General features: G+C 68.0%; 53 protein-coding genes (1 of these 53 cut by a window edge). 32 read left to right on the forward strand and 21 right to left on the reverse strand.

Translation table 11 applies throughout. The annotated features are described in order from the left end of the window. Positions 1 to 595 precede the first annotated feature (595 nt). From BMZ21_RS12665 to BMZ21_RS12675, 3 genes are all read left to right on the forward strand, one after another. Complete coding sequence (locus tag BMZ21_RS12665) at positions 596 to 1,564, forward strand: ornithine cyclodeaminase family protein (RefSeq protein ID WP_167561628.1); 969 nt, start codon at positions 596 to 598, stop codon at positions 1,562 to 1,564. Between the two features lie 84 nt (positions 1,565 to 1,648). Continuing rightward, positions 1,649 to 3,304 carry an acetolactate synthase large subunit gene (locus BMZ21_RS12670; protein ID WP_091834449.1) on the forward strand — a complete coding sequence of 552 codons (1,656 nt, stop codon included), beginning with the start codon at positions 1,649 to 1,651 and terminating at the stop codon, positions 3,302 to 3,304. A gap of 205 nt (positions 3,305 to 3,509) precedes the next feature. Next, the gene (locus BMZ21_RS12675; protein WP_091835992.1) at positions 3,510 to 4,892 is read left to right on the forward strand and encodes an aldehyde dehydrogenase family protein; all 1,383 of its coding nucleotides are present in this window, start codon (positions 3,510 to 3,512) and stop codon (positions 4,890 to 4,892) included. Positions 4,893 to 5,060: 168 nt separating this feature from the next. On the opposite strand, the gene BMZ21_RS12680 is transcribed toward BMZ21_RS12675, so the two are convergent. From BMZ21_RS12680 to BMZ21_RS12695, 4 genes are all read right to left on the reverse strand, one after another. Then, a complete protein-coding gene (locus BMZ21_RS12680; RefSeq protein ID WP_091834452.1) occupies positions 5,061 to 5,684 on the reverse strand; it encodes an SCO family protein in 624 nt (207 codons plus the stop codon). 32 nt (positions 5,685 to 5,716) lie between these two features. Next, positions 5,717 to 6,778, reverse strand: a complete 1,062-nt coding sequence (locus tag BMZ21_RS12685) for a L,D-transpeptidase family protein (RefSeq protein ID WP_091834457.1) — start codon at positions 6,776 to 6,778, stop codon at positions 5,717 to 5,719. A gap of 8 nt (positions 6,779 to 6,786) precedes the next feature. After that, positions 6,787 to 7,320 carry a signal peptidase II gene (lspA, locus tag BMZ21_RS12690; protein WP_091834460.1) on the reverse strand — a complete coding sequence of 178 codons (534 nt, stop codon included), beginning with the start codon at positions 7,318 to 7,320 and terminating at the stop codon, positions 6,787 to 6,789. A gap of 64 nt (positions 7,321 to 7,384) precedes the next feature. Further along, entirely contained in the window at positions 7,385 to 9,694 is a 2,310-nt protein-coding gene (locus BMZ21_RS12695) for a heavy metal translocating P-type ATPase (RefSeq protein ID WP_091834464.1), read from the reverse strand. Between the two features lie 104 nt (positions 9,695 to 9,798). Here BMZ21_RS12695 and BMZ21_RS12700 point away from each other — a divergent pair, with 104 nt between their 5' ends. From BMZ21_RS12700 to BMZ21_RS12785, 18 genes are all read left to right on the forward strand, one after another. Further along, on the forward strand, positions 9,799 to 10,218 hold the full coding sequence (locus BMZ21_RS12700) for a MerR family transcriptional regulator (protein ID WP_091835995.1): 420 nt from the start codon (positions 9,799 to 9,801) through the stop codon (positions 10,216 to 10,218). An 88-nt stretch (positions 10,219 to 10,306) separates the two neighbouring features. Further along, entirely contained in the window at positions 10,307 to 10,672 is a 366-nt protein-coding gene (locus BMZ21_RS12705; protein WP_091834467.1) for a hypothetical protein, read from the forward strand. 182 nt (positions 10,673 to 10,854) lie between these two features. After that, positions 10,855 to 11,373, forward strand: coding sequence for a YcnI family copper-binding membrane protein (locus BMZ21_RS12710; RefSeq protein WP_091834470.1), 519 nt, complete (start codon positions 10,855 to 10,857; stop codon positions 11,371 to 11,373). Between the two features lie 40 nt (positions 11,374 to 11,413). Then, positions 11,414 to 13,003 carry a copper resistance CopC/CopD family protein gene (locus BMZ21_RS12715; RefSeq protein ID WP_091834473.1) on the forward strand — a complete coding sequence of 530 codons (1,590 nt, stop codon included), beginning with the start codon at positions 11,414 to 11,416 and terminating at the stop codon, positions 13,001 to 13,003. A gap of 35 nt (positions 13,004 to 13,038) precedes the next feature. Next, positions 13,039 to 13,515, forward strand: coding sequence for a copper chaperone PCu(A)C (locus tag BMZ21_RS12720; RefSeq protein WP_091834476.1), 477 nt, complete (start codon positions 13,039 to 13,041; stop codon positions 13,513 to 13,515). Between the two features lie 161 nt (positions 13,516 to 13,676). Further along, positions 13,677 to 14,591: a dihydrodipicolinate synthase family protein gene (locus BMZ21_RS12725; protein WP_091836000.1), complete on the forward strand. Its 915-nt coding sequence runs from the start codon at positions 13,677 to 13,679 to the stop codon at positions 14,589 to 14,591. Beyond that, entirely contained in the window at positions 14,591 to 15,760 is a 1,170-nt protein-coding gene (locus BMZ21_RS12730) for a mandelate racemase/muconate lactonizing enzyme family protein (protein ID WP_091834479.1), read from the forward strand. The genes BMZ21_RS12725 and BMZ21_RS12730 overlap by 1 nt, the downstream gene beginning before the upstream one ends. 30 nt (positions 15,761 to 15,790) lie before the next feature. Next, positions 15,791 to 17,062 (forward strand): ABC transporter substrate-binding protein, encoded by a 1,272-nt coding sequence (locus tag BMZ21_RS12735; RefSeq protein ID WP_091834482.1) that lies wholly within the window; start codon positions 15,791 to 15,793, stop codon positions 17,060 to 17,062. A gap of 188 nt (positions 17,063 to 17,250) precedes the next feature. Further along, positions 17,251 to 18,153: a carbohydrate ABC transporter permease gene (locus BMZ21_RS12740; RefSeq protein WP_091834485.1), complete on the forward strand. Its 903-nt coding sequence runs from the start codon at positions 17,251 to 17,253 to the stop codon at positions 18,151 to 18,153. 174 nt (positions 18,154 to 18,327) lie between these two features. Beyond that, positions 18,328 to 19,158, forward strand: a complete 831-nt coding sequence (locus tag BMZ21_RS12745; RefSeq protein WP_091834489.1) for a carbohydrate ABC transporter permease — start codon at positions 18,328 to 18,330, stop codon at positions 19,156 to 19,158. A 10-nt stretch (positions 19,159 to 19,168) separates the two neighbouring features. Continuing rightward, positions 19,169 to 20,290, forward strand: coding sequence for an ABC transporter ATP-binding protein (locus BMZ21_RS12750; RefSeq protein ID WP_091834492.1), 1,122 nt, complete (start codon positions 19,169 to 19,171; stop codon positions 20,288 to 20,290). Next, positions 20,287 to 21,270: an NAD-dependent epimerase/dehydratase family protein gene (locus tag BMZ21_RS12755; RefSeq protein ID WP_091834495.1), complete on the forward strand. Its 984-nt coding sequence runs from the start codon at positions 20,287 to 20,289 to the stop codon at positions 21,268 to 21,270. The genes BMZ21_RS12750 and BMZ21_RS12755 overlap by 4 nt, the downstream gene beginning before the upstream one ends. Next, a complete protein-coding gene (locus BMZ21_RS12760) occupies positions 21,210 to 22,949 on the forward strand; it encodes an SMP-30/gluconolactonase/LRE family protein (RefSeq protein WP_091834497.1) in 1,740 nt (579 codons plus the stop codon). The genes BMZ21_RS12755 and BMZ21_RS12760 overlap by 61 nt, the downstream gene beginning before the upstream one ends. Then, positions 22,946 to 23,710 (forward strand): SDR family NAD(P)-dependent oxidoreductase, encoded by a 765-nt coding sequence (locus BMZ21_RS12765; RefSeq protein ID WP_091834499.1) that lies wholly within the window; start codon positions 22,946 to 22,948, stop codon positions 23,708 to 23,710. The genes BMZ21_RS12760 and BMZ21_RS12765 overlap by 4 nt, the downstream gene beginning before the upstream one ends. Before the next feature lie 4 nt (positions 23,711 to 23,714). Then, complete coding sequence (locus tag BMZ21_RS12770; RefSeq protein WP_244543832.1) at positions 23,715 to 25,127, forward strand: FAD-binding oxidoreductase; 1,413 nt, start codon at positions 23,715 to 23,717, stop codon at positions 25,125 to 25,127. Between the two features lie 260 nt (positions 25,128 to 25,387). Beyond that, positions 25,388 to 26,437: a tonB-system energizer ExbB gene (gene exbB / locus BMZ21_RS12775; RefSeq protein ID WP_091834505.1), complete on the forward strand. Its 1,050-nt coding sequence runs from the start codon at positions 25,388 to 25,390 to the stop codon at positions 26,435 to 26,437. Between the two features lie 3 nt (positions 26,438 to 26,440). Beyond that, positions 26,441 to 26,893 carry a TonB system transport protein ExbD gene (gene exbD / locus BMZ21_RS12780; RefSeq protein WP_091834508.1) on the forward strand — a complete coding sequence of 151 codons (453 nt, stop codon included), beginning with the start codon at positions 26,441 to 26,443 and terminating at the stop codon, positions 26,891 to 26,893. Then, positions 26,890 to 27,750, forward strand: a complete 861-nt coding sequence (locus BMZ21_RS12785; RefSeq protein ID WP_091834511.1) for an energy transducer TonB — start codon at positions 26,890 to 26,892, stop codon at positions 27,748 to 27,750. Before exbD ends, BMZ21_RS12785 begins: the two co-directional genes overlap by 4 nt. A 9-nt stretch (positions 27,751 to 27,759) precedes the next feature. On the opposite strand, the gene BMZ21_RS12790 is transcribed toward BMZ21_RS12785, so the two are convergent. Further along, positions 27,760 to 29,058, reverse strand: a complete 1,299-nt coding sequence (locus BMZ21_RS12790) for an alpha/beta hydrolase (RefSeq protein WP_091834514.1) — start codon at positions 29,056 to 29,058, stop codon at positions 27,760 to 27,762. Between the two features lie 85 nt (positions 29,059 to 29,143). Beyond that, positions 29,144 to 29,911: an SDR family NAD(P)-dependent oxidoreductase gene (locus BMZ21_RS12795; protein ID WP_091836004.1), complete on the reverse strand. Its 768-nt coding sequence runs from the start codon at positions 29,909 to 29,911 to the stop codon at positions 29,144 to 29,146. 202 nt (positions 29,912 to 30,113) lie between these two features. Between BMZ21_RS12795 and BMZ21_RS12800 the strand changes: the two genes are divergently transcribed. Further along, a complete protein-coding gene (locus tag BMZ21_RS12800) occupies positions 30,114 to 30,395 on the forward strand; it encodes a sulfite exporter TauE/SafE family protein (protein WP_143079700.1) in 282 nt (93 codons plus the stop codon). Here the strand turns inward: BMZ21_RS12800 and BMZ21_RS12805 are convergent. From BMZ21_RS12805 to BMZ21_RS12855, 12 genes are all read right to left on the reverse strand, one after another. Then, entirely contained in the window at positions 30,376 to 31,224 is an 849-nt protein-coding gene (locus BMZ21_RS12805; protein ID WP_167561629.1) for a GNAT family N-acetyltransferase, read from the reverse strand. The genes BMZ21_RS12800 and BMZ21_RS12805 overlap by 20 nt on opposite strands. A gap of 10 nt (positions 31,225 to 31,234) precedes the next feature. After that, the gene (locus BMZ21_RS30365) at positions 31,235 to 31,756 is read right to left on the reverse strand and encodes a hypothetical protein (RefSeq protein WP_167561630.1); all 522 of its coding nucleotides are present in this window, start codon (positions 31,754 to 31,756) and stop codon (positions 31,235 to 31,237) included. A gap of 12 nt (positions 31,757 to 31,768) precedes the next feature. Then, positions 31,769 to 32,698: a nucleoside hydrolase gene (locus tag BMZ21_RS12810; RefSeq protein WP_091834522.1), complete on the reverse strand. Its 930-nt coding sequence runs from the start codon at positions 32,696 to 32,698 to the stop codon at positions 31,769 to 31,771. A 1-nt stretch (position 32,699) separates the two neighbouring features. After that, positions 32,700 to 33,461 (reverse strand): ATP-binding cassette domain-containing protein, encoded by a 762-nt coding sequence (locus BMZ21_RS12815; protein WP_091834526.1) that lies wholly within the window; start codon positions 33,459 to 33,461, stop codon positions 32,700 to 32,702. 184 nt (positions 33,462 to 33,645) lie between these two features. Next, a complete protein-coding gene (locus tag BMZ21_RS12820) occupies positions 33,646 to 34,587 on the reverse strand; it encodes a sugar ABC transporter substrate-binding protein (protein WP_091834529.1) in 942 nt (313 codons plus the stop codon). Between the two features lie 33 nt (positions 34,588 to 34,620). Next, positions 34,621 to 35,562, reverse strand: a complete 942-nt coding sequence (locus BMZ21_RS12825; protein WP_091834532.1) for an ABC transporter permease — start codon at positions 35,560 to 35,562, stop codon at positions 34,621 to 34,623. Between the two features lie 2 nt (positions 35,563 to 35,564). Continuing rightward, positions 35,565 to 36,344: an SDR family NAD(P)-dependent oxidoreductase gene (locus tag BMZ21_RS12830; RefSeq protein WP_167561631.1), complete on the reverse strand. Its 780-nt coding sequence runs from the start codon at positions 36,342 to 36,344 to the stop codon at positions 35,565 to 35,567. 121 nt (positions 36,345 to 36,465) lie between these two features. After that, positions 36,466 to 38,010 carry a xylulokinase gene (locus tag BMZ21_RS12835; protein WP_091834538.1) on the reverse strand — a complete coding sequence of 515 codons (1,545 nt, stop codon included), beginning with the start codon at positions 38,008 to 38,010 and terminating at the stop codon, positions 36,466 to 36,468. A gap of 31 nt (positions 38,011 to 38,041) precedes the next feature. Next, complete coding sequence (locus BMZ21_RS12840; protein WP_091834541.1) at positions 38,042 to 39,343, reverse strand: NAD(P)/FAD-dependent oxidoreductase; 1,302 nt, start codon at positions 39,341 to 39,343, stop codon at positions 38,042 to 38,044. 11 nt (positions 39,344 to 39,354) lie between these two features. Further along, complete coding sequence (locus tag BMZ21_RS12845) at positions 39,355 to 40,086, reverse strand: amino acid ABC transporter ATP-binding protein (protein WP_091834544.1); 732 nt, start codon at positions 40,084 to 40,086, stop codon at positions 39,355 to 39,357. After that, a complete protein-coding gene (locus tag BMZ21_RS12850) occupies positions 40,083 to 40,745 on the reverse strand; it encodes an amino acid ABC transporter permease (RefSeq protein WP_091834547.1) in 663 nt (220 codons plus the stop codon). Before BMZ21_RS12850 ends, BMZ21_RS12845 begins: the two co-directional genes overlap by 4 nt. Positions 40,746 to 40,839: 94 nt before the next feature. Beyond that, complete coding sequence (locus tag BMZ21_RS12855) at positions 40,840 to 41,595, reverse strand: substrate-binding periplasmic protein (protein WP_091834550.1); 756 nt, start codon at positions 41,593 to 41,595, stop codon at positions 40,840 to 40,842. A gap of 136 nt (positions 41,596 to 41,731) precedes the next feature. Here BMZ21_RS12855 and BMZ21_RS12860 point away from each other — a divergent pair, with 136 nt between their 5' ends. From BMZ21_RS12860 to BMZ21_RS12875, 4 genes are all read left to right on the forward strand, one after another. Beyond that, positions 41,732 to 42,319 (forward strand): helix-turn-helix domain-containing protein, encoded by a 588-nt coding sequence (locus BMZ21_RS12860; protein ID WP_091834554.1) that lies wholly within the window; start codon positions 41,732 to 41,734, stop codon positions 42,317 to 42,319. A 318-nt stretch (positions 42,320 to 42,637) separates the two neighbouring features. After that, positions 42,638 to 43,510, forward strand: coding sequence for an alpha/beta fold hydrolase (locus tag BMZ21_RS12865; protein ID WP_244543834.1), 873 nt, complete (start codon positions 42,638 to 42,640; stop codon positions 43,508 to 43,510). 83 nt (positions 43,511 to 43,593) lie between these two features. Continuing rightward, positions 43,594 to 43,983 (forward strand): c-type cytochrome, encoded by a 390-nt coding sequence (locus BMZ21_RS12870; protein WP_091834556.1) that lies wholly within the window; start codon positions 43,594 to 43,596, stop codon positions 43,981 to 43,983. A 232-nt stretch (positions 43,984 to 44,215) separates the two neighbouring features. Continuing rightward, a complete protein-coding gene (locus BMZ21_RS12875) occupies positions 44,216 to 44,680 on the forward strand; it encodes an NUDIX hydrolase (RefSeq protein WP_091834559.1) in 465 nt (154 codons plus the stop codon). Between the two features lie 9 nt (positions 44,681 to 44,689). Here the strand turns inward: BMZ21_RS12875 and BMZ21_RS12880 are convergent, their stop codons facing one another. Beyond that, positions 44,690 to 45,430: a 2OG-Fe(II) oxygenase gene (locus BMZ21_RS12880; RefSeq protein ID WP_208862277.1), complete on the reverse strand. Its 741-nt coding sequence runs from the start codon at positions 45,428 to 45,430 to the stop codon at positions 44,690 to 44,692. 184 nt (positions 45,431 to 45,614) lie between these two features. On the opposite strand from BMZ21_RS12880, the gene BMZ21_RS12885 reads away from it, so the two are divergent. Together BMZ21_RS12885 and cueR are read left to right on the forward strand one after the other, a co-directional pair. After that, on the forward strand, positions 45,615 to 48,155 hold the full coding sequence (locus tag BMZ21_RS12885) for a heavy metal translocating P-type ATPase (RefSeq protein ID WP_208862278.1): 2,541 nt from the start codon (positions 45,615 to 45,617) through the stop codon (positions 48,153 to 48,155). Continuing rightward, positions 48,152 to 48,544 carry a Cu(I)-responsive transcriptional regulator gene (cueR, locus tag BMZ21_RS12890; RefSeq protein WP_091834562.1) on the forward strand — a complete coding sequence of 131 codons (393 nt, stop codon included), beginning with the start codon at positions 48,152 to 48,154 and terminating at the stop codon, positions 48,542 to 48,544. The genes BMZ21_RS12885 and cueR overlap by 4 nt, the downstream gene beginning before the upstream one ends. Before the next feature lie 84 nt (positions 48,545 to 48,628). Here cueR and BMZ21_RS12895 read toward each other — a convergent pair whose 3' ends face one another. Further along, positions 48,629 to 48,910: a hypothetical protein gene (locus BMZ21_RS12895; RefSeq protein ID WP_091834565.1), complete on the reverse strand. Its 282-nt coding sequence runs from the start codon at positions 48,908 to 48,910 to the stop codon at positions 48,629 to 48,631. Positions 48,911 to 49,112: 202 nt separating this feature from the next. On the opposite strand from BMZ21_RS12895, the gene BMZ21_RS12900 reads away from it, so the two are divergent. The 3 genes from BMZ21_RS12900 to BMZ21_RS12910 all read left to right on the forward strand — a co-directional run bounded on the left by BMZ21_RS12900 (position 49,113) and on the right by BMZ21_RS12910 (position 53,258). Then, positions 49,113 to 50,531, forward strand: a complete 1,419-nt coding sequence (locus BMZ21_RS12900) for a cytochrome P450 (protein ID WP_091834569.1) — start codon at positions 49,113 to 49,115, stop codon at positions 50,529 to 50,531. A 368-nt stretch (positions 50,532 to 50,899) separates the two neighbouring features. After that, complete coding sequence (locus tag BMZ21_RS12905) at positions 50,900 to 51,355, forward strand: glycine zipper domain-containing protein (RefSeq protein WP_091834572.1); 456 nt, start codon at positions 50,900 to 50,902, stop codon at positions 51,353 to 51,355. A gap of 136 nt (positions 51,356 to 51,491) precedes the next feature. Then, on the forward strand, positions 51,492 to 53,258 hold the full coding sequence (locus BMZ21_RS12910; protein ID WP_143079702.1) for a hypothetical protein: 1,767 nt from the start codon (positions 51,492 to 51,494) through the stop codon (positions 53,256 to 53,258). A gap of 16 nt (positions 53,259 to 53,274) precedes the next feature. Here BMZ21_RS12910 and BMZ21_RS12915 read toward each other — a convergent pair whose 3' ends face one another. Then, a complete protein-coding gene (locus BMZ21_RS12915) occupies positions 53,275 to 53,847 on the reverse strand; it encodes a hypothetical protein (RefSeq protein ID WP_091834578.1) in 573 nt (190 codons plus the stop codon). A 203-nt stretch (positions 53,848 to 54,050) separates the two neighbouring features. On the opposite strand from BMZ21_RS12915, the gene BMZ21_RS12920 reads away from it, so the two are divergent. After that, positions 54,051 to 55,441, forward strand: partial view of a hypothetical protein gene (locus BMZ21_RS12920; protein ID WP_143079703.1) — the 5' portion only. The gene runs 979 nt beyond the window's last position; the window shows 1,391 of its 2,370 coding nt (coding positions 1-1,391); it begins with the start codon at positions 54,051 to 54,053; its stop codon lies beyond the right edge, outside the window.

The following is a 55,441-nucleotide window of genomic DNA, read 5'->3' on the forward strand; positions in this document are numbered from 1 at the left end:
CTCTCAGATTTGATGAGTTTGTTCCGGCATCGCTGCGTATTGACGGAGTCATTGCTTGATGACCCTAAGATCATCAGCGATGGCTCTTGTAAACGCAGCACACCGAAGTCTCGTTCGACTTAGCCTGAAGCTAAGTCCGCAAGAACTCCGCCGTCCACGTTTCTCTTTCTGTCTTTACTTGTCAAACAGCAAGGCCTCCAGAAACAGCCGCGACCACCGACTAAGTCGGCAGCGAAGCCCAACGTTCCCGTGAAGCGCAGTAGAGCGGCCCCGCCAGCGGCGGCGCCGTCTCGATGGCCGCTTTATAGGGGGACCCCCGTTCCGCTGTCAACACACCAGATGAAAGTTTTTCGACAAAAGTGGATCTCGGTCGATAATCCCTGCGTTTTCAATGGCTTACATTTTAATCGGCAAATGGAGCCCGGCAAATCGGCCCTGTCGCCAGGCAAATCACCCCGCAGACCCCCCGCTCCATGAGGGAGCCACTCCGTACGATCAGCTCGCCTCGGCCTTGCCCGCCGCTTCTCCTGTGCTCATACCCGATCCTGATGGACCGGCCGGCCCATGCCCCTCCCGTCGCGAAGCGGTTCAAGCGATGAGCAATGACCTCCTCTATCTCTCGCACAAGGACGTGCGGGCTTGTTCCGTCACTCCGCGCGAGGCGCGAGAGGCCGTGCTCGCCGCCTTCCGTGACCATGCCGCCGGACGAAACCGCAGCCTGCCGAAGAGCGCGCTCGCGCTCGGCCCCGGCCACGCCTTTCAGGCGATGACCGCAGCCTCGCAGGCGCAAGCGATCGCCACGGTAAAATGGGTCGCCTCGGCGCCATCGCAGGGAGGCAGCTCCGTACCGAGCGTGAGCGCACTGATCTGCGTCAGCGATTATGCGACGGGTGCCCCGCTCGCGATCCTCGACGGCGACGAGATCACGCTGGTGCGGACCGCGGCGATGTCGGCGGCTGCCGCCTCGCTGCTCGCCCCGCCCGACGCACGCACGATCGGTTTCGTCGGCTGCGGCCTGCAGGCCCATGCCCATCTCGCGGCCTTCCACGATCTCTATCCCGGCCTCACGACCACACTGATGCTGAGCCGCAGCCGCAGCTCGGCCGAGCGCCTGGCGGAAGCTGCAGCAGCGCAGAGCCTCACCACGGAGATCGTCGACGATGCCGACAGGCTGCTCGCCCGCAGCGACATCGTCATCTCGATGGTTCCGGCGACGCCGGGCCTGCGCCCCTTCCTCGATGCCAGCCGGATGAAGCCTGCGTCCTTTGCTGCGGCGGTCGACACAGGCCGCAGCTGGCTGCCCGAGGCGCTGCCCGCCTTCGACATCCTCGCAACCGACAGCCTCGCCCAGTCGCAGGCGCCCTATGACGTCGACGGGCAGCCAGTGGCCAGCGTCCGCTTCGGCCATGACCTTGCCGCGCTCTCGCAGATGCCATTGGCCGATGCCGGAACGAAGCGCTCGCTGTTCTGCTTCCGCGGCTTCGCGCTCGCGGATCTCGCGCTCGCGCATCTCGTGCTGGAGAAGGCGCGCGCCGGCGGCATCGGGATGCTCCTGCCGCGCTAGCAACCCTGCCATGCGCCGGCTTTCCCTTCTCGTGCGGGAAGCCTACCTTTCGCGGTATCGAGGTGTTCCGGATAGGCGATGGCAATGACGAAGGGTTCCGATCTCCTGGTGGCCGCGCTCGAGAACGAGGGCGTCGATCGCATCTTCGGCGTTCCCGGCGAGGAAAACCTCGACGTCGTCGAGTCCCTCCGGACCTCGAAGATCGAGCTTGTCCTGACCCGGCACGAGCAGGCGGCCGCCTTCATGGCGGCGACGCATGGCCGGCTGACCGGGCGTCCCGGCGTCTGCATCGCGACATTGGGGCCCGGCGCGCTCAACTTCTCGACCGGAGCGGCCTATGCCCATCTCGGCGCCATGCCGATGATCCTGATCACCGGCCAGAAGGCGATCATGAGCGCCAAGCAGGCGCGGTTCCAGATCGTCGATGTCGTCGCCTCGATGAAGCCGCTGACCAAGATGACCCGGCAGATCGTCAGCGCCGCCAGCATCCCGGCGGTGGTGCGCGACGCCTTCCGCGTCGCGATGGAGGAACGGCCCGGCCCGGTGCATCTCGAACTGCCGGAAGACATCGCCGGCGAGGAGGTCGCCGACGTGCCGCTGATCCCGGTGCATCCGCTGGAGCACCCCGTGGCTCATCCCAAGGCGATCGCCCGCGCGTCCGAGATGATCCTCGCTGCCAAGCGGCCTCTGGTGATGATCGGCGCCGCCGGCAACCGGCCGCGGCTGGTCGAGCCGCTCTCCGATTTCGTGCGGCGGGTGAAGCTGCCCTTCTTCAACACCCAGATGGGCAAGGGCGCCGTCACTGGCGGCTCGAACCTCTATGTCGGCACTGCCGCCCTGTCCGAGGGCGACTATGTCCACCAGGCGGTCGACCGGGCCGACCTGATCATCGCGATCGGCCACGACACGGTCGAGAAGCCGCCCTTCCTGATGAAGAGCGCCGGCGGGCCGAAGGTGATCCATGTCGGCTACCAGTCGGCGACGGTCGAGCAGGTCTACCACCCCGATGCCGAGGTGATCGGCGATATCGGCGCGACCGTCACGGCGTTGGCGGAGCAGCTGGGCGGCCAGGTCGAAGCCGATCCGATCATGCTGGAGCTGCGCCAGAAGATCCTCGCGCATCTCAACGACCGCTCCGAGGAGGATCGCTTCCCGATCACGCCGCAGCGCATCGTCCACGACATCCGCGCCGTGATGCCGGAGGACGGCATGGTCTGCCTCGACAACGGCATGTACAAGATCTGGTTCGCGCGCAATTACCGCACCCATGTCGCCAACACGCTGCTGCTCGACAATGCGCTGGCGACGATGGGCGCCGGCCTGCCCTCGGCGATGATGGCGGCGATGCTGCATCCCAAGCGCCGGGTCATGGCGGTCTGCGGCGACGGCGGCTTCATGATGAACAGCCAGGAGATGGAGACCGCCGTCCGGCTCGGCCTCAACCTCGTCGTCGTCATCCTCAACGACAGCGCCTACGGCATGATCCGCTGGAAGCAGGCGGTCGACGGCTTCGCCGATTACGGGATGAGCTTCGGCAATCCCGATTTCGTCGCCTATGCCAAGGCCTATGGCGCCAAGGGCTCGCGCGTTGGCTCGGCCGCCGAGCTGGTGCCGACGCTGGAGGCGGCCTTCGAGGGCGGCGGCGTCCATCTCGTCGAGGTGCCGATCGACTATTCCGAGAACACCCGTGTGCTCGTCGAGGAGCTGCGCAACAAGACGCCGGATATCGAGCTTGCCTGAGCCAATCTGCTGCGCTCGCAGGAAAGACTCGGGTCATCCCGGACGGAGCGCAGCGGAAATCCGGGATCCATGCCTGAGCCTTTCCGAATGAGGTTCAGGCAGGGGTCCCGGATCTCTATCCGGTCACCTGGGACGACCCGCACTTGTTTCTAGCTTTGGGCGTCCCGTCCAGGCCGCCGGTATGGAAACCACCGAGGAGACGACGATGCTGACAGTGGTCCAGGCCTATGATCGCGCGCCGATCGAGGCGATCGCCACCGACGATGCGGCGGCGCTCGAAGCCAAATTGCAGGCGGCCGAGACGGTCTTCCGCGATCGCGACAACTGGCTGAAACCGCATGAGCGGATCGCGATCCTGCGCAAGCTCGCCGAGCTCCTGTCGGCCAAGCGCGACCATTTCGCCCGCCAGATCGCGCGAGAAGGCGGCAAGCCGCTGACCGATGCGATCATCGAGACGACCCGCGCCATCGACGGCGTCCACAACGCCGCCGACGAACTGCGCAACTTCGCCGGGCGCGAGATCCCGATGGGGCTGACGCCGGCCGCTGCCGGGCGCTGGGCCTTCACCACCAGGGAGCCGATCGGCATCGTCGCGGCGATCTCGGCCTTCAACCACCCGCTCAACCTGATCGTGCACCAGGTCGCACCGGCGATCGCCACCGGTTGCCCGGTGATCATCAAGCCGGCGAGCACGACGCCGCTCTGCTGCCGCGATTTCGTCGCGCTGGTGCACGAGGCCGGCCTCCCGGAGGCCTGGTGCCAGATGTTCCTGCCGGAGAGCAACGAGCTCGCCGAGAAGCTCGTGACCGACCGGCGCGTCGCCTTCCTCAGCTTCATCGGCTCGGCCAAAGTCGGCTGGTCGCTGCATGCCAAGCTGGCGCATGGCGCGCGCTCGGCTCTGGAGCATGGCGGGGCGGCGCCGGCCATCGTCGACCGCAGTGCCGATCTCGAGCGGATCATCGAGCCGCTGGTCAAGGGCGGCTACTACCATGCCGGCCAGGTCTGCGTGTCGACGCAGCGCATCTACGTGCATGAGGAGATCGCCGACGCCTTCACCGAGCGGCTGGTGGCACGCGTCGCCAAATTGCGCACCGGCGATCCCGCGCTGAAGGAGACCGAGGTCGGCCCGCTGATCCTGCCCAGGGAGGCAGATAGGGTCGCAAGCTGGATCGACGAGGCCGTCAAGGGTGGAGCGAAGCTTGCGCTCGGCGGCAAACGGCTGTCGGAGACGACGCTGGAACCGGCGGTGCTGCTCGACCCGGCCGCCGACGCCAAGGTCTCGCAGCTCGAGGTCTTCGGCCCGCTGGTCTGCGTCTACCGCTACAGCAAGCTCGACGAGGCCATTGCTCGGGCCAATTCGCTCAACGTCGCCTTCCAGGCCAGCGTCTTCGCACAAGACATCGACGTTGCGCTGCACGCCGCCGAGCGGCTCGACGCCTCGGCGGTGATGGTCAACGACCCCACCGCCTTCCGCACCGACTGGATGCCCTTCGCCGGCCGCAAGGAATCCGGCTACGGCACCGGTGGCATCCCCTACACCATGCGCGACATGACGCAGGAGAAGATGATCCTGCTGAACCGGCGTTGAGGCGGCTTTTTTCCTGCCGCCTTTCCCTCAGCCCTCGTCCTGAGGAGCAGCCACAGGCTGGGTCTCGAAGGATGCTCCAGATGCTTCCCGAGTCTCCTGAAGCATCCTTCGAGACGGCCGCGATGCGGCGTCCTCAGGATGAGGGCTGACGTGGTTTGAAGTGGAGTTTCAGCGCTTCAGCAGCAGCCTGACCTTCGCCAGCGCCGAGTCCTGTTCCTCGTGATAATCGATCAGGCTGCGGAAGCGCCCCTCCGCGTCCATCAGATAGACCGATGCGGTGTGGTCCATGGTATAGCCCTCCGCCGTCGGGATGCGCCTGGCATAGGCCTTGTAGGCCTTCAGTGCCGCATCGACCTCGGCCTGCGTGCCCGAGAGCCCGACGATGCGCGGATCGAAGGATTGCAGATAGAGCGAAAGCTGCGCCGGCGTGTCGCGCTCGGGATCGACCGAGACGAACAGCACGTTGAGCCTGTCGGCATCGGCGCCGAGCTTGCCGAGCAGAGTTGTGAGCTCGAACAGCGTGGTCGGGCAGACCTCGGGACAATGGGTGAAGCCGAAGAAGACCAGCGTCGGCTTGCCGAGATAATCGGCCTGCGAGACCTTGCGGCCGGTATGGTCGGTCGAGGTGAAGGGACCGCCGACATCGGCCAGCGGGGTCGATACGGACCCGCCCGAGCTCGGCCGGCCGGGTCCGTCGACCCGCCACCAGCCGAGCGTGATCGCGGCGGCGGCGAAGGCGACGATGACGACAGCGCCCCAGGCGCCATAACGAATGATCTTGAGGATCGGCATGCGCCTTTGTCTGGCCGCCAGCCTCGCCGGCGTCAACGCGGCGAAATCGACCCGGTCGCCGTTGCCTGCTGCGGCTCATCATCGCCGCTACCACCATAAGGATCGGCCAGCGCCGCCTGCGGCGCGCTGATCTCGACCTTGCCGGCGACAATGGTCTGCATCCGCTCCGGCCCGATGGTGCGCAGGAGCTTGCGGAAGCTCTGATGCATGCCGCCATCCATCAGCGCATGGCTCATCGCCGGCAGGCTGCCGGTGAGCTCGGCGAGGCGCGCCTCGTCGCGGGCGCTGCGCGCGGAGACCAGCGAGGCGACCTCCGGATCGGTCTCATAGGCCGGGCACGGCGCACCGGGGACGAAGGCCGAGGCATCGCCCGCCGGATTGAAGACATAGCGGCCGCCGCAGGTCGCGAGCTTCGGTGGCTGCCGCGTCGCCTCGAAATGATCCGAGCCTTCCTTGAGATTGCGCCAGAAGGCGATGTTCGGATTGCCGCGATGGCGGGCCAGGTTCTCCGGCGTCATCCGGAAGGGGAAGGCCTGGACCTGGAAGCTGCGCTGCCCGCCGGCAAAAGCCTCGCGCGCGAGACCATAGAGTTCCGTCACGCCGTCATCGGTCATGGCGTAGCAGCCGGCCGAGGTGCAGGCGCCGTGGATCATCAGGGCCGAGCCGGTATAGCCCTGCGCCTTCTCCAGCGCGTTCGGGTAGCCGAGATTATAGGAGAGGTAATACGCCGATTTCGGATTCATCAGCTCGGGCGTTACCATATAGAAGCCCTCCGGCGCCTGCCGGTCGCCCTCGCGCTTCTTCGGCCCGAGCTGGCCGGACCAGCGGCACATCGGATAGGTCTTGAGCAGGGCATATTGGCCGGAGCGATCGCGCTTCCAGACCTCGAGCTCGCTCTCCTTCTTGTAGAGGCGCACGACGATCGGGTCGGCCTGGCTCATGCCCTTCGCCGACATCTGCGAGACAAGCGCCGCCGGCAGCGGCTGGTTGCCGCGGCCGTCGCCGTCCACCCCGACGCAGGACGAGAGGGCGATGGCGGCGGCACCGAGCAGCGCGAAGCGCCGGAGACGCTGGACTATAGAGCGATCGGACATGGCTAAAATTATCGGCGTCTGGCGCTAACGACTCGTGAACAAGACCGATTCTTGCGCGCGGCGCGGGGTCGCTCCCTGCTCGGCAACGCCGCCAGCAGCATCAGCACCACGCCCAAGGTCAATGCGATGTCGGCACCGTTGAAGGTCGGCCAGTGCCAGTCGCCCCAATGCAGATCGAGGAAATCGGTGACCGCACCCTGGCGCCAGCGATCGATCGCATTGCCGAAGGCCCCGCCCGCCATCAGCGAGAGGCCGATGCGTTCGAGCCGATGCCCGGCGAGCGCCGCCCAGGCCAGCAGGCCGAAGCCGGCCGCGAACTTGAACAGTCCGAGCAGGCCGGGCCAGGCTTCGAGCATCTCGCGGAACAGGCCGAAGCTGACGCCGGTATTGAAGCCGAGGCGCAGGTTGAGGAAGGGCGTCAGCGCGACCGGCTCCGGTGGATTGAGCACGATCTCCAGCATCAGCCATTTGCTGGCCTGATCGAGCCCGGCGGCGGCAAGAGCGATTGCAGCAACATAGGCAAGTCTGTGCGGCCAGGTCATGCGGCACCTTCGGCCGCGACGAGGCGGAAGAGCGCGCTCTCCATGCCGGACATGGATCGCTCTTTCAGCCGGCCTTGCCGGCGTCGAAGCGCAGCAGGCGCAGCGCGTTCGCGGTGACGAGCACGGTCGCGCCGGTATCGGCGAGGATCGCAACCCAGAGACCCGTATAGCCAAGCACGCTGGTGACCAGGAACACCGCCTTCAGGCCGAGCGCGATCGCGATGTTCGCACGAATGTTGCCCATCGCCGCCCGGGCCAGCCGGATCATCGCGGCGATGTCGCGCACCCGGCTCTTCAGCACGGCGCCGTCTGCGGTCTCGAGCGCGACATCGGTGCCCGAGCCCATCGCGACGCCGATATTGGCGGCAGCCAGCGCCGGGGCATCGTTGATGCCGTCGCCGACCATCATCACCGGCGCTTCAAGCGCAAGTTCCTTGATGGCCGTGACCTTGTCGTCCGGCATCAATTCGGCCTTGTGCTCCAGACCGAGCGAGCCGGCGATGGCGGCACCGGTGCGGGCATTGTCGCCGGTCAGCATCACCGAGCGGACGCCGAGCGCCCTGAGTTCGGCGATCGCGGCGGCAGCATCCTCGCGCGGCTCGTCGCGCAGGGCGATGAGGCCGGCGAGCGCGCCGTCGGCGATGACGGCGGCGACGGTCTTGCCCGCGGTTTCGAGCCGTTCGACCGTCTCGAGCGCCGCTGTGTCGAAGCTGGCGCGCTCCCTGGCATGGCGCGGCGCGCCAACGAAGACGGCAACCCCGTCGAGTTCGCCGGTGACGCCCTTACCGGCCAATGCCGCAGCGTTGGCTGCAGGCCGCACCGGAACACCATCCGCCCTGGCGCGGGCGAGGATGGCGAGTGCCAGCGGATGGCTGGAGCCGGTCTCGACGGCTGCGGCGAGCTCGACGACCTTGCGCTCGTCACGGCCGAGGCTGACGATTTCGGTGACGCGCGGCTCACCCGCGGTCAGCGTTCCCGTCTTGTCGAAGGCAACGACGCCGGTACGCGCGGCGGCCTCGATCACCACGCCGCCCTTGAGCAGCAGGCCCTGGCGCGCGCCGGTCGAGAGCGCCGCCGCGATCGAGGCCGGCACCGAGATGACCAGCGCGCAGGGACAGCCGATCAGCAACAGCGCCAGCGCCCGGTAGATCCAGACCGACCACTCGCCGCCAAACGCCAGCGGCGGGACCAGCGCGACCAGGATGGCGAGGCCGACGATCGCGGGCATGTAGATGCGCGAGAAGCGGTCGATGAAGCGCTCGGTCGGCGCGCGCGCCTCCTGGGCTTCCTCGACCAGGCGGATGATCCTGGCGATGGTGTTGTCCTCAGTCGCCTTCTCGACGCGCACGCGCAGCGCCGCCTCGCGATTGACCGAGCCGGCATAGACGGGATCGCCGACACCCTTGGTCTTCGGTACGGATTCGCCGGTGATCGGGCTCTCGTCGATGCCGGAGACGCCGTCGCTGATCGCGCCGTCGGCGGGGATGCGGTCGCCCGGACGCACCAGCACGATCTGACCGACGGTCAGCGCGGCAGCATCGACCTGGCGGGTCTCGCCGTTCTCCTCGACGATGGCCGTCTTGGGCACGAGATCGCCGAGCGCCCTGATCGAGGCGCGGGCGCGATCGGCGGCGACGCCCTCCAGCACCTCGCCGACGGCGAAGAGGAAGACGACCAGCGCCGCCTCCTCGGCCGCACCGATGACGAGTGCGCCGGTCGCGGCGATCGTCATCAGCATCTCGATGGTGAAGGGCTGGCCCACCCTTGCCGCGGCGAAAGCGCGCCGCGCCACCGGCACGACGCCGATCACGCAGGCGATGACAAAGGCCCAGTAGGCGGCCGTCTCGGAGACCGTGAACTTGGCGAGCCAGGCGGCGCCGAGCAGCGCGCCGGTCAGCAGGACGAGCCTGCCCTTGCCGGTCTGGTACCAGGAGACCCCGTCTGGCGGCGGCTCATGGACATGGCCGGGCAGGCCGTGGCCATGGTCGGCGCCCTTGCCGGCCTTGCCGTGGCTATGGTCGCGATCGTGGTCATGGGCATGCTCGTGCCCGCCGCAGGCCTGCGCCTTGTCGGTCGGCCCGTGATCATGACCGCAGCCGCAGTTCGAAGCGGGCTCAGGCGCAGCGGTGCGCGGCGCGCTCGCCGGCATCGCCGTATAGCCCAGACTGACGACGCGCTTCTCGATCGCATCGCGCCGCGTCCGACTCTCGTCGAGGGAGAGCGTCAGCGTCTCCGACATCACCGAGAGACGCACGTCGGAGACGCCGGGCAGCCGCTCGACAGCGCCACGAATCTTCGCCGCGCAGCTGGCGCAATCCATGCCGCCGATCGTCCAGGACAGCGTTTCCGTTTCGGCTTTTGCGGCGGTCGCCATGCTCTCGTCTCCGCTTGACAGCGTTGCGGGACCACCTACCTACAACCTCTAGCCACTACAGCTTCAAGAGGAAAATCATGCCGCCTGCGAAAACCCTGGAGCGCGTGGTGCCGATCGGGACTTTGGCCGAGCGGACCGGAGTCAAGGTCGAGACCATCCGCTATTACGAGCAGGTCGGCCTGCTGCCGGAGCCGGAGCGGTCCGAGGGCAACCAGCGGCGCTATGGCCGCGCCCATGTCGAGCGGCTCGCCTTCATCAAGCATGCGCGCGACCTCGGCTTCGCGGTCGAGAGCATCCGTACCCTGCTGCGGCTTTCGGACACACCCGGCATGGCCTGCGACGAGGCGCATGCGATTGCGGCCGAACATCTCGACGAAGTGCGCGACAAGATCGCGCGTTTGCGCTCGCTGGAGGCGGAACTCGCCCGGATCGCAACGGTTTGCTCGGGCGGGGTTGCCGCCAGCGACTGCGCCGTGATCGAGGCGCTGGCCGACCACAGCCATTGCGAGCACCATAGCCACTGAGACACTGACGCAAATTGACCCTGCCGGCAGCCATGCTATCGAAGCCGCAGGAGGGTCGGTTTTGTCCGCAGGGCGCCACAATGCAGGGATGAGACGCTGGGTCGCGCTGGCCGCGGCCTATCTCGTCGTGCTGCAGGCGATCTTCGCGGGCCTAGCCTCCGGCGCCAATGCCGCGAACTTCAGCCTTGACCGTTCCCTGGCGATGACGCTCTGCGCCGGCGGCGATCAGCCGATGAGCCAAAGCGATGGCGCCGCGACGCATGAGCTGATGAGCTGCTGCATGCTCGGCTGCGCCTTCACTGGTGCCGGCGCGCCAGCGGCCCCGACCGATTTCCTGCCGATCATCCATCGCGGCGTCGATCTCGTCGCCTTCCAGCGCCGGCTCGACCTCCCGTCCGGCTTCATCGCCGGCCGCTCCCCGGCCAATCCGCGCGCACCGCCCGCCGCTCTCTGAGCTGGATGTTCCGGCGCACCGCTGCGCCGCGACCAGCATCATCTGACAGCCGCCAGCGGCCTTCCTCCCATCCCATTCGCTCGCGACGGCACCCTGCCGGCTCGCGCGCACCTTCCAGATCCAGGCCGCCAAGTGCGGCTGCGCCGGCCATGCCGGCGTCCCTTCCGCAGGGATTCCTCACGATGAAATCGCTTTCGCTCGCCGCCCTCGTCGCGGCTTTCACCGCCGGCCCGGCTCTCGCTCATGTCACGCTGGAGACCCAGCAGGCCCCGGTCGGCTCGACCTACAAGGCCGTGCTGCGGGTGCCGCATGGCTGCAAGGGCGCGGCCACGACCAGGGTCCGCGTCCGCATTCCCGAGGGCGTCATCGCGGTCAAGCCGATGCCCAAGCCCGGCTGGACGCTGGAGACGACCAAGGGCAAGTACGAGAAGTCCTATGACTACTACGGCACGCCGACGGTCGAGGGCGTCACCGAAGTCAGCTGGAGCGGTGGCAAGCTGCTCGACGAGCACTATGACGAGTTCGTCCTGCGTGCCTATCTCACCGCCGATCTCAAGCCGGAGACCACGCTCTACGTGCCGGTGGTGCAGGAATGCGAGGGCGGCGCAGTCGAGCGCTGGATCGAGATCCCGGCCGCCGGCAAGTCCGCTGACGACTACAAGTTCCCGGCTCCCGGCCTGAAGCTGATCCCCAAGAAGTGAGCGAGCGCGGCCGGGTCTCCCGCCCGGCCGCCTCTCCGCCATGACCCGGCAGCTTCGCCTTTTCCTCATCCTGCTCGGCCTCGCCCTCGCCTCGCTGGCGACGACGGGGCAGGCCCTGGCGCACGCCGCCTTGACCAAGACCGTTCCGGCCGACGGTGCGGTCATCGCCAGTGCGCCCAGCGCGTTCAGCCTCAGCTTCAGCGAGCCGGTCTCGCCCTTGGTGCTGAGGCTGATCGGCCCCGACGGGACGAGCCGACCCCTGACGCACTTCACGCTCACGGACCGGACGCTCGCGATCGCGGCCCCCTCCGCCCTTGCCAATGGCACGCATGTGCTGAGCTGGCGCGTTGTCTCCGAGGACGGCCATCCGGTCGGCGGCTCGGTGCTGTTCTCTGTCGGTGCGCCGAGTGGGGCGCCCGATCTTGCCGCAAGCCAGACCGAGCCAACCGTGCGCGTGGTCCTCTGGCTCGGCAAGCTCGGGCTCCTTCTCGGACTCGCGCTCGGCATTGGCGGCGTCGCCTTCATGGCGTGGGTCGCTCCCTTGCCAGTGGCCGCCCGCCGACCAATCGCAGGCTTCCTCCTCCTCGGGCTGCTGTCGCTGCCGGTCGCCTTTGCGGCACAGGGGCTCGATTCTCTGGCCTTGCCGCTTTCCGGTGTGCTGCAGCTGGCCGTCTGGAAAGCGGCAGCTGCGAGCAGTTTCGGCCGCACTGCGCTGATCGCGATACTCGCCTTGCTCGTGGCACTGCTCGCGCTCTTCGTCCCCAGCCGAAGCGGACGCTTGCTCGCAGCCCTCGCCTGGCTCGGCCTCGGCGCGGCTCTCGCCGCGAGCGGCCATGCCAGCGCCGCCGAGCCGCAATTGCTGACCCGCCCGGCAGTGTTCCTGCATGCGATCGGCATGGCCGGCTGGGCAGGCGCGCTGCTGCCCCTCGCCTTCGCGCTGCGCCAAGCCGATGGAGCGCAGGCGCTGCAACGGTTCTCGCAGCGCATTCCCGCGCTGCTGCTCGTCATCCTGCTCAGCGGCGGCGCGCTCGCCATCGTCCAGGTCGAGCGCCCGCAGGCTTTGCTGACAACACCGTATGGCCTCGTGCTCACCGGCAAGCTCGTGCTGGTCGCGGCGTTGATCGGGCTCGGCGCCTTCAACCGCTACCGGCTGACGGAAACGGTCGTCTCTGGACTCGCCGGTGCCCGCGCGCTGCTGACCCAGATCATCGCGGCTGAGATCGTGATCATCGTCGCCATCCTCGCTGTCGTCGCGCTCTGGCGCTTCACGCCGCCGCCCCGCGCCCTCGCCGCCGCGGCAGCGCAGCCGGCCAGCGTCCATATCCACACCGACAAGGCGATGGCCGACATCAGCGTGACGCCGGGCCGCACCGGCCCTGTGACCATCACCGTCTCGCTGCTCGACGGCGCGTTCGGCCCGCTCGCGGCGAAGGAATTGCGGCTTGCCTTGTCACGGCCGGAAGCCGGCATCGAGCCGATCGAGCGGCAGGCAATCAAGCAGGCGGACGGTAGCTGGCAGATCGGCGATCTGACGCTTCCCGTGGCCGGCCGCTGGACCGTCGAGCTCGAGATCCTGGTCTCGGATTTCGAGATGACCCGTCTCAAGGAGACGCTCGACATCCGCCCCTGAACCCGATCCAACTTTCACAACAGAAGGAGTTCCCGATGATCTCTCGCCTCGCTTGCGCAGCCATTGCCATCCTGGCGCTCGGCAGCGCCGCCGTCGCCCAGGACTACAGCGCCGGCCCGCTCAAGATCGAGCAGCCCTGGACGCGCGCGACCCCGGCCGGCGCCAAGGTCGCCGGCGGATATGTCGCCGTGACCAATACCGGCAGCGCGTCCGACCGCCTGCTCGGCGGCAGCAGCGAGATCGCCGGCAAGGTCGAGATCCACGAAATGGCGGTCAACAACGGCGTGATGACCATGCGTGGCCTGCCTGAGGGCGTCGAGCTCAAGCCCGGCGCCAAGCTCGAGCTCAAGCCCGGCGGCTACCACATCATGTTCATGGATCTGAAGCGCCAGCTCAAGGAAGGGGAAAAGGTCAAAGGCACGCTGACCTTCGAGAAGGCCGGAGCGGTCCCCGTCGAGTTCTCCGTGCAATCGGTCGGTGCGCGTGCCCCGGCCGCAGCTCACACGCACTGATCGCCGCCGACAAGTTGCGCAATCATCAAGGCCGCCGGGTGCAAACCCCGGCGGCCATTTTCATGCGCGCTTGACGATTTCCAGCGCGAGAAGTACGGTCCATATTAGAAAACAAATGATCCATAATATGGATCGACTGGAGGAACGCAGTGTTGCAGGGCATGCTCCCGGTCTTGCCGACGCCGTTCACCGAGGCTGGCGCCATCGATCCCGAGGCGATGGCGGCGATCGTTGCCTTCGCGCTCGCGAGCGGCGTCGACGGCGTGGTGTTTCCGGGCTTCGCCAGCGAGGTCGACGAGCTCGCTGCGGCGGAGCGGGCGGCGCTGCTGAAGGTCGTGGTCGCCAAGGTCGGCAAGCGCGTGCCGATCGTCGCCGGCGCGAGCGCGCCGACTGCGGTTGAGGCGATCTCGCATTGCCGCGAGGCGCTCGCCAACGGCATCGGCCATGTGATGATCCAGGCGCCGAAGAGCGTCGGCACGACGACGGAAGCGGTCTCGGCTTTTTATGGCGAGATCGCCGCGGCCGTGCCCGGCATCGAGATCGTATTGCAGAACGCCCCGGCGCCGCGCGGCTCCGACCTCAAGCCCGAGGCGATCCTGCAGATCGTCCGTGACAACCCGGCGATCACATATGTCAAGGAAGAGACGCTGCCGTCCGGCCTCGCCATCTCGGCGATCGCCGCCGGCAAGCCGGCGCATCTGAAGGGCGTGATCGGCGGCGGTGGGGCGCGCTACCTGATCGACGAGTATAATCGCGGCGCCTGCGGCGCGATGCCGGCGGTCGAGCTCGCCGACATCCATGTCGCCATGGACCGGGCCTATCGCGCCGGCGAGATCGAGCACGCGCGCGAGCTCTACATGCGCACGCTGCCGCTGCTGGTGATCCAGTTCAATTTCCGCATGGCCTTCACCAAGCATGTGCTGACGCGGCGTGGCGTTCTGACAAATCAGGTCGTGCGAGCGAAGGTGCCGCCGATGGATGCGCTCGATGTCGCCGAAATCGACGCCTGGCTGGAGGCGTGCACCGACCTCATGAGGGTTGAGCCGCGTGAGCCCGCCCTGACCGGAGGCGCGTGATGGCCGAGCGTGTCGCCCGCGTCGAAGTCTTCTCGATCACCATTCCGCGCGAGACGCCCTATCTCGGCGCCTTGCGCGAGGGCGAGCGCATCAACGACCACGGCTATATCGTCCGCAAGGGCAACCGCACGGTCTATCCGACCGTCGACCGCACCGTAGTGGTCAGGATCGAGACGGCAAGCGGCGCCATCGGCTGGGGCGAGACCTATGGCATCGTCGCGCCGGGCGCGGCGATGGCGATCATCGACGACCTGCTCGGCCCCTTCGTCGTCGGACGCGACCCGCGCGACGTCAGCGTCATCCATGACGATCTCTACGATCTGATGCGGGTGCGCGGCTATACCGGCGGCTTCTATCTCGACGCGCTCGCCGCGATCGACATCGCGCTCTGGGATCTCTGCGGCAAGCTTTCCAGCCTGCCGCTGGTCAAGCTGCTCGGCGGCCAGAAGCATGAGCGTTTGCCGGCTTACATATCCGGCCTGCCGAAGCCTGCGCGGGCGGAGCGGGCCGAGTTCGCCGCCGAGTGGCAAGCCAAGGGCTTTGACAGTTTCAAGTTTGCCGCTCCGGTCGCCGATGACGGCAATGTCGCGGAGATCGCGACGCTGCGCGAGCGGCTCGGGCCGAAAGCGCGCATCGCCTGCGACATGCACTGGGTCCATACCGGCGAGGAGGCCGTCGCGGCGATCCGGACGATGGAGCCGCACGATCTCTGGTTCGCCGAGGCGCCGGTCAAGCCGGAGGATCTCGACGGGCTCGCGCATGTCGCCTCGAAGGTCTCGACGCCGGTCGCGGCCGGGGAGGAATGGCGCACGGTCTACGATCTCGTGCCGCGTGTCGCCCGGCGGGCCTGCGCGATCGTGCAGCCGGAGATGGGCCATAAGGGCGTGACCGAGTTCATGCGCATCGGCCTCTACGCGCAGGCGCACCACCTCAGGGTCATCCCGCATGCCACGATCGGCATCGGCTTGTTCCTGGCGGCGAGCCTGCATGCGTCCTCGGCGCTGGCGGCGGTCGAGTGCCATGAATTCCAGCACTCGATCTTCGAGCCGAACCGGCGATTGCTCTTGGGCGACATGGACTGCAGCGACGGCTTCTATCGTTTGCCGAGCGGTCCAGGCCTCGGGGTCGAGCCATCGAAGGAAGCGCTCAAGCTGCTGAAGCGGCTCTAGCGACTAGAAAAACCAAGGGAGGAGGAGACCATGACGAGGACAAGGCTAGCATTCTCCGCGGCTGCGCTCGCGCTCGCCGCCGGCTTTCTCCCCGGCGCCGCCTGGGCGCAGGGCAAGGTGCTGAAGTTCGTCTCCTGGCAGAAGGACGAGCGCGGCGTCGGCGACTGGTGGGGCTCGGTGATCAAGGAGTTCGAGGCGACCCATCCCGGCGTCAAGATCGAATGGACCAAGGTCGAGCGCGGCGCCTATGCCGACACGATGACGACGCTGTTCGCCGGCGGCAAGCCGCCCGACATCGTCCACCTCGCCTCCTTCGAGTTCCAGAAGTTCGCCGATAATGGCTGGCTCGAGCCGCTCGATCCTTACATCAAGGATGCCAAACTGGACCTCAAGGGCTGGGCGGGGCAGGACACCTGCACCTGGAACAAGCAGACCGTCTGCACGATGATGCTCTATTTCGGCTACATCTTCGCCTACAACGAGGAACTGCTGAAAAAGGAAGGTCTTTCCGTCCCCAAGACCTATGCGGAATTCCTCGCCGCCGCGCAGAAGCTGACCAAGGACCTCAACGGCGACGGCATCGTCGACCAGTTCGGCACCGGCCACGAGACCAAGGGCGGCGGCGGCCAGTACATGAGCGAGATGATGAACTACACGCTCGATGCCGGCGGGCGCTGGACCAACGATGCCGGCAAGGTGACGATCAACACGCCCGAGATGATCGAGGGCCTGTCGCGCTGGAAGACCATCGTCAAGACCAGCCTGACGCCTCGTGACCTGCCGGCCGGCGAGGTCCGCCAGATGTTCGCCGACGGCAAGATCGCGATGAAGACGGACGGGCCCTGGCTCTATCCGATCATCCAGAAGGGCAAGGCCAAGGAACAGATCAAGCTCGGCATGGTGCCGTTCAAGCCCCCGGTCGGCGGCTCCTCCAACGTGCTCGGCATCGCCGCCGATGCGCCCAAGGAGAACAAGAAGCTGGTCTGGGACTTCATCGCCATCGCGACCTCGGACAAGTTCCAGTCGAGCTATGCGACGCTGGGCGCCTCGCCGCCGCCCTCCCCGCACGCCGACACCTCGGCTGCGATCAAGGACACGCCGCATTTCGACCTCTTGGTGCAGGCGACGAAAGCGGCAGCCGACGCCAAGGTCGACCGCATCCCAAAGGGGCTGGAGTTGCAGTTCAACGAGTTCGCCAAGATGGTCATGGAAGAATCGCAGCGCATGATCATCCAGGACCTCGACCCGAAGACGGTCGCGGCGACGATGCAGGCCAAGGCCGAGGCGCTGCAGAAGCAGTGAGGCACAGCGCGAGAACCCCTCTCCCGGATGGGAGAGGGGCAGGGGTGAGGGACCGCCGCTGATTACCTGAACGCGACGGCACCGTTGCGCCTTCAACGGATAGGGCAGGCCCTCATCCCTGCCCTTCTCCCACTCGGGAGAAGGGTTCCCCGCGCCTCTACTGCAAAGAAAAAAGGAGACGACTGGTCATGCCCGGTTTTGGCCTCGACCTCGCCCGCCCGAGCCGGCGGCACTGGCTCGGCTATCTCTTGCTGGCGCCGGCAGTGCTGCTAATTGCGCTGATCATCGTCTATCCGCTGTTCGTCTCGGTCGATCTCTCCTTCCAGAACGTCAACATCGCCCGGCTCGACCAGCCGCGGCGGCCGTTCACCACCGCCAATTACGAACGGCTCTTCGCCTCCGAGGATTTCTGGAACGCCTGCTGGGTGACGTTCAAGCTCGTCACCATCGTCTCCTTCTTCTGCTTCCTGCTCGGGCTCGGCACGGCGCTCTTGGTCAACAACCGCTTCAAGGGCCAGGCGCTGGCGCGGCTGCTGGTCGCCCTGCCCTGGGCGATCCCGGAAGTGATCGCGGTGGTGATCTTCGCCTGGCTGTTCGATTCATCCTTCGGCCTGATGAACTGGCTCTTCATCAAGCTCGGCTTGGTCGATCAGACGATCAACTGGTTCTCCTCGCCCGACGCCGCCTTCGCCGTGGTCTGCACGGTGATGGTCTGGAAGGGCTATCCCTTCGTCTCGATTATGATGCTGGCCGGGCTGCAGTCGATCCCCGAGGATTTCTACAACGCCGCCAAGGTCGACGGCGCCCGCGCCTGGCAGCGGCTGCTGTACATCACCATCCCCTCGCTGATGCCGGTGATCGGCGTCACGCTCGTACTGGTGATGCTCTGGGTCTTCCGCGACTTCTCGATCATCTACGTGCTGACCGGCGGCGGCCCGCTCAAGGCGACGCAAAGCCTCTCGATCATGACCTACGAACAGGCTTTCGGCTTCTTCAAGATGGGCTACGCCTCCGCCATCGGCGTCATCACCCTGATCGTCTGCGTGATCGCGAGTCGGCTGATGATCGCCCGCGCTCCGGACAGTATCTGAGGAGGCGGCGATGATTTTCCGGATCGCGTTCACCCCCCGCATGGTCATCCCGGAGGAAGCGAAGCGGAGATCCGGGATCCATTCCGGAACCTTCTTCGGAAATGCTCCGGAATGGATCCCGGGTCTCCTTTCAGTCGCCCGGGATGACCGCGCGAATGAATGCGAGGTGCTGTCGTGAAACGCCGCTCACTCCGCGCGTTTGCCCTCTATGCGCTCGTGATCACAACCTGCGCCATCCTGGTCTTCCCGATCTACTGGCTCGTCGTCACCGCGCTCTCCGAACCGAGCCAGCTGCGACAATTGCCGCCGAGCTTCTGGCCGAGCGAACCGCGCTGGGGGGTGTTCGGCCAGATCATGGTCGAGCGGCCGATCCTGCTCTGGCTCGGCAATTCGGCGCTCGCGGCGATCGGCGCGGTCGCGATATCGATGGTCGTCTCGGTTCTCGCCGGCTACAGCCTGTCGCGTTTCCGGGTCCGCGGCGGCCAGTCGCTCGGGCTCTTCATCCTGACTGCGAAGATGCTGCCGGCGACGCTGCTGGTGATCCCGCTCTTCGGCATCTTCCGCAATCTCGAGCTGATCGGCAGCCTGTGGTCGATCATCCTCGCCCACGCCACGCTGATCATCCCGTTCACCACCTGGATGCTGAAGGGCTATTTCGACACGATCCCGCGCGAGCTCGAACAGGCGGCGATGGTCGACGGCTGCTCGCCACTCGGCGCGATGGTCCGGGTGATCCTGCCGGTGTCCGCGCCGGGGCTCGCCGCGACCGCGCTCTACGGCTTCGTGCTGTCCTGGTCGGACTATGCCTATGCCCGCACCTTCCTGACCAACGCCCAGGGCAACTGGACCGCCAATCTCGGCATCACCACGATGAAGGGCGAGTACATCTCGAACTGGAGCGACATCTCCGCCGCTTCCATCCTCGTCGCCCTGCCGATCCTCGCGATCTACCTCTTCCTCGAACGCTATCTCGTCGGCGGCCTTACCGCCGGGGCCGAGAAATAAGAGAACCTGCATGGCCGGAATCCGCATCGACAGCGTCACCAAATCCTATGGCGGGCTCACCGTCCTCAAGGCATTCTCGCTCGACATCGCCGATGGCGAATTCGTCGTCCTCGTCGGCCCGTCGGGCTGCGGCAAGTCGACCATGCTCAAGATCCTCGCCGGGCTTGAAGAGGCCACCTCAGGCACGATCGCGATCGGCGAACGCGACGTCACCGACCTCGCCCCGGGCGACCGCGACATCGCCATGGTCTTCCAGAACTACGCGCTCTACCCCCACCTCACCGTGCGCAAGAACATGGGCTTCGGCCTGAAGATGCGCGGCACCGATGCCGGCGAGATCGACCGGCGCGTCAACGAGGCCGCAAAAATCCTCGGCATCGATCATCTGCTCGAGCGGCGGCCACGCGCCCTCTCCGGCGGCCAGCGCCAGCGCGTCGCGCTCGGCCGGGCGATCGTGCGCGAGCCGCTGGCCTTCCTGATGGACGAGCCACTCTCCAATCTCGACGCCAAATTGCGTGTGCACACCCGCGCCGAGATCAGCGCCCTGCACAAGAGGCTGCGCGTCACCACGATCTACGTCACCCACGACCAGACCGAGGCGATGACGATGGCCGACCGCATCGTCATCATGAAGGACGGCGTGATCCAGCAGATCGCCGCGCCCGAGGTGATGTTCCGCGAGCCGGCCAATCTCTTCGTCGCCGGCTTCATCGGCTCGCCCGGCATGAATTTCTTGAAGGCAAAGGCGCTGGCGACAGGCGGCAGCGTCACCGCAAAGCTGTTCGGCCACGACGTGACGCTGCCTGTCGCGAACGCTGCCGCGCTCGCCGGCAAGGAGATCGTCGTCGGCCTGCGGCCTGAGCACATCGCCGCGGGGCCTGGGCAGGTCTCGTTCCCGGTGAGCCCGCGGCTGATCGAGAGCCTCGGCAGCGAGCAATATGTCTATGTCGACCTCCCCGAGGAGCATCGCCGCGAGGCAGGTTCCGGCAGCGAGGACGAGGCACGGCGAACCTCGCTGATCGCGCGCCTGATCAATCCGGAGCCGCGGCCACCCGAGGCGACGCTGACGCTTTCCTTCGATCCGGCGCGACTGCATGTCTTCGATGCCGCCAGCGGCGAGGCGATCCGATGAGCACGATCCTGGTCACCGGCAGCGCCGGGCGCGTCGGCTCGCGTGTCGCCCGCGAACTGCTCGCAGCGGGCCACCGCGTCACCGGCTTCGACCTGCGCGCCAGCGGCATCGATCACCCCGCTTTACGCGAGGTGCTCGGCGGCTTCGACGATCGTGCTGCGGCGAGGGAGGCCGTGCAGGGCACTGACGCGATCCTGCATCTCGGCGCCTTCATGTCCTGGCTGCCGGCCGATCGGGACAAGCTGTTCCAAGCCAATGTCGAGGGCACGCGTGTGCTGCTGGAGGAGGCCGCGGCTGTAAGGCCGAAGCGGCTCGTCTTCGCCTCCTCCGGCGAGGTCTATCCCGAGAACGTGCCGGATTATCAGCCGATTGACGAGGACCATCCGCTGAATCCGCGATCGCCCTACGGGTTGAGCAAGCTGCTCGGCGAGGAGATCGTGCGCTTCTTCGAGCGGACCAGCGGCACCCCGGCCACGATCCTGCGGTTTTCGCACACCCAGGATGCGGGCGAACTGCTCGACCCCGGCAGCTTCTTCTCCGGCCCCCGCTTCTTCCTAAAGCCGAAGATCCGGCAGCAGGAGGGTTTCGGCAATGCCGCCGCCGTCGCGGCGCTACGGGCGATCGATGACGGGAGCGAGGCCTTGGTGCTGTCGCGCAACGAGGCCGGCCGGCCCTTCCGCATGCACATCACCGACACACGCGACATGGTCGCCGGCATCCTGCTCGCGCTGTCGGACGAACGCGCCGCCGGGCGCACCTTTAATCTCGGCGCGACCGAGCCGGTCGACTTCGCCGTCGCGCTGCCGATGATGGCGCAGTTGACGGGACTGCCGTTGAAGACCATCGACCTGCCGGGCGCCGGCGTCTTCTACGAGACGTCGAACGCCAGGATCCGGACCGAACTGGGATTTGAGCCGCAATGGACCTTCGAGCGCATGATCGGCGAGGCGGCGCAGGCGCGGGTGAAGCGCGCGTCCTGACGCCGGACGAGCGCGACGTCCCGACCGGCGCAGCCGCCCTCGCCAAGGGCCTCTACCTCCTCGACGTGATCGGCGAGGCGCCGGCGCCGCCGCGCTTTCGCGACCTGCAGGCCGCGACCGGCCTGCCCAAGGGCACGCTGGCGCGCATGCTCAACACGCTCCTGACCTTCCGCCTGATCCGTCATGAGGAAAGCGACAATACCTACCGGCTCGGCCACCGCCTGTTCGAGCTCGCCCATCGCGTCTGGGAATCCTTCGATCTGCGCGGCGCCGGCGCGCCGGCGCTCGACCGGCTCGCCGAAGAGACGCGCGAGACCGCCGCGCTCTGCGCCATCGACAATGGCGAGGTGCTCTATATCGACCAGCGCAGTCGCGGCGGCCCCTATGGCTTCCGCATCGAGATCGGCCGACGCGCCCCGCTGCATTGCACCGCCGGCGGCAAAGCCCTGCTCGCCTTCGTCCAGCCGCATGAGCAGCGTGCCCTCGTGGATCGTCTGAAGCTCGAGCGCTTTACCGAAACGACGATCACCGAGGAGGAGGCGCTCGCCGCCGACCTCGCGCTGAGCCGGGCGCGCGGCTACGCCGTCTCGCAGGAGGAGCACGTCGCCGGCGTCGCCTCGGTCGCCGCGCCGATCTTCGACCATACCGGCCGGGCCGTCGCCGCGATCGGCGTATTCGGCCCGTCTTCGCGGCTGACGCGGGAGCGATTGCACACCACCGGCCGCGACCTGATGGCGGCCGCACGACAGATCTCCGGCAATGTCGGCGCGACGCAGATGAACATTTCCCCGGCGCCGCGCTCGGCACGCCCGGTCGATCCGAACGTGCAATGCGTGCTGCCCTGGGGCGCCCATCTCGCCGAAGGCCCTTACTGGTCTGCCGGGGAGCAGCGGCTCTACTGGGTCGATATCCTCGCGCCCTCGGTCAACCGCTTCGACCCGGCGACCGGCAACAACGAGGAGGTCACCCTGCCGCGCCTGGTCAGCGCCGTGCTAGGTCGTCGCGGCGGCGGGCTGGTGGTGCTGACACAGGAGGGCCTCGAAGCCTTCGACTTCGCCAGCGGCCGGCTGACGCCGCTCGCCGATCCCGAAGCCGACATCCCCGACAACCGCTTCAACGACGGCAAATGCGACCGGCAGGGCCGGCTCTGGGCCGGAACGATGCGGCTCGACGCCAGCCGTGCTTCCGGCTCGCTCTACGCGATCGCGCCGGACTTCAGCTGGCAACGACAGGAGAGCGGGCTCACCGTCGCCAACGGGCTCGACTGGAGCCCGGACGGCCGGAGCTTTTACTTCGTCGATTCCGCCCATGGCTGCATCTATGCCTACGACTTCGACGCCAGGGCGGGCACGCTCGCCAATCGCCGCATCTTCACCGAGGTCGCCGGCCGCCCGGACGGGCTCGCCGTCGATGCCGAGGGCTTCGTCTGGTGCGCGATCTGGGATGGCTGGTGCCTGCACCGCTATGCGCCGGATGGCAGGCTCGATCGCGAGGTCTGGCTGCCGGTGCCGCGCCCGACCAGCCTTGCCTTCGGTGGTCCCGATCTAAAGACGCTGTTCATCACCACGGCGCGCATCCGCCTGCCGTCGCGGGTGCTGGCCGAGGCGCCGTTCTCCGGCGGACTCTTCACTCTGCCGGTCGACGTGCCCGGCTTAGCCGCAGCGGAGTTCGGCGGGTGAGGGTCGAAGCCAGCTTTCCCGATCTCGCCGGCAAGGCCGCACTGGTCACCGGCGGGGCCGACGGCATCGGCCGCGCCATCGTCGAGGCGCTGGCGCGGCAGGGCGCGAAGGTCGCCTTTCTCGATATCGACGCCGCGTGTGGCGAGCGATTGGCGGCCGAACTTTCGGCAGCCGGCGGTGCCGTCTCGTTCCATCAGGTCGACCTACGCGACATCCCGGGGACGCAAGCGGCGATCGCGGCGGCCCGCGCCCTGCACGGGCCCTTTGCGATCGGCGTCAACAATGCCGGCCATGACGAGCGGCATGATTTCGAGGCGGTCACCGAGGCATACTGGGACGATCGTTTGTCCGTAAACCTGCGGCCGATGATGTTCGTCGCTCAGGCGCTGGCGCCGGACATGCGCGGCCTCGGCGGCGGGGCGCTGGTCAACCTGTCGTCGACCTCGTGGATGAAGGGCTCGCCGCACATGATCGCCTACACCACGGCGAAATCGGCGGTGATCGGCTTCACCCGCTCGCTGGCGCGGGCGCTCGGGCCCGATGGCATCAGGGTCAACTGCGTCACGCCGGGCTGGGTGATGACCGAGCGCCAGCGCACGCAGTGGTGGACGCCCGAGAAGGCTGCAGCCAATCAGGCCGCGCAGGCGCTGAAGGGAGAGATCCTGCCGGAGGACATCGCGCAGATGGTGCTGTTCCTGTGCTCCGACGTCTCGCGCATGTGCGCCGGCCAGAACTTCATCGTCGATGCCGGCACGGTCTGAGGCGGTGAGTTCCCTCGACGACCTGCGCGCCCTGCTCGATCCGGCCGCCATCGTCACCGATCCGCAGGCGATGGCGCCGCACCTGACTGACTGGCGCGGCAAGCATCGCGGCGCGGCGCTCGCGCTGCTGCGCCCGCGCAGCGTGGAGGAAGTCTCGACCATCCTGCGCTGGGCCAGCGCGACGCGCACGCCGGTCGTGCCGCAGGGCGGGAATACCAGCCTGTCGGGTGGAGCGACGCCGGACGCCTCGGGCAGAGCCGTCCTGCTTTCCCTGGCGCGCCTCAACCGGATCAGGACGATCGAGCTTGAAGGCGACACGCTCGCTGCCGAAGCCGGCTGTATCCTTGCCGACGTCCAGCAGGCCGCCGCTGCGCATGATCGGCTGTTCCCGCTCAGCCTCGGCAGCGAGGGCTCCTGCCAGATCGGCGGCGTGGTCGCGACCAATGCCGGCGGCATCAACGTCATCCGCTACGGCACGGTGCGCGATCTCGTGCTCGGCCTCGAATACGTTCGCGCCGATGGCGCCGTGATCCACGGCCTCAAGCCACTGCGCAAGGACAATGCCGGCTATGCGCTCAAGGAGCTGGTGATCGGCTCGGAAGGCACGCTCGCGGTCGTGACCGCGGCGACCTTCAGGCTGTTTCCAAGGCCCCGGGCGAGCGCAACGGCACTCTGCGGCCTCGCCAGCCCGGCGGACGCATTGCGGCTGCTCGCTTTGCTGAGGCAGAGCGCAGGCGAGCGCATCTCCAGCTTCGAACTGATGTGCGACGCCGAGATGGGCCTCACCCTCGACCTCGTGCCCGGAACGACCCTGCCGCTCGACGAGCGCCATGCCTGGTACGTCTTCATCGAGCTCGGCGGCAGCGATCCGAACAGCCCTCTCGATGAGCTGCTGACGCGCGTTCTGGCCACCGCGCTTGAACAAGGCGTGCTCCGCGACGCAGCGATCGCGCAGAGCGAGGCGCAAGCCAAAGCGATCTGGCATCTGCGCTTCGCCGTCGCGGAAGCCAACCGCCGCGCCGGTCCGATCGTCTCGCACGACACCAGCGTCGCGGTCGCCGACGTCCCGGCCTTCATCGCGGCGATCGAGGCGATGGCTGCCGAGCGCTTTCCGGAGGCGCGCGCGCTCTTCGTCGGCCATGTCGGCGACGGCAACATCCATGTCGTCCTGCGTCTTCCCAGGCAGACGCCGGCGGAGCAGCTTGCGGATATCGGCCATGCCGTGAATGCGGAGGTCTTCGCGATCGTCAGCCGTTTCGGCGGCAGCATCACCGCCGAGCACGGCATCGGGCGTAGCCTGACCGGCATGCTGGTACGGCATGCACAGCCGGAGGCGCTGGAGCTCATGCGAGCGGTCAAGCAGGCCTTCGACCCGCTCGGCATCCTCAATCCCGGCGCGGTCCTCGCGCAGAGGTGACCCCGCTCGCGGCCCAGCGAAGCGCCGGTAATACGCGAGCCGTTCGCGACCAAGAGCATCGGGCGAGTTACTTTAGAAGACATATAAACTATTGTATTTGCTAAACAATTCGCTCTGGTTTAACTGCTTGGGACGATCGCGGGACGAAGTGCTCAGTCGGCCTCGTCGCTCGATCGCCCGGAACCGCTTCGACGGACGCGGCTCCGTTCTGACAGCGCTCCCGTCAAGGAGGGGCGCCACAAGACCACGGACCCAATTCGATGCAGCGTTTGATCGGCACAGTCCTGCTCGCGACGGCCATTGCCGTCACCCCCATGACGGGCTTCGTCGTCCTGGCTCAGACCACCCCCGCCGAGCCCGCGCCGGCGCAGCAGAGCCCATCCGGCGCTCATGGCGGCGGGCTGCCCGCTCCCGCAAACTCGAACCCCGCACCAGCTGCTGCTCCGAGTGGTCAGGCCGCGCCTGTGTCTCCGAACACCGCTGCGCCAACCGCTGCTGCGCCTGGTCAGGGCGCCCCTGCTCCGGCCCCTGTCCCCGTCGCAGGGCAGGCCACGCTGCCGCACGACCTGTCGCCCTGGGGCATGTTCATGGCGGCCGATATCGTCGTGAAGGCGGTCATGCTCGGCCTCGCCTTCGCCTCGCTGGTGACCTGGACGATCTGGCTCGCCAAGGCGCTCGAGCTCGCCGCTGCCAAGACGCGGGCGCAGCGGGCCGTGCGCCGGCTGGAAGAGGCCGTCAGTCTCGACGAAGCCGCGCGCGCGATCGCCGGCCGCAAGGGACCGGCCCGCGGCACGGTCGCGGAGCTGGTCGGTGCCGCCCAGAGCGAGCGCCAGCGCTCCGACGATCTCGGCGAGGACGGCATCAAGGAGCGCGCCGCGATTGCGCTGTCGCGGATCGAGGCCAGGGCTGGCCGCTCGATGGCGCGCGGCACAGGCCTGCTCGCCACCATCGGCTCGACCGCCCCGTTCGTCGGCCTGTTCGGCACGGTCTGGGGCATCATGAACTCGTTCATCGGCATCAGCCAGTCGAAGACGACGAATCTCGCCGTGGTCGCGCCAGGGATCGCCGAGGCGCTGCTGGCGACCGCGATCGGCCTTGTCGCGGCGATCCCGGCCGTGATCATCTACAACGTCTTCGCCCGCGCCATCTCCGGCTACCGCGCCACGCTCTCCGACGCCTCGGGCGAGGTGCTGCGCCATCTCTCGCGCGATCTCGAGCGGGCGCGCCGCCAGGCGGCCCAGCAAGTTCGCGCCAATCTGCATGCCGTGCCGGTCCAACCCGCCGCCATGCCGCGCGTCCCGGCGGAGTAAGCCATGGCGGTTTCGCTCAAGGAACCCCAGGACGGCGATCTCGGCGAGGTCAGCGAGATCAACGTCACGCCGTTCATCGACGTGATCCTGGTGCTGCTGATCATCTTCATGGTCGCAGCGCCGCTCTCGACCGTCGACGTCGCGGTCGACCTGCCGGTCTCGAACGCCCAGCCGCAGCCGCGGCCGGACAAGCCGGTGTTCCTGACTGTGAAGCAGGACCTCTCGCTCGCGCTCGGCAACGACACCGTGCCGCGCGAGTTGCTGCAGGCCACCCTCGACCGCCAGACCAACAATGACCGCGAGCAGCGCGTCTTCCTGCGTGCCGATGGGGCTGTGGCCTATCGCGAGCTGATGGAGGTGATGAACCGGCTGCGCCAGGCCGGCTATCTCAAGATCGCGCTGGTCGGGCTGGAGGATACCGGCCAAGGCGCCGCGCAAGGGGCAGGCAGGCCATGATCTCGCCCGCGCCGGATCGCCGCTGGCTCGCCGTGCTGCGCTGGGGCGTGGCTGCAATTGCCGTCGCCGCCGCCCATGGCGGTGCGGCCTGGGTCGGCGTGAACTGGCGCCCGACGGAAGCCGCCGCCGGCGCGCCCGAGCCGGCGGTGATGATCGAGCTCGCCGCGCTCTCGGTCGCGCCCGAGGCGCCGCCGGAGGACCTGCCGGTCGCAGAACAGCGGGCAGAGCCGGAACCGCCGCCGCCCGAGCCGGTCAAGGAGACGCCGCCCCCGGAGCCCGAGCCGGTTCCCGAACCGATGCCGGTCGAGCAGCCGGAGATCAAACTGCCGGAGCTGCCGCAGGTCCCGAAGCTCGACGCCGTGCTGCTGCCGCCTCCACCGGAACTGAAGCCGGTGGAGAAGAAGCCCGAGCCAAAACCGAAGCTCGTCGAGAAGAAGGAGAAGCCGAAGCCCAAGCCCAAGATCGTCGAGCGCAAACCGGTCGAGCAGCGGGCCAAGGAGGCTGTGGCGCCTAAGCCGTCGGAGCAGCGCGCCTCGGCGCCGACCAGCGCTGCGCAGGGCACCGCCAGTCAGCCGACGGTCTCGACGGCGTCCTGGCGCGGTTCTCTGATCGCCCATCTCAACCGCTACAAGCGCTTCCCAGGCGGCGCGAGCCCGGGCACGGTCCAGGTCGCCTTCGCGATCGACCGCAGCGGCAATGTCCTATCCTCGCGCGTCGTCGGCTCGTCCGGGGATTCGGCGCTCGACGCCGAGGCCGCGGCGATGATCCGTCGCGCCAGCCCGGTTCCTGCCCCACCTGCGGGCGTCGGCGGTGGCGGAGCGATCTCGCTCTCGGTGCCGGTGCGCTTCAGCCGGTAAGGCTTCGGGTCAGCGCGGGGCGCCCGGGTTCTGGAACGGCGAGGTAACCGTGTCGCCGACAGCGGCTCCGGTGTCCTGGATATTGTTGCCGAGATGCTCGAACCTGTCGCCGAGATTGCGGCGAGCCTGCGAATCGACCACCGCGACCGGGGCGGAGACGACGATGCCGGCGGCGGTGCCGACTGCGGCTGCAGCGCTGCCGGTGACCTCGATCAGCCGATCGCCTAGGCCAACACGGGAATCGGTGATCGGCTGGCCGTCGACGAGGCGCGTGCCGATCAGCTTCACCACCTCGGGGCTCTCGGCGAATTTGCCGTGGTTCAGCCTGTCGCCGGTGCGCAACTTGGTCAGGTTCAGGACCGTGATCTTGTCCTTCTCGAACTCGCTCTTGTAGGGCTCGACATCGGGATCGACGGCGCCCAGACGATCCTTGTTGCCCCAGACCCGGCGCGAGACCGCGAGCGCGCGGTCGTCCTGCGAGACGAAGAGGGTGAATTTCGGCCGCCGCCCGGTCATTTCCGCGATCTGCGTGCGGAAGACGTCGGCATCGACATCCGGCGAGGCGAGCATGACATTGGCGATCTTCGGCGGGATGCCGCGATTGCGCACCGCCATCTGGGTCAGCGATTCCAGCGCGACCCAGTTGCCCATCGAATGGGCGAGCAGCGAGACCTCGCCGATGGCCGGATCGCGTGCGAGGTTCTGCAGCAGGTTTTCCAGCGCATTACGCGAATAGGTCGCGCTCTCGCGGTCATAGCCATAGGCGAAGAGCGAGCCGCGCGAAGGCCAGGTAAACAATACCGGCACGACATCAGCGTCGGAATCATGGACGATCTGCGCGAAGCGGTAGACCGCATCCTCGAAGCGGTTGTTGAAGCCGTGGACGAAGACCATCACCCGGCGCTTCGGCACGCGCGAGACCCGCTCATGCAAACGCGCCAGACCCGTCTTGGCGTCGAGCTTGTCGACCTTGAGGGTGACGAAATCGGTCTCGGGATTGCCCGGCAGCCGGCTCGGCCACTGGACTTCTCCGATCTTACGGCGGCTGTCTGGCGGCAGCGAGATCGTCATCTCGACGAAGGACGGCTTGCCGCGCTCGCCGGAGTAGAGCACGCCGGCATCGGGATCAGCCGCGCGCGTCGTCGCGACCAGCATGGTGACCTTGCTGGCGCCCGGCACGGTGGAGGCGACCGGCATTAGCACGCCCTTCACGTCGCCGGCGCAACCGGCGAGGAAAATCGTCATGGCCGCGGCCGCGAGGACGCGGCGGGTAGCCGGCGTGGGCAAGTCTTTGCGGCGGATCGGCATCACGGGCTACCCAGCTGCGGCACGGCGCCCAGACCATGCTGGCGCGCCGCCCGCTACGTCAAGGACGCCGAAGCCACAGTTTCGGTCAGACCATGTACTGGCCGCCATTGACCTCGATGGTCTGGCCGGTGATGTAGCCGCTCATCGCCGGGCTGGCGAGGAAGAGGAAGACGCCGACATTGTCCTGCGGCGTGCCGACGCGCTCCATCGGGACCGTCTTGCGCATCGCCTCGACCTGCTCGGCCGTCGAATAGCGCTCATGAAACGGCGTCATGATCACGCCCGGCGAGACGCCGTTGACGCGGATACCGAAGGGCACGAACTCCTTGGCCATGCCGCGGGTCAGGTTGAGCACGAAGGCCTTCGAGCTGGCATAGAGCGAGGAGCCCGGGCCGCCGCCATTGCGCGCCGCGATCGAGCTCAGATTGATGACGCTCGCCCTGCTGCCGGACTTCTTCAGGTAGGGCAGTGCCGCCTTCGAGGCCATCACCACAGAGCGGACATTGAGGTCGACGACGCTGTCGAAGAACTCGTCCTCGATCTCGGCGATCGACGTGCGCTTCACCAACGCGCCGGCATTGTTGACGAGGACATCGAGCCCACCCAGCTTGTCGGCCGCCTTGTCGACGAGAGCGACCGCCTGCTTGCTGTCGGCGACATCGGCCTGCAGCACATGCGCCTCGCCGCCAGCCGCCCGAATCTCGGCTGCGACGGCGTTCGCTTCGGCCTCGCTCGACTTGTAGTGCACCACGACCCGCATGCCGTTGGCGGCATAGGCTTTGGCAACCGCCGCGCCGATGCCGGTGCTGGAGCCGGTGACCAGGGCGCGCAGCCCCTTGAGATCCTCGAGCATCATTCCTCCCTTTGGATTCAGGTCTAAATCGTTTCAGGGCCGATCTTGCGCGACGCGAAGCCGGTCCACCAGCGCCAGTTCGGCAACCCCGCCATTCCCGAACGATCGTTCAGAGGAACTTGGTCATCGCCTTGAACTCGGCGAGCAGCCCGCGCGCCTCGTCCGGAAGACTGCCGGCCGCTTCCTCCAGGCAATGGCCGATATGCTCCTGGATCAGGATCTTACGAGCGGCGCCGTGCTGGTGCTGTGCTTCTCGATCGGTTTGGCGATCACGCTGGTCGCGGTCGGCGTCGCCGCCTCGCTCAGCCTGCGCGCCGTCGAGAAGCGCTCGACATGGCTGTCGACGGTCGCAGCGCGGGCGCCCTATTTCTCCGGCCTGCTGATCGTGCTGGTCGGCCTCTATACGGCCTGGCACGGCTGGAGCGGGCTGCAGGCGCAGCTGCCGCGCGCCGCGGCGATACTGCTCAGCCCATCGCCTGGTTGACCAGCGCGAAACGATGCGCCGGACCGGGCGCGGCCGGCGCGGCGCCGCGTGCCATCACTACGCCGGAGGCGACGAGCGGTAGGCCGCATTCGCTCAGCCAGGCGCCGAGGCCGCTGCGGGCGGGCACGTCGATGCGGACGAAATCACCGCGGCGCGCCGTCAGCAGCGCCGCGATCAAACTGCAGGCGGCGGCGTCATCGACCGCCGCGACCGGGCCGATCAGCCAGCCGCGGCCATGGCGGCGCAGAAAGCCGAAGCCGGCCGGCGCGCCATTGCGCTCGATCAGGATCGCATGGCCCCGCGTCAGAAGCGCCTCGAGGACGGGTGCACGCGGTAGGCCGGTCGCCTCGCCGTCGAGCTGCGCCAGCAGCGGCAGATCGGCAGCGGCGGCCGGGCGCATGATCTCGTTCGCCGCGAGAACGGGCGCCGCGAGTTCCGGCCAGTCGCCCTGATGCTGGCGGACCTCGTCGATGGCGATGAAGCCGTAGCGGGCATAGAGCGGCTCGCCCTGCGGCGTGGCGACGAGACCGAGCGTGCGCCCCTCCGTCGCCGCGATCAGCCGCTCGACCAAGAGCTTGCCGATGCCCTGGCCTTGTTGGTCCGGGGCGACGATGATCGTGCCGAGCGTCGCATGGCTCGCACCGAAACCCCACCAGAGCCCGACAGCGACGACCTCATCCTCGATCGACAAGGTGAAGCCCTGCCCCAGCGACAGCGCGAACTCCCAATCCTCGCGCCGATGCGGCCACCCGACCGCGTCCGAGAGCCGCCAGCAGGCCTCGGCATCGGCGAGGCTGGCCGGGCGGAGCGTCAGCTGGAGCGGCTGCATCGGCCGGCCCTCAGCGGCAGAACCCGGCGCAGCCGGACTGCCAGAACGGCGCCTGCCCATCGAGCTCCGGCATCGAGGGGCGCGGCTTGGCACCCGGGAGATCGGTGGGCACCGGCACGACCAGCTCCCACCAGCGATGGGCACATTGCGAGCGGAAGGCCATCTGGTCGCTGATCGAGGTGTTCTCGCGCGCCAGCACCGCATCGAGCGCGTCGCAGGCGCGGCGGAGCGCGGCGTCGTTCCCGTCACCGGGCTCGTTGGCATAATCGTGGAAAGCGGCGGTGAAGGCTTCCATCTCGCGGGCGATATGCGGCCAGTCCTGACGGCCGAGATTCCAGGCGTCCATCCATTCGCGCACCACCGTCTCGACCGCCTCGGCCTTCGGCTTGCCGGCCACCTTCCGCGCGGTCGTCAGCATATGGCGCATCAGTTCAGCGCGGGCGTGGAGCTGGCGGGCGGCGAGCGCGGCCGTCTGCATGGCCAGAATCGCGCGCTCAGCTTCGAGCTGCAGCTCCTCGACGAAATGGGCCATTTCCGCCTCCAGTCAGGGCAACGTCGCGAGCCGGTCGAACAGGCGCTGGAACAGCGCGTCCGCCTCGACGCTCGCGACGACATGGGCATTGGCCGGCCGCTTGAGACGGCCGTTCCAGTCGATCGTGGTGCGGCCACGCAAGGGGCCATCGCCAGTCTCGACCTCGACGAAACAGTCGCGCCCCGTAAAGAGTTCCGGCCAGAGCAGGAAGGCGATCACGCAAGGGTCGTGCATCGGATGGCCGGCGGTGCCGAGCCCGCCGGGTCGCGGACGGGTCAGCATGCCGTGGACGACCTTGCCGACCGCGTTGCCGAACGTGAGCAGGCGCGCGACCTGTTCATGTGAGGCGACCGCTTGATGCGTGACGCCGAGCCCGAACATCACGATCGGCCGGCCGCAACCGAAGACGATCGCGGCGGCGTGCGGATCGACATGCACGTTGAACTCGGCCGCCGGGGTGATGTTGCCGAGCGCCAGCGCCCCGCCCATCAGCACGATGCGCTTCACCTTGGGCAGCACGTCCGGCGCCAGCCGGAAGGCCAAAGCGAGATTGGTCAGCGGGCCGAGCGGGCAGAGCGTGACGCTGTCGTCGGGCGCCGCGCGCAAGATCGCGATCAGTGCGTCGACGGCATGGATTGGGCTAGCTTTGCCGCGAGCCGGCGGCAGGTCGGCGCCTGCCAGCCCATCGGGTCCGCAGACGAATTCGGCGGTCGAAAGCGGGAAGAGCAGCGGCCGGTCGGCCCCGGCATGGACCGGCACGTTCTCACGGCCGGCGAGCTCGCGGATGCGCAGCGCGTTCGCCGTGGTCAGCGCCAGCGGGACATTGCCGGCGACGGTGGTGATCGCCCTGACGTCGAGTTCCGGGCTGGCGAAGGCGAGCAGCAGGGCGACCGCGTCGTCCTGGCCGGGATCGGTGTCGATGACGATCGTTTCGCCGGCCATCTCAGGCCGCCCTGGCGTTGCCGGCCATGATCATGCGGCTGAGATCGTCGGCGGAGAGGTCGCCGAGCGGCTGGTCGACATATTTGCGGCCAGCGCCCATGATCACCACCCGGTCGGCGAGCGCGACGACATCGCGCATATTGTGGCTGATGAGCAGCACCGTCCTGCCGTCGGCCTTGAGCTTGCGGATCAGGTCGAGGACGAGGGCGGTTTCCTTCACGCCGAGCGCCGCCGTCGGCTCGTCCATGATGATGATCTCGGCCTTCCAGCGCAAAGCGCGCGAGATCGCGACCGCCTGGCGCTGCCCCCCCGACAGCCGCTCGACCGGCCGGTCCATGTCCTCGACCGTGACCGAGAGCTGCTTGAGGAAGCCGCGCGCCTCCTGCGCCATCCTTTTCTTGTCGAGGACGCGCAGGAAGGGCAGCAGCAGCGGCCGCGTCAGCTCCGAGCCCATGAAGACGTTCTGGGCAATCGAGAGCCGCGGCGCCAGAGCGAGGTCCTGGTAGATCGTCGCGACGCCATGGCTCAGCGCATCATGCGGCGAGGCGAAGACGACGGTCTTGCCGCGCATCTGGAGCGTGCCCGAGGTCGCCTCCTCGGCCCCGGAGATCACCTTGATCAGGCTCGACTTGCCGGCGCCGTTGTCGCCGCAGATGGCGACGACCTCGCCGGCAAAGATGTCGAGATCGACCTCGCGCACCGCCACGACCGGGCCGTAGCTCTTGCCGATGCCGCGAAGCGAGAGAAGAGGGGTGGCGGTCATCGGGAAGCTCTCCTTCCTTCTCCCCTCGGGGGAGAAGGTGGCAGGGCGCAGCGCTGACGGATGAGGGAAGTCAGGCGCGAGCCGACTACCATCGTACCCAGTCGTACCGCCCTCATCCGTCTGCTTCGCAGACACCTTCTCCCCCAAGGGGAGAAGGGATGCGCGCTTGGGCGGAGCGACGGTTTCACTTCAGGAACTGCTGGACGTTGTTCTTGTCCACCAGGACCGCGTCGGTGAAGAGATACGGGCCCGAAGTGATCGTCTCCTTCGGCTTCTTGTCGACGACGATCGCCTGGATCGCGTCGACCGCCTGCTTGCCCATCTCCTCGAACGGGATCGAGACGGTGGCGGTGAAGGTCGAGGCCGGGTCGGCGATGCGGGCATAGGTCTCCTTGCCGCCATCGACCGAGACCAGCGGGATCTGGCCCTTCTTGATCCCTTGAGCCTGCAGCAGGTCGTCGATGATGTAGGCCTGGCCGTCGAACGAGGCCCAGATGCCGTTGATCTTGCCCTGGTTCTGCAGCAGCAGCGCCTGCATGCCGGCGCGGACATCGTCGCGCCAGCTCTGGGTGCGGGCCATCGAGAACTTGCCGAGCTCCTTCACTGCCTGGTTCTCGGAAAGCACAACGTCGAGCAGCTTGCCGCGGATACGCGAGGCGACGTTGAGGTCGAAGCGGGCGGTGACGATGTTGCCCTGGTAGCCGAGCTGGCCGAGCAGATAGAGCGCGGCCTCGGCACCGACCTTGTACTCGTTGGTCTGGATATCGAAAAGCGCATGCGGGCTTGAACCCGACTGCACTGTGATGACGGGGATCTTGGCGTCCTTGGCCGCCTTGAACTGGGCGTCGGCCTCGACCGGCTTGCCCATGGCGATGATGATCGCATCGACCTTCTTGGCGATCAGCGCGTCGAACTGCTCGGCATGCTTGGGCAGCGCCCCTTCCGAGTTCAGCAGCGTGACGTTCCAGCCCTTGGCCTTGGCTGCCGCGGCGGCGGCATTGGCGACGCGGGCATGCGTCTCCGACGAGAACTGGAAGCCGATCACGCCGAGCTCGAAGGCCCCAGCCCCCTGAACCATCGCGACGACGGCGGCCGCCGCCAGCAGAACCTTCCTCAAACCGACCATGACGACCTCTCCCCTCGTTGTCGTTGTGAACTGTCAGACCTTGAACGCCGCCTTCTTCAACGCGCTGGCCGAGAAGGCGACCGAACCGATGATGATGACGCCGAGAACGATGTCCTGAACGTAATAGGCTGCGCCCATCAGCACCAAGCCGTTGCCGAGCACCTTCAGCACCAGAGCGGCGAAGACCGTGCCGGGAATGTTCGGCTTGCCGGGCTCGAACATGGTCATCCCCAGCAGCACGGCGGCGATGGCATAGAGCAGGTAGTCGCCCGCCATGTTCGGCGCGGCGGAGGACAGGTTTGCGGCGAGCAGCACCGCGGTGATTCCGGCGCAGAGCCCGGTCAGCAGCAGGCCGATGCGCTTCATCCTGCTGGTGGCGATGCCGGAAAGCCGGGCCGCCTCGTCAGCCTCGCCGGTCGCGACCATATGGGCGCCGGTGCGGGTCCATTTGATCAGGCCATAGGTCAGGAGCGTGACCGCGGTGAGCCAGAGCACGAGATTGGGGATGCCGAAGCTGTAGCCGCGCGCCAGCCCGGTAAAGCCGGTCGGCCAGCGCCCGACGAAGGCGACGCCCTGCGTGATCATGAAGGCGAAGCCCTTGGCGATCGCCGCGATGCCGAGCGTCATGATCAGCGAGGGCACGCGCAGCACCGTGACGCCATAGCCATTGGCCGCGCCGCAGAGGAGCCCGACCAGCAGCCCCGCTGTGACGGCGAGCGCGGGATGCTGCTGTCCCTGGATGAGCCAGCCGGTGACGACGGCGGACAGGCTCGCGACCTCGGCGATCGAGAGGTCGAGTTCGGAGACGATCAGGGCGAGCGTGAAGCCGAGCGCCAGGATGGCGAGGAAGCTCGTATCCTTCAGCACGTTGATGACGTTCATCGTCGTCGCGAAGTTCGGCGCGAAGGCGACGAAGAAGACGATCAGGACGAGGCCGGCGAGCGCGGTGCCGTAGCGGCCGATGATCTCGCGCATCGTCAGGCGTTTCCCTTGGCGATCGCCGAGATCGGCGAGAGGATCTCGATGCCGCCGGTGACCGGGATCAGCGCGCCGGTGACGAAGGCCGCCGCCGGCGAAAGCAGGAAGGCGATGACGCCCGCGACATCCTCGGGACGGCCGAGCCGCCCGAGCGGGGTACGCTGCGAGGCTCCTTCGACCAGCGCATTGAACTGACTGGCGAAGCCGCCGCGCACCATCGGCGTGTCGATGATCCCCGGCGCGACCGCGTTGACGCGGATGGCATGGCGGCCGAGCTGCTGGGCCATGCCGTAGGTCAGCGTCGCCACGCCACCCTTGGCCGAGCCATAGGCAAGGTTCGCCCCGCCATTGCTATGCGCGATCGACGAGATGTGGACGATCGCCCCGCCCTCGCCCTGCTCGATCATGCGCCGGGCGGCAGCCTTGGAGACGCGGAAGACGGCCGACAGGTTGATGTCGACGAGCTTGTCCCATTCCTCGTCCTCCATCTCGACCAGTGGCACCGGCCGCGAGGCGCCGGCGCCGGTCACGAGATTGTCGAGGCGGCCGAAGCGCTCCACGGCCAGCTCGACCAGCGCACCGGCGAGATCACGGTCCCGGACATCGCCGGTCATCGCGGCGACGTCGGCGCCTTCGGCCTGCAAGCGATCGGCGAGCTCGACCAGCGGGTCGGCCTCCAGCCCCGACAGGACGAGCCTATGCCCGGGAGCCAGCGTCATTGCGAGCGCACCGCCAATGCCGCCGGAGGCGCCGGTGATCAGGGTGACGGGCTTGGGCATCAGCCGGCCTTGTCGACGACCGGGAAGAGACGAAACGCGACGGCGCGGCAGGAACGCGGCATGGACCTCTCTCGGGAGATTTGTTCCATCTGGGTAAGGCGCAAGCGCCCCAGCCGCAACGTCAATCGGCGTGCAGGTCTGCGGCCGCAGACGCATGGCGCGCGAGACCAGCGAGCGGCTCACCATCCTGCGCAGCAACGACGAGATCGCGGGAGATCGGCGCCAGCGCCATCTCGGCCCGGCGGAACAAGGCGAAAAGCGCATCATAGGCCGGCTTGCGAGCGGGATCGGGCTCGAAGCGGCGGGCGACCGTGACGAGCGCCTGCTGGGCTTCAGCAAGCGAGCCGAAACGGCCGAGCCCCGCGAAGGCGATGATCGCTGCGCCGAGCAGACCGGGTTCCTTCGAGGCTGCCACGACGACCGGGCGACCGCAGAGGTCGGCCTTGATCTGGCTCCAGACCGGATTGGCGGCGGCCCCACCGCCGAAACGGATTTCGCTCGCAGCGCTGCCGAGCGCGGCTTCGGCCCGTTCCAGCACGATCCGGTTGAGGCAGGCGACGCCCTCCAGCACCGCGAAGGCCAGGTCGGTCGGTCCATGCCGGCGATTCAAGCCGACGAGCGCGCCACGCAAGGACGGGTCCCAATAGGGCACGCGCTCGCCCTGGAGATAGGGCAGAAAGAGCAGCGGCTGCGGCTGGCGCGACCCTGAGAGCAGCGCGTCGATCTCCTGTCCGACGGCTGCGCCATCGCGGCCGAGCAGCGCCAGCAGCCAGGAGACGGTATCGGCGCCGGTCTGGCTGGGGCCGCCGAGCTGGAACAGCCCGCGCCAGTCGACGGTGAGGAGGCCTTCCGCCCGTGCCGGTTTGCGGCCGACCACCCCGAGCACCTCGGTGGTGCCGGAGATGTTGTAGGCGAAGCCGTCGCGCATGGCGCCGAGGCCGACCACCGCCGCCCAGGTGTCGTTCGAGGCGCAGAACACCGGCTTGCCGGCGAGACGATCGAGCGGCGCGGGCAGGCCGTGCTGGACCGGGCCGACCTGCTCCCAGGGCTCCAGCATCGCCGGCAGGATCGCAGCCGGGATGCCCACAGCCGCCAGGAGATGGCTGCCTTCATGCCAAGCTGCCGCGGCCAGCAATCGCGCCATCGAGACGGGGTCGCTCGCCTGCCGGCCGGTCAGGCGGAAGTTCAGGTAGTCCTTCGGCTCGAGCAGGCAGGCGAGTTTGCCAAAAACCTCCGGCTCCTGCTCGCGCAGCCAGGCGAGGCGCGCCAGCGGATGGAACGCGTTGACCCCGGCGCTCTCCGGATGGGCTGCGTCGAGCGCCTCACGCAAGCGCCCCGCAAGCGCGTCGGAGCGCGTATCCTTCCAGGTCATCGCCGGGCGCAGCGACCGGCCGTCCTTGTCGAGAAAGATCTGCGTACGGGTGACCCCGCAGATTGCGACGGCGCCGATCGCCTCGAAAAGCGCCGGCGCTTCGGCCGCCAATGCGATGCAGGCTTCTACGAGAAGTTTCCACCAGGCTTCGGCGTCGATTTCCGAGGCGCCTGAGAGATCATCGCGGCTCGCCGGCCCGGCAATGGCGTGCTGGGCGCGGATCGCGCCGGTGTCATCGACGAGGGCGGCGCGGAAGGAGGTGCCGCCGAGATCGCAGGCGAGGACGATGCTCATGTCCCCGCCCTGCGTCAGTAACCAGCGCAGGTCAAGCGGCGCGGTCCTTCATGCCGCCATCGGTCAGGCGATACCAGGCGATGATGGCGGAGACGTAGAGTTCGTTCAGCGCGTGCAGTGGCAGCGGCGTGATCGGCACGACCGGGAACGGCAGGCTCGCTTTGTCGCCGGTCGAGAGATAGAGCGCCATCGCCCGGCCCATCGCCGTCTGCAGGCCGACGCCCCGGCCCATGCAGCCGATGTCGACGAGCAGGCCGGGCTCCGGCTCGTGCAGATGCGGCAGGAAATCGCGGGTCAGCGCGACGCGGCCGCACCAGCGATAGTCGAAGCTTAGGCCCTTGGCCTGCGGGTACATCTTGCCGATGACACGCTCCAGATGAGACCAGTCGGCGGCGTCCCGCGGCTCGCGGAAGGGGCCGCGCCCGCCCATCAGCAGGCGATTGGTGTGGTCCTTGCGGAAATAGAGCAGGAGTTGGCGGGTGTCGGAGGTGACCTGCCCCCCCGGCAGGATCGTGCCGGCGATATTGTCGGAGAGCGGCTCGGTCGCGACGATGAAGGAGTTCGGCCGGATCACCGTCTGGCGCAGCTTTGGGATCAGGTCGCCGGTATAGCCGTTGGTCGCGATCACCACGCGCGGCGCAGTGACGCTGGCGCCCTGCGCGGTGCGCACGACCCAGTTGCCGCCATTGCGGCGCAAGTCGGTCACCGGGCTCTGGCCATGGATCGCGGCCCCCGCCTTCTGCGCCGCACGGGCGAGGCCGCGGGCATAGGCGAGCGGCTGGACGCCGCCGCCGCGCGGGTCGAGCCAGCCGCCGAGATAGCGGTCCGTACCGATCAGGCGGCCGACCGCATCGGCGTCGAGGAAGCGGGCGGCGATGCCGCGCATCGCCCATTCGTCGGCCCGGCGCTTCACCGTCTCGACCATGGCCGGCGTATGCGCGCCCTGGATCCAGCCGGCGCGGCGATGCGGCACCTCCATGCCGTGCTTCTCGATCAGCCCGAAGACGAGATCGGCGGTCGAGCCGACGAAGGAGACCAGGGCCGCGCCCGCTTCGGTCCCATATTTCGAGACGATCTCGCTGGGGTCGTATTTGATGCCGGGGATGACCTGGCCGCCGTTGCGGCCAGACGCGCCCCAGCCCGGCTCGCGCGCCTCCAGCACGACGACGGAGACGCCGGCTTCGGCGAGATGCAGCGCGGTCGAGAGGCCGGCATAGCCGGCGCCGACGATGCAGACATCGGCGCGGGCATCGCTCGCGAGCGGCGGCGTCTGCGGCGCTACCGGAGCCGTCGCATGCCAGAGCGAAGGCTGCAGCGGAAAAGGCTCGGCCATCTCGATATCTCCTAGATCGGCTTGAGCACGCGGCGCAAAAAATCCTGCGTGCGCGGATTGCGTGGCGCGCTCAGCACCTCGCGGGCTGCGCCTTCCTCGACGATGACGCCGCCATCGAGGAAGAGGACGCGATCGGCGACTTCGCGGGCAAAACCCATCTCGTGGGTGACGACCAGCATGGTCATGCCCTCCTCGGCGAGGCTCTTCATCACGCCAAGGACCTCGCCGACCAGTTCGGGATCGAGCGCCGAGGTCGGCTCGTCGAACAGGATCGCCTTGGGCTGCATGGCGAGCGCCCGGGCGATGGCGACACGCTGCATCTGGCCGCCCGAAAGCTGGGCTGGATACGCCTCGAACTTGTCGGCGAGACCGACGCGGGCGAGCAGATCGCGGCCGCGCGCCAGCGCCTGCGCCGCCGGCTCCTTCTTCACATGGATCGGACCCTCGACGACGTTCTCGAGCGCGGTCCGGTGCGGGAACAGGTTGAAGCGCTGGAACACCATCGCCATGGCGGTGCGGATGCCGACGATCGAGCGATCGGCGCGGTCGACCTTGGCACCATCGACCGTGATCGCGCCGCCGTCATAGGATTCGAGCCCATTGATGCAGCGCAGGATCGTCGACTTGCCAGAGCCGGAGGGGCCGATCAGGCAGACGACCTCGCCACGCTGGACGCTGCCGGTGATGCCTTTCAGCACCTGATGGGAGCCAAAGCTCTTGGTGACGCCGGAGAGCTCGATCATCGCCTGGCTCCCTTGCCGAAGCGGCGTTCGAGCCAGCCGACGAAAGCGATCAGCGGCAGGCTCATCGACAGATAGAGCAGCGCCACCAGCGTGTAGACCGTCATGTTCTTGAAGGTCGAGGACGCCAGCAGCGACCCTTGCAAGGTCAGCTCCGCGACGGTGATGGTCGAGGCCTGCGAGGAATCCTTCAGCATCATGATCATGATGTTGCCATAGGGCGGCAGCACGACCTTGACCGCCTGGGGCAGGATCACCCGGCGCATCATCAGGAGCCAGCCCATGCCGATCGACTGCGCCGCCTCGACCTGGCCGTGGTCGATCGCCTCGATGCCGGCACGGAAGTTCTCGGCCTGATAGGCGGAATAGGCGATGCCGAGGCCCAGGATCGCCGCCTGCAGCGCGCTCAGCGCGAGGCCGAACTCCGGGAAGACGAAGTAGATGTAGAAGAGCTGCACCAGGATCGGGATGCCGCGCAGCGTGTTGACGACGAGCTTGGCGACCAGCACCAGCGGCGCCACGCCCGAGACGCGCATCAGGGCCCAGACCAGGCCGAGCACGGTCGATAGCGCCAGCGAGCCGAGCGTCACGAGGACAGTGAACTTCAGTCCCTGCAGCAGCAGCGGCAGGAACTGGGCGGCATCGCGCAGGAAGGATTGCATCACAAGGTCAGCTTCGACGGGGTGGTCGCGAAGACGCTGCAGGCTTCGCTCCGCCGCCTGGCGGCGGGGCGAAGCCAGAGCGCCGCGGGAAGGCTTATTCCAGGCCCCACTTCGCCAGGATCTTGTCGAGCGTGCCGTCCGCCTTGACCTTGGCGAGGCCAGCATTGACCTTCTTCAGCAACTCGCCGTCGCTCTTGCGCACACCGATGCCGACCGAGCCGGTTATGATCGGCTTGTAGGACTTGACGAGCCGGACGTTCGGGAACTGCCCCTGCTTCAGCGTGTAGGCCATGATCGGCGCGTCGGCGAAAGCGGCCTGGACGCGGCCGGCATTGACGTCGGCGAGGATGTCCGGCGAGGTCTTGTAGAGCTTCACCTCGGGGAACAGGCCGGTCTTCTGCAGCGCATCGACATAGGCCGTGCCGATCTGGGCGCCGACCGTGTAGCCCTTCATGTCGGCGAGCTCGACATAGTCCTTTTTGTCCGAAGCCGGGACCAACAGACCCTCGCCATACGTATAGATCGGGTCGGAGAAGTCGATCACCTCCTTGCGGGCCGGGGTGATGTACATCGCCGCCGAGATCAGATCGATCTTGTTCGCGGTGAGCGAGGCGACCAGCGTCGAGAACTGCATGCCCTCGACCTCGACCTTCAAGTCCGAAGCAGCGGCGATCGCCTTGACCAGGTCGACCATCACGCCTTCGATCGTGTTGGTCTTGGTGTCGAGAAAGGTGAACGGCATGCCGGTCGGCGTCGAGCCGACCTTGAGGACGGACTGGGCGGCGGCCGGCGAAACGGCCGCAGCGGCAGCGCCTCCAGCCAACAGGGTCAGGAAGGTCCGGCGTTCCATGGCAATGTCCCCTCATTTGTCCGTACGCCCGGGCAGGCGCCGGCTCATATTTTCATGAGTATGAAGATACGAGCATAGGACGATCTTGCCGGCAAGCGATTTTCATGCACATGAAATAAGCCGAGAAGGAATCGCGATGAGCCTGCCTGCCGCCGACCTGCCGCATCTGCATGTCGACCGTGAGATCGGGGCGCGGCTGCGCCAGCTCCGGCGTGCGCGCCGGCTTTCGCTGGAAGAGCTTGCGAGCCGCACCGGACTGTCGATCGGCTTCCTCAGCCAGATCGAGCGCGGCCTGTCCTCGCCGACGCTGCGCGTGCTCGCCGCCGTCGCCGACGCGCTCGGCACCGCAATCTCCGAGCTCTTCCCGACCGATCAGCGGCAGGCCGACCCGACGGCCACCATCGTGCGCCAGCCGGACCGCGGCGAACTGCAGCTCTGGCGCTCCGGCATCCGCAAGCAGTTGCTGACCCCGCAGGCGGAAGGCGCCAAGCTCAACCTCTTCATCGTCGAGATGGAGCCCGGCGCCAGCACCGGCGACGAGCACTACATTCATCACGGCGAGGAAGCCGGCCTCGTGCTGAGCGGCGCCATGCTGCTGAATGTCGAGAACGAGAGCTGGGTCATGCGCGAGGGCGACAGCTTCCGTTTCCTCTCCTCCCGGCCGCATCGCTTCGCCAACCAGCACGACGGCATCACCCGCGTGCTCTGGGTCAACTGCCTGTAGCCGCATCACCATGCACAAAACGCATAACAACGCTCTTTCCCGGTAGCCCGATCTGCGTCTAAGCCAATACTGCCATGAACAAAGGCAGCTGGACAACGCTGCCTCCTCGGCACGATCAATCGCATGGGGAAACGCAAGGGAGGTCGGCATGGCAGGGCAAGCCGCCAGCAGGACCGTCCTGTTCGGCACCGTATCCGGTCCGCAGCGGCGGACGACGTCCATGATCCAGATCAAGGCGCCGTTCGCATGCGCGCCGAATGATCCCGCGCTCATCCCTCGACAATCAGCCGGCCTTCCCGCGCAAGAGGACAGATTGCCATGACACCAGCGCGACGGCACCAGAACGACCCTTCCGATGTTGCCCCGACCAACGCAGCCGATGGGGTCGCGGTCACCGGCGAATTCAAGGTGATGCTGCCCGATAGCGCCGTGCTGCGGGCTGTTTCGCAGGGTCAGGGCCGCCCAGTGCTGCTCGTCAGCGGGCTCGCCGGCAGCGCCGCCTTCTGGGACGACAATGCCGCGACGCTCGCCCGCTCCTTCCAGGTCCTGCGCTTCGACCAGCGCGGCATCGGTGCCAGCGATCGCGGCAGTGCGCCCTGCACGATCGACCAGCTGGCGAGAGATTGCCTCGCCGTGCTCGATGCGGCCGGCGTCGAACGCGCCACCGTGCTCGGACACTCGACCGGCGGCTGCATCGGCCTTGCGCTGGCACGCCAGGCGCCGGAGCGGCTCGACGGGCTGATCCTCAGCGGCAGCTGGCTGAAGCAGAACCGCTACATGACCGCGCTGTTCGAGACCCGCCTCGCCATTCTCGATCAGCACCCGCGCGCCTATGCGGCGACCGCCGCGCTGATGGCCTATCCTCCGACCTGGCTCGAGGCGCATTGGAACGTCTACGAGACCGCCGTCGCGACCGCGCCCGACACCCCCGAAGCGAAGCAGGTGGTGCGCGAACGCATCGATGCGCTGCGTGCCTTCGACGCCTCGGCCTGGGCCGGGGAGCTTTCCCCGCCGACCCTGATCCTCGGCACGCGCGACGACATGATCGTGCCCGCCTTCCTGCAGGAGGAGCTCGCCGCCGCCATGCCCGGAGCGCGCAAGACGCTGCTCGATACCGGCGGGCACTTCTTCCCGATCTCCCGGCCCGACGCCTTCACCGCCAACGTCGCCGAGTGGATCGGGGCGCTGTAGCGCACCGCGACGAACTGCCCCTGTATCCAAAGGAGCGGGCTGCGCTATCTCAGAAGGAGTCTAAGCTGAGGAGAGACTGCCCTATGAGACTGATCGCCAGCGCTACCCTGCTCGCCCTTGCCGCGATGGCTGCCTCCCCCGCCCGGGCCCAGGACGTCTCGGCCGGCGAGCGTTCGTGGAACAAGTGCCGGGCCTGCCACCAGGTCGGCGAAGGCGCCAAGAACCTGGTCGGCCCGCAGCTCAACGGGCTGTTCGGGCGCCATACCGGCGCAGTCGAGGGCTACAGCTATTCGACAGCCAACAAGGGTGCCAACATCACCTGGGACGAGGCCGTCTTCGCCGAATACATCAAGGACCCGAAGGCCAAGATCCCCGGCACCAAGATGGTCTTCGCCGGCATCAAGAACGACAAGGAGATCGCCGATCTCACCGCCTTCCTCAAGCAGTTCGACAAAGACGGCAAGAAGCTCTGAGAGACCACGCGAGCCCGGCCGCTCCGGTCTGCGACGGGCGGTGCCGGCTCGAGGCCACCGGCGCCGCCCGTTACGGCGCCGGCATCACCCCGTCCAGGACAGGAAAATACCGGCCCGGCAGAAGCCTCCGCAAAGCCTCGCCGACGGCGCGCTGAGCCTGAAAGCATTGCCGGCTACAAATTTGACTGGCAAGCGCCCCCCCGAATCACCATATGCTGCCGCCGGAGGGCGCATGGGGAAGTCGGCAAGGGCAGCAAAGGCGAGCGTCGGAAAGAAGGCGGGCGAGCCAAAAGTTCAGATCGGTGCGATCCCGTATCGTCACCGGCAGGACGGTGCTGTCGAGATCATGCTGGTGACGACCCGCGAGACGCAGCGCTGGATCGTGCCCAAGGGCTGGCCGATCCGCGGGCTGAAGGGCCATGAGGCGGCGGCGCGCGAAGCCATGGAAGAGGCCGGCCTCATCGGCGAGATCGGCAAGAAGCCCGTCGGCCGCTACACCTACTGGAAACGGCGCACCCGCGACTTCGTCTTGTGCAAGGTCAGGCTCTACCCGCTCGCGGTGAAGGATCAGCTCGCGAGTTGGCCCGAGCAGGACCAGCGGCGGAACCAGTGGTTCACCCAGGCCGATGCGGCCGATCTCGTTGACGAGCCGGCGCTCGGCGCGATCCTCCGGGGCCTAACATTCAAGGCGCCCTGACGGCCTGGTTCAGCGCGCATCGTGGAAGATCAGCCCGGTGGTGTAGCGCTCGCCCGAGCGCACCCGGCTGACACCATGGCGCAGATTGACGCGATAGGTTCCGCGCGTGCCCTGGACCGGCCGGTGCTGCACGGCAAAGATCGCCGCCTCGCCCTGCCTAAGCGGCACCACCTCGGGCCGCGACTGCATACGCGGGCGCTGCTCGACCAGAGTGAACTCGCCGCCGGTGAAATCCTTCCCCGGCTCGGAAAGCAGGATCACCATCTGAAACGGGAAGAACAGGTCGCCATAAAGGTCCTGGTGCAGGCAGTTGTAGTCACCGGCACCATATTTCAGCAGCAGCGGCGTCGGCCGCTCTTGGCCTTGCGCATGACAGAGCGCCAGGAAGTCGTCGAGCGCGTCCGGATAGCGCTGGGCAATGCCGAGCGCCGCATTCCAGCGATTGGCGATCGGCGCGAGCCGGCCGTAGATCAAAGGGCGCAACGCCGCGATCACCTCGGGCAATGGCTGGGCGAAGTACTGGTATTCGCCGCGGCCGAAGCCGCGGCGGGCCATGACGATGCGGCTGCGGAAACGCTGGGCCTCGGCATAGAGTGCGCGTAGCGCAGCGCAGGCGCCGGCATCGAGCAGCGGCCCGGTCAGGCCGACACCGTGCTCGTCGAGCTCGTTCTCGATCCGCGGCCAGTCGAGGGCGGCGGCGACCTCATTCATCGCCAGCCCATGCGTCTTACGGAGTGCCGCCATCGCCATGTTCCGCGTCCTTCACCGGTTCTGCTGGCGATGATGGAACGCGTCGGCAGCGACTTGCGACACCCGGTTTCTGCCTGACAGGAAGCCGACCGAGCCATCGCGGCCATCAGAAAAGCAACCGCTTGACCTTCCCATGATGGGAAGGTGTAGCCATCTTCCAACGAGAGAAGGAAGGTGATGCGTCATGACGATGCATGCGAAGCATGAAGCGCCAGCAAGCGGGCTCAGCGTGATCGATATCCCGGTCGACGGGATGACCTGCGCCTCCTGCGTCGGGCGCGTGGAGAAGGCGATCACCGCGATCCCCGGCGTGAACGGCGCCGAGGTCAACCTGGCGACAGGCAAGGCGCGCGTGACGCTTGCCGGGGCTGACATCGGCGCGGTGGCCGAGGCGATCCGCGGCGCCGGCTACGAGCCGGGCGCGACGACGATCGTGCTGGCGATCTCCGGCATGACCTGCGCCTCCTGCGTCGGCCGGGTCGAGAAGGCGCTGCGTGCCGTGTCGGGCGTCCTGAGCGCCGACGTCAATCTCGCGACCGAACAGGCGACCGTCCGGGCCGCAGACGGCGCCATCACGCCGGCGCTCGTCGCCGCCGTCGCGGCAGCCGGCTACGAGGCCAGGCCGCGCGGCGAGGGACGCAGCGACGATGGCGATGCCGCCGCTACCCGCCGCGAGGCCGAGCGGACCGCCCTGTTCCGCGCCGTCGTCGTCGCGGCCTTGGCGACCCTGCCGCTGCTGGTGCTCGAGATGGGGCCGCATCTGAGCGAGGCCTTCCATCACTGGCTTCACGCCCGCATCGACGCCTTCGTGCTGAAGCTGATCGCCTTCGGCCTCACCACCATCGTGCTGTTCGGGCCGGGCCTGCGCTTCTTCCTGAAGGGCTGGCCGGCGCTGCTGCGGGCTGCACCCGACATGAACGCGCTGGTCATGCTTGGCGCCGGCGCGGCCTATGCCTATTCGGTCGTCGCGACCTTCGCGCCGGACTGGCTGCCCGATGGCACCGACTACACCTATTTCGAGACAGGCGCAGTGATCGTCACATTGATCCTGCTCGGGCGCTGGTTCGAAGCCCGCGCCAAGGGTCGGACCAGCGAGGCGATCAAGCGGCTGGTGCAATTGCAGGCGCGTTCGGCCCGCGTGCTGCGCGACGGCGTCGAGAGCGAGGTCGCGATCGAGCATGTCCGGGTCGGCGATCTCGTGCTGGTGCGGCCGGGCGAGAAGATCCCGGTCGATGGCGAGGTCGTCGAAGGCGCCTCCTATGTCGACGAAGCCATGGTGACCGGCGAGCCGGCTCCCGCTCATAAGAGCGTCGGTTCGGCTGTGATCGGCGGCACGATCAACCGCAACGGCGCGTTGCGCTTTCGGGCGCAGAAGGTCGGCGCCGATACCTTGCTCGCCCAGATCCTGCGCATGGTCGAGCAGGCGCAGGGCGCCAAGCTGCCGATCCAGGCGCTGGTCGACCGCGTCACCAACTGGTTCGTGCCGGCGGTGATTGCCGTCGCCTTGCTGACATTCGCGGCCTGGCTCGCCTTCGGCCCCTCGCCTGCCTTGACCTATGCACTGGTCAACGGTGTGGCGGTGCTGATTGTCGCCTGCCCCTGCGCCATGGGCCTGGCGACCCCGACCTCAATCATGGTCGGCACCGGGCGCGCCGCCGAGCTCGGCATCCTGTTCCGCCAGGGCGCAGCACTGCAGGGCCTGAGCGAGGTTTCGACCATCGCCTTCGACAAGACGGGCACGCTGACCAAGGGCCGGCCCGAGGTGACGCGCTTCGCCCCGGCTGAAGGCTTCGTCGAGGACGAGGCGCTGCGCCTCGCAGCCTCCGCAGAGAGTGCTTCCGAGCATCCCTCCGCCGAGGCGATCGTCGCCGAGGCGAAACGGCGCGGCCTCGAGCTCGCCCCGGCGGTGGACTTCACGGCCGAGCCCGGTCTCGGCATCTCCGCCCGGGTCGAGGGGCGCGAGGTCCTGGTCGGCTCGGCCCGGCTGATGGCGGAGCGCGGCGTCGCCACCGGGATTTTCGCCGAGAAGGCTGCAGCCTCGGCTCGCGACGGCGAAAGCCCGCTCTATGTCGCGGTCGACGGGAGCATCGCCGGCCTTGTCGCCGTGGCCGACCAGGTCAAGCCGGGGAGTTCGGCGGCGATCGCGGCACTCAGGGCGCTCGGCCTGCGCATCGTCATGGTGACCGGCGACAACCGTGCCACCGCCGAGGCGATCGCAACCCGGCTCGGCATCGACGGGGTCGAGGCCGAGGTGCTGCCGACCGACAAAGCGGCGATCGTCGCGCGCCTGCAGGCAGGTGGCGGCAAGGTCGCCTTCGTCGGCGACGGCATCAACGATGCGCCGGCCCTGGCACAGGCCGATATCGGCATCGCCATGGGCGCCGGCACCGACATCGCCATCGAGAGCGCCGATATCGTGCTGATCTCCGGCGACCTGCGTCACGTGCCGGAAGCGATCGGCCTGTCCAAGGCGACGATGACCAATATCCGCCAGAATCTCGGCTGGGCCTTCGGCTACAATGTGCTGCTGATCCCGGTCGCGGCCGGCGCGCTCTATCCGCTCTGGGGCGTGTTGATGTCGCCGGTTTTCGCCAGCTTCGCCATGGCCTTCTCCAGCGTGAGCGTGCTGGCCAACGCACTGAGGCTGCGCCGCTTTTCGGCGCGGCAGGACATCGCCGCAGCGCCGACCCCGGACCCGGCTTCAGCTTACGGGAGGATGGGATGAACATCGGACAAGCAGCCGAAGCCTCCGGCGTCAGCGCCAAGATGATCCGCTATTACGAGCAGATCGGACTGATCGAGCCGCCGGCGCGCTCGCAATCTGGCTACCGCGTCTATGCCGAGCCGAACGTCCATACGCTGCGCTTCGTGCGCCGTGCCCGCAGCCTCGGCTTCTCGGTCGAGGAGACCGCGGCGCTGCTGGCGCTCTGGCGCGACCGCTCGCGGGCGAGCGCCGACGTCAAGACGCTGGCGCTGAAGCATGTCGCCGAGCTCGAGGAGAAGGCGGCCGCCCTGCAGGCGATGGCGGCGACGCTGCGTCATCTCGCCAGCCATTGCCATGGCGACAAGCGGCCGGACTGCCCGATCCTCGATACGATCGGCTCGCCGAACTGAGACGCCGCAAAGCAAAATGCCGGAAGCCTTTCCAGGCCCCCGGCATTCGCCGATACGGGAAGAACGTGTCGTCGGCAGCGCCGCTCAGCGCCGCATCGCCTCGGCGAGGCGCGGCGAGAAGGTGCGGGTCGGCCGGCGGACGACCACGACGGACCGGTTCGGCGTCATCACCGTGGTGCGGTGCGCGGCCTTGCGGATCAGCGGCACGACCTCGGCGACGGTAACGCCCATCAGCTGGGCGGCGAGCTCGGCCTGCTGCTCCGGCGAATCGCTCATGCACTGCGCCGCCGTCACCGCCTCTTCGAGGGTCGGCAGCTCTTTGCGCGGGCGCAGGATGCGCGGCGGGGGATTCTTGTATTCGGGCATCTCGATGGCTCCTTGGATGCCTAAAATAGCACTTATTGTGCACTGCACAAGATTACCTGGATTATTCTCTGCATTGCAACAATCGCAGATCGGACTGGCACGGGGCTTGCGCCTTCGGAAAGCCTGAAACCGGCAGGAGATTGTCCGCCCCAGAGCCGGTTCCGATCGGCCAGCTCGACTCGTCTGCATAAGGAGAGATCTCATGAGCGCAGCCGATGCGGCCATGCCGGCCGCGCAGACCCGTCGACGCCGGCCGCCCGCCCCCGTGCCGGAAGAGCGCGAGTTCGGCCGGCTCGAATTGCTGCTGCGCCTACGCCGCAACCCGCTGACGATCTGGCGCACGCGCCATTTCCGCGAGCCGATCGTCGCCGGCGAAGGCCTCTTCGGCTACGGCGTCGTCATCTCCGATCCGGACGCCGTCCGGCATGTCCTGGTCGAGAACGCAGCGAACTACCGCAAGGACGACCTGCAGCGCGCCGTCCTCGCCCCTGGTCTCGGCGAAGGATTGCTGACGGCGGAGGGCGAGGCCTGGAAGCGGGCGCGGCGGACGCTGGCGCCGCTGTTCACGCCGCGCAGGGTCGCGGCGCTGGCCGAACGCATGACGGCGCCGACCGAGCGGACCGTCATGCGCATGGCGCGCCGGCGCAGCGGCCGCATCGTCGACATATCCGCCGATATGACCCGCGTCACCTACGACATCCTCGCCGAGACGATGTTCTCGAACGCGATCGCCGGCGGCGCCGATGCCTTCGGCAAGGCCCTGACCCGTTATTTCGAGACGCAGGGGCGGATCGACCCGCTCGACGTGCTCGGCGCACCCTCCTGGCTGCCGCGGATCGGCCGCTGGATGGCGCGCCCGGCGATCTCGTTCTTCGAGGCGCAGGTCAAGGCGATCATCGCCGAGCGGCAGGCGCTGCATGCCGGTGGGAGCTGGCATCCGGAGAAGCCGGACCTGCTGGACGCCCTCCTCGCCGCCCGCGATCCCGAGACCGGGACGGGCCTCAGCAACGCAGAGGTCGGCGCCAACATCGTCACCTTCATCGGCGCCGGCCATGAGACGACCGCCAACGCCCTGACCTGGTCGCTCTATCTCACATCGCTCGCACCGGATGTGCGCGACGCGCTGGAGGCAGAGATCGACGCCGCCGGCGAGGATCTCGCCGCTGCCGCCCTGACGGGGGAGCGGCTGGCGCTCACCCGCGCCGTGATCGAGGAGGCGATGCGGCTCTACCCGCCGGTGCCGTCGCTGTCGCGCACGGCGCTGGCCGACGACATGGCCGGCGCGTGCGTCATCCCCAAAGGTGCGCTGGTGGTGATCTCGCCCTATCTGCTGCACCGGCACGAGACGCTCTGGCAGGCTCCGGAGCAGTTCCGGCCAGAGCGCTTCCTGCCTGGCGCCCGCGAAGGCATCTCGCGCTATGCCTATCTGCCCTTCGGCGCCGGCCCGCGGGTGTGCATCGGCCAGCAATTCGCCATGATCGAGGCGGTGATCGTCCTGGCCACGCTGCTGCGGCGGCTGCGCTTCGTGTATGCAGGAGCGGAGGCACCGATGCCGGTCCAGCGTATCACGCTGCGTCCGGGGCGAGGCATGCCGATGCGCATCACCGCGCGGCGGGGATAACAACGGCCGCAGCCGACCGCGGCGAATTAACCACAGGAGCCGGAAAAGCGCTAAAGATGAACCCGATGTTTTTAAAGATGTCGCGCCGGTGGCGTTGGGTGCGGCGCAACAGCCGCAATGCGAAGCACCGCGGAGCCCTGTCATTCTTGGCTCTTCGACCCATGACTGGACCGCGAACAATTTAGAACTTGGCAGAATCGTGACAAAGTGCGGCGGCTCTTGCCCAGAAAAGGCCAATATGGAAGAGATGCCAGGTGTGGTGCCGCGTGGTCCTGTCCGGTTCTGCGAAACCGGCTCTGCCGGGGGCAAGGGCTACCAGATTGCTGGCACCATCAATTTTGGACGCAACTTTTTACTGGGGTGACGTAATGCATGCCAAGACCTTGAAGGCCGGAACCATCCTCGTCGCGGGCGCGCTCGCGCTCGGCGGCTGCACGGGATCCCAGGAACGCGTCGCGGCCGGTGGCGCGCTCGGCGCCGGCGCTGGCGCCCTGATCGGCGGCGCGGCCGGTGGCTGGCGCGGCGCGGCGATCGGCGCCCTGATCGGCGGCGTCGCCGGTCTCGTCATCGCCGACGCGATCGAGAAGGAGCGCGCCCGCGAGGCCGCCTACATCGCTGCGCGCTCGGGCGGCTCGAACGTCCAGAGCTTCCGCAACTCGAGCGGCCAGGCCGTGACGGTCCGCGCCCGCACCGTGCGCACCTACAACAACAGCCAGGGCCAGCGCATCCGCGTCGTCGAGCGCAGCGTGACCCGTGAGGGCAAGGCCGCCGGTACCGACACGGTCGAGGTCAACCTGGCGACGAACGAAGCGTCCGGCATCTGAGCCGCGGCGAAACGAGAACCGGTCCTCCCTCGCCTGCGAGGGAGGACCCCATGAGTATCGAACCGAGATGACTGCGCGAGCGCTGAGAAAACGAGCCCTTTGCCTGACGGTTGCCTGCCTCGTGGCGGCGGCGCCGATGGGGGCTACGGCGCAGACGCAGATGATGGCGGGCTTCGATCCGTACAACCCGTTCGGCTCGGCCGCCCAGATCCTCTGGCAGCGCATCCAGCAGCAATGCCCACAGCTCAAGCTGCCGGTCACCATCGGCATCGCCTCGCGGCCCGCGACACGCGACGCCTTCACGACCGACCAGGGCAACAACATCATGCAGCAGATCCGGGCTGCATTCTCGAACATCCCGGGCATCACGATGGCGCCCTGGCTCGACATCGACCCGATCAAGGGCATCGTCGACACTGGCGTCCTCGACAATCCGCTGGCCGGCGACAACAAGGAACAGCTCAGCAAGATCCAGCTCGAGGTCCGGGCTTCCGGCTACAAGGCCGGCGCGGCGACGCGCTTCAACCTGTCGGCGCATGGCTGGAACGGCTATGAGAGCTGCTCGCCGAGCCTCGACCCGTTCCCTGTCTCCCAGGACTTCATCGGCGAGGAATACAGCTCGACCGACGAGCTCTTCAACAAGGTCGCCGCCGGGGTCTGGGCGGCTTCGGTCGACACCGGCAATCCGATGACCTTGTCGGTCAGGATGCTGAGCGGGCTGCCGGTCAGCCCCGGCTGGCAGGAGTTCTTCTCCGACAAGCTGCGGCGTGCGCTGAGCAAGCAGAACGCCGAGGAGAAGGAAACCAAGATCCGGGCCGAGCGCCACGTTTCCCTAGTCATCGCACACGACCCGGCAAGCGCCGAGGACAAGCGCTGGGAGGGCATGGTCACGGTCGATCCGCGCCCGCTCGGCTACCGCATCTCGGTCAGCGTCAATCGCCGGAACACGACGCCGGTCTCCGAGGATGGGCTGGTCGCGCTCGACGAGTTGCCGACGATGCAGCAATGGGCAGCGCTCGGTCCGGAAACCCAGACGCCCCGGCTTGACCAGACGCCGATGCGGGTCAATGCCCGGATCGAGGGCGGCCGCGCCCTGCAACAGTATCCGTTCCTGGTCGCGCAGGAATCCTATGTCGAGGTCGACATCCCGACCGCCAGCGTCCGCGGACCGCACCCGGCCGTGCCCGTCGACGTGCTCGGCCGCAACAACGCCGTGTTGAAGACCATCCACATCGTCAATCCGAGCCGGCCGAACCTGCGGCGCTACAAGCTAGGCCCTGGCGAATACACGATCCGGGTCGCCAGCGCCGGTCCCGTCGCGCAGGACTTCCAGCTGCGTGCGCGCGCCATCGACACCAGGGACATGCTGATGCCGGAGGCGCCCGGCCGGCTGCTGCGGCGGTTCCAGGACTGGTATGCCAGCGTCTCCGAGGACCCGCGCACCGGCCAGCGCACCTGCTATGCCTATACGGCCGCGCAGGAAGCCGGGCCGCGCTACTGGCGTGAGCAGGCCCCGTTCATCCTGCTGCAGGCGAGCAGCGCCGGCGTCGGCAACGGCGATCTCCAGCACCTGATCGAGGACAAGCGCTATTACAAGCCGAACACGCCGTTCGAAGCGGTGATCCGGGAAGGTGGTGGCATGGTGCGCCGGCTCAACGCTGTCCCGACCGCCGCGGGCAATTTCATCCGCCCGACGAAGCAGGGCTCGAACGGCCAGCCTATCCTCGATATGGATGCCGTCGCCGGCTACAACAGAGGCACCACGCTCGAGATCCAGGGTACGGCGACCGATGGCCGGCCGGCGCATGTGATCTACTCGCTGCAGGGCTACCGCGCCGCCGTCAACGCCATGTCGCTGGAATGCGGCCGTCGCGACCTCGCCAACGCGCTCGTCTGGAAGTAGTCGCCAGCCTATGGATTCAGGCCAGCGCCAGCGCGGCCCGCGCCGGTCCCGCATCCTGCGCCGGCTCGAACCGGATCAAGCCACGACGGACATTGGCGGCCGCGTCGAGCACCGCGGGAAGCGAGCGCGCGGACCGCTCCAGCACACCGAGCATGGCCGGCACGAGCCGGGGATCGTTCCAGACCTCCTGCGCCCGGCGACCGAATGGCGCCAGGAAAGGCTCGACCCCGCTCCAGGCCAGAACGATCTCGCGCGGACGCGCTGCCGCGGCCTCCAGCCCCGACAGAATGCGCTCGATGATCGGGGCCCAGACGCCGTCGTCATAACGCCCCACCGGCAGGAGGACGACCAGCCGCGCAGCGTCCAGCAGGGTCGCCTGGGCCTGCGAAGCCACCTGGCCGGGATCGCGGAACAGGCGCGGCAGCAGGCGCGGCGCCAGGAAGCTCGCATCGACCTCGCGCGCGTCCACGCCGGACGCTTCGGAGAGCGCCAGGCGACGCTGCGTGACGTCCTCGCCGGCACTCGCTTGAGCGAGCGCGGCCGGCAGCGCGGCCGGCAAGGCGGCGAAGCAAACCGATTCTGCCGTCATCACATCCCGCTCCGTCTCGGCCTGCGACCGACCTTCCCCGACAGCTCGAGGCGGCAGGTTTCCGCAAGTGCAGCCAGCTGGCCGCAAGATCAGGCCCGCACCGACAAGGTCGAGCCGAGCGCATGTCTTGCAAGACGGCGGGCCATCGCGCAAGGTCCGCTCACGTTGCCCCGCCCAATTCGTCTTCCCCGGAGCCTGTTTCCGTGACTCTTTCCGTGGCGCCGGTCGCCATCATCTGGGACGGCTCGCGTCATGTCGCCGCGATCTGGCGGGACAGCGCACCGACCCGTTTCCTGGCAGCCGAAGAGACAAGCGGCCGCATCAGCCTGATCGCCGCCGCCGACGCCGGGACGGCGCCGCTGTTCGCGACCCTGCCCCCCGGCAGCCATTCGCTCCATGCCGTGACGGTCGAGCCCGATGGCGGACTGACCAAGATTCCGGTGCAGCTCGACGACAAGCTGACGTTGGCCGAGGCCGATCGCAACGCCGCCGGCCTGGCACTGGTGCAGATCTATCTCGACGATGAAGGCCGGCTGGCCCAGCAGACCGGCCCTGCCGGCTCGCTCCCATCGGCGCCGTCGGCAATGCTGGCCGCCGGGCTCAACCGGGCCAGCGGCTCGGACGCCGAAAGCTGGCGGCTCTTGGCTGGCCCCTTCCTGCATCCGGACGACGAACGGGCCGCGACGACCATGCTGACCGCGTACCGCGGTGAGGCCGACGGCTTGACGCTCGCCTTCGCCGGCGACGAGGCCGAAACCGCGGCAGAAGGACTGCTGGTGGCTCATCTGCCGGCAGCGATGCGCGAGGCACGGCAGAGCCTGGCGCAGATCGACCAGGACCTGCGGCACGCCATCGAGGCTGAGCTCGACACGCTGGCAGCCTCTCCGGCGGACCAGCGCGACGTCGATGCGACCGGGCTTGGCCGCGTCGCTGCGCTGCGCCGCGGCTTTCGCCTGCTCCGGCCCCGCGTTGAGGCCGGAGGTGGCGTGCTCGCGCTCCCCGACTGGGTCGAGGCGGACGAGATCATCGTCTTCGCCGAGCCGCGGCGCCAGCTCGTCTGGGCGGGTGATGGTGAAGCCGTTGGCGGCAGCCCGTTGACGCTGCTGTGGCAGGAGGGCGCCTTCGCGGCGCTCTCGCATGGCGCGCGCTACGCGGCCTCGGCCGCAACCGGACTGACGCTCGGCCAAAGCGGCGGCAACGCGCTGGTTGTCGCGACCGCCGGGAGCATCGCGCCCTTGCATGACGACCTCGCCCTCGCGGCAAGGCGACTGGCCGAGGGACTCTGGCGAGCGACGAGCGCGGCCAGGCCGCCACGACTCGGCGCCATCCTCGGCGAAATCGGCCTGCGCACGGCCCAGGCGCCGACCGGCGCTCTTGCCGCTCTCGATGCGCGCAGCAAGGCCCCCGAGGCACCTGAAAGCCTGCTGGAAGCGCTGGCCACGACGACCGGAATCGACCCGGACCGGATCGACGAACTCGGCGAGCGCACGCTCACCGAACAGCTCGCCATGCTCCTGCGCGCCCTGGCTCAGCCGCAATTCGCGGCGCGGGCCTGCGCCGCGCGCCTCGTCCTGCCCTTGCCCGGATCGGCACA

It is taken from the genome of Allobosea lupini (assembly GCF_900109525.1).
Taxonomy (GTDB): domain Bacteria; phylum Pseudomonadota; class Alphaproteobacteria; order Rhizobiales; family Beijerinckiaceae; genus Allobosea; species Allobosea lupini.

What these genes read in the sequence shown, in the direction of transcription:
- BMZ21_RS12665 (WP_167561628.1), top strand. Translation starts at nt 596, where the DNA reads ATGAGCAATGACCTCCTCTATCTCTCGCACAAGGACGTGCGGGCTTGT.
- BMZ21_RS12670 (WP_091834449.1), top strand. Translation starts at nt 1,649, where the DNA reads ATGACGAAGGGTTCCGATCTCCTGGTGGCCGCGCTCGAGAACGAGGGC.
- BMZ21_RS12675 (WP_091835992.1), top strand. Translation starts at nt 3,510, where the DNA reads ATGCTGACAGTGGTCCAGGCCTATGATCGCGCGCCGATCGAGGCGATC.
- BMZ21_RS12680 (WP_091834452.1), bottom strand. Translation starts at nt 5,684, where the DNA reads ATGCCGATCCTCAAGATCATTCGTTATGGCGCCTGGGGCGCTGTCGTC.
- BMZ21_RS12685 (WP_091834457.1), bottom strand. Translation starts at nt 6,778, where the DNA reads ATGTCCGATCGCTCTATAGTCCAGCGTCTCCGGCGCTTCGCGCTGCTC.
- lspA (WP_091834460.1), bottom strand. Translation starts at nt 7,320, where the DNA reads ATGACCTGGCCGCACAGACTTGCCTATGTTGCTGCAATCGCTCTTGCC.
- BMZ21_RS12695 (WP_091834464.1), bottom strand. Translation starts at nt 9,694, where the DNA reads ATGGCGACCGCCGCAAAAGCCGAAACGGAAACGCTGTCCTGGACGATC.
- BMZ21_RS12705 (WP_091834467.1), top strand. Translation starts at nt 10,307, where the DNA reads ATGAGACGCTGGGTCGCGCTGGCCGCGGCCTATCTCGTCGTGCTGCAG.
- BMZ21_RS12710 (WP_091834470.1), top strand. Translation starts at nt 10,855, where the DNA reads ATGAAATCGCTTTCGCTCGCCGCCCTCGTCGCGGCTTTCACCGCCGGC.
- BMZ21_RS12715 (WP_091834473.1), top strand. Translation starts at nt 11,414, where the DNA reads ATGACCCGGCAGCTTCGCCTTTTCCTCATCCTGCTCGGCCTCGCCCTC.
- BMZ21_RS12720 (WP_091834476.1), top strand. Translation starts at nt 13,039, where the DNA reads ATGATCTCTCGCCTCGCTTGCGCAGCCATTGCCATCCTGGCGCTCGGC.
- BMZ21_RS12725 (WP_091836000.1), top strand. Translation starts at nt 13,677, where the DNA reads ATGCTCCCGGTCTTGCCGACGCCGTTCACCGAGGCTGGCGCCATCGAT.
- BMZ21_RS12730 (WP_091834479.1), top strand. Translation starts at nt 14,591, where the DNA reads ATGGCCGAGCGTGTCGCCCGCGTCGAAGTCTTCTCGATCACCATTCCG.
- BMZ21_RS12735 (WP_091834482.1), top strand. Translation starts at nt 15,791, where the DNA reads ATGACGAGGACAAGGCTAGCATTCTCCGCGGCTGCGCTCGCGCTCGCC.
- BMZ21_RS12740 (WP_091834485.1), top strand. Translation starts at nt 17,251, where the DNA reads ATGCCCGGTTTTGGCCTCGACCTCGCCCGCCCGAGCCGGCGGCACTGG.
- BMZ21_RS12750 (WP_091834492.1), top strand. Translation starts at nt 19,169, where the DNA reads ATGGCCGGAATCCGCATCGACAGCGTCACCAAATCCTATGGCGGGCTC.
- BMZ21_RS12755 (WP_091834495.1), top strand. Translation starts at nt 20,287, where the DNA reads ATGAGCACGATCCTGGTCACCGGCAGCGCCGGGCGCGTCGGCTCGCGT.
- BMZ21_RS12760 (WP_091834497.1), top strand. Translation starts at nt 21,210, where the DNA reads ATGGACCTTCGAGCGCATGATCGGCGAGGCGGCGCAGGCGCGGGTGAA.
- exbB (WP_091834505.1), top strand. Translation starts at nt 25,388, where the DNA reads ATGCAGCGTTTGATCGGCACAGTCCTGCTCGCGACGGCCATTGCCGTC.
- exbD (WP_091834508.1), top strand. Translation starts at nt 26,441, where the DNA reads ATGGCGGTTTCGCTCAAGGAACCCCAGGACGGCGATCTCGGCGAGGTC.
- BMZ21_RS12785 (WP_091834511.1), top strand. Translation starts at nt 26,890, where the DNA reads ATGATCTCGCCCGCGCCGGATCGCCGCTGGCTCGCCGTGCTGCGCTGG.
- BMZ21_RS12790 (WP_091834514.1), bottom strand. Translation starts at nt 29,058, where the DNA reads ATGCCGATCCGCCGCAAAGACTTGCCCACGCCGGCTACCCGCCGCGTC.
- BMZ21_RS12795 (WP_091836004.1), bottom strand. Translation starts at nt 29,911, where the DNA reads ATGCTCGAGGATCTCAAGGGGCTGCGCGCCCTGGTCACCGGCTCCAGC.
- BMZ21_RS12800 (WP_143079700.1), top strand. Translation starts at nt 30,114, where the DNA reads ATGCTCCTGGATCAGGATCTTACGAGCGGCGCCGTGCTGGTGCTGTGC.
- BMZ21_RS12805 (WP_167561629.1), bottom strand. Translation starts at nt 31,224, where the DNA reads ATGCAGCCGCTCCAGCTGACGCTCCGCCCGGCCAGCCTCGCCGATGCC.
- BMZ21_RS30365 (WP_167561630.1), bottom strand. Translation starts at nt 31,756, where the DNA reads ATGGCCCATTTCGTCGAGGAGCTGCAGCTCGAAGCTGAGCGCGCGATT.
- BMZ21_RS12810 (WP_091834522.1), bottom strand. Translation starts at nt 32,698, where the DNA reads ATGGCCGGCGAAACGATCGTCATCGACACCGATCCCGGCCAGGACGAC.
- BMZ21_RS12815 (WP_091834526.1), bottom strand. Translation starts at nt 33,461, where the DNA reads ATGACCGCCACCCCTCTTCTCTCGCTTCGCGGCATCGGCAAGAGCTAC.
- BMZ21_RS12820 (WP_091834529.1), bottom strand. Translation starts at nt 34,587, where the DNA reads ATGGTCGGTTTGAGGAAGGTTCTGCTGGCGGCGGCCGCCGTCGTCGCG.
- BMZ21_RS12825 (WP_091834532.1), bottom strand. Translation starts at nt 35,562, where the DNA reads ATGCGCGAGATCATCGGCCGCTACGGCACCGCGCTCGCCGGCCTCGTC.
- BMZ21_RS12830 (WP_167561631.1), bottom strand. Translation starts at nt 36,344, where the DNA reads ATGCCCAAGCCCGTCACCCTGATCACCGGCGCCTCCGGCGGCATTGGC.
- BMZ21_RS12835 (WP_091834538.1), bottom strand. Translation starts at nt 38,010, where the DNA reads ATGAGCATCGTCCTCGCCTGCGATCTCGGCGGCACCTCCTTCCGCGCC.
- BMZ21_RS12840 (WP_091834541.1), bottom strand. Translation starts at nt 39,343, where the DNA reads ATGGCCGAGCCTTTTCCGCTGCAGCCTTCGCTCTGGCATGCGACGGCT.
- BMZ21_RS12845 (WP_091834544.1), bottom strand. Translation starts at nt 40,086, where the DNA reads ATGATCGAGCTCTCCGGCGTCACCAAGAGCTTTGGCTCCCATCAGGTG.
- BMZ21_RS12850 (WP_091834547.1), bottom strand. Translation starts at nt 40,745, where the DNA reads ATGCAATCCTTCCTGCGCGATGCCGCCCAGTTCCTGCCGCTGCTGCTG.
- BMZ21_RS12855 (WP_091834550.1), bottom strand. Translation starts at nt 41,595, where the DNA reads ATGGAACGCCGGACCTTCCTGACCCTGTTGGCTGGAGGCGCTGCCGCT.
- BMZ21_RS12860 (WP_091834554.1), top strand. Translation starts at nt 41,732, where the DNA reads ATGAGCCTGCCTGCCGCCGACCTGCCGCATCTGCATGTCGACCGTGAG.
- BMZ21_RS12865 (WP_244543834.1), top strand. Translation starts at nt 42,638, where the DNA reads ATGACACCAGCGCGACGGCACCAGAACGACCCTTCCGATGTTGCCCCG.
- BMZ21_RS12870 (WP_091834556.1), top strand. Translation starts at nt 43,594, where the DNA reads ATGAGACTGATCGCCAGCGCTACCCTGCTCGCCCTTGCCGCGATGGCT.
- BMZ21_RS12875 (WP_091834559.1), top strand. Translation starts at nt 44,216, where the DNA reads ATGGGGAAGTCGGCAAGGGCAGCAAAGGCGAGCGTCGGAAAGAAGGCG.
- BMZ21_RS12880 (WP_208862277.1), bottom strand. Translation starts at nt 45,430, where the DNA reads ATGGCGATGGCGGCACTCCGTAAGACGCATGGGCTGGCGATGAATGAG.
- BMZ21_RS12885 (WP_208862278.1), top strand. Translation starts at nt 45,615, where the DNA reads ATGACGATGCATGCGAAGCATGAAGCGCCAGCAAGCGGGCTCAGCGTG.
- cueR (WP_091834562.1), top strand. Translation starts at nt 48,152, where the DNA reads ATGAACATCGGACAAGCAGCCGAAGCCTCCGGCGTCAGCGCCAAGATG.
- BMZ21_RS12895 (WP_091834565.1), bottom strand. Translation starts at nt 48,910, where the DNA reads ATGCCCGAATACAAGAATCCCCCGCCGCGCATCCTGCGCCCGCGCAAA.
- BMZ21_RS12900 (WP_091834569.1), top strand. Translation starts at nt 49,113, where the DNA reads ATGAGCGCAGCCGATGCGGCCATGCCGGCCGCGCAGACCCGTCGACGC.
- BMZ21_RS12905 (WP_091834572.1), top strand. Translation starts at nt 50,900, where the DNA reads ATGCATGCCAAGACCTTGAAGGCCGGAACCATCCTCGTCGCGGGCGCG.
- BMZ21_RS12910 (WP_143079702.1), top strand. Translation starts at nt 51,492, where the DNA reads ATGGGGGCTACGGCGCAGACGCAGATGATGGCGGGCTTCGATCCGTAC.
- BMZ21_RS12915 (WP_091834578.1), bottom strand. Translation starts at nt 53,847, where the DNA reads ATGACGGCAGAATCGGTTTGCTTCGCCGCCTTGCCGGCCGCGCTGCCG.